This is a genomic window from Vibrio satsumensis (genome assembly GCF_050337435.1).
Taxonomy (GTDB): Bacteria; Pseudomonadota; Gammaproteobacteria; order Enterobacterales; family Vibrionaceae; genus Vibrio; species Vibrio satsumensis.
Genome location: NZ_JAKJSX010000009.1, coordinates 115,343 through 173,013, shown reverse-complemented (window position 1 = coordinate 173,013; position 57,671 = coordinate 115,343). Strand labels below are relative to the sequence as shown.

General features: G+C 44.0%; 48 protein-coding genes (2 of these 48 running past the window's edge). 14 read left to right on the top strand and 34 right to left on the bottom strand.

All coding sequences use genetic code 11. The features are described from left to right. Positions 1–562, top strand: the end of a protein-coding gene (locus tag L4C44_RS13300) for an SLC13 family permease (protein ID WP_048607137.1). The gene continues 809 nt to the left of window position 1, outside the view; the window shows 562 of its 1,371 coding nt (coding positions 810–1,371); the start codon falls outside the window, past its left edge; it ends in the stop codon at positions 560–562. Between the two features lie 257 nt (positions 563–819). Here the strand turns inward: L4C44_RS13300 and L4C44_RS13295 are convergent, their stop codons facing one another. Together L4C44_RS13295 and L4C44_RS13290 are read right to left on the bottom strand one after the other, a co-directional pair. Next, the gene (locus L4C44_RS13295; protein ID WP_017631289.1) at positions 820–1,170 is read right to left on the bottom strand and encodes a GlpM family protein; all 351 of its coding nucleotides are present in this window, start codon (positions 1,168–1,170) and stop codon (positions 820–822) included. A 119-nt stretch (positions 1,171–1,289) separates the two neighbouring features. Then, positions 1,290–2,585: a GGDEF domain-containing protein gene (locus L4C44_RS13290; RefSeq protein ID WP_428805204.1), complete on the bottom strand. Its 1,296-nt coding sequence runs from the start codon at positions 2,583–2,585 to the stop codon at positions 1,290–1,292. 303 nt (positions 2,586–2,888) lie between these two features. Here L4C44_RS13290 and L4C44_RS13285 point away from each other — a divergent pair, with 303 nt between their 5' ends. Next, positions 2,889–3,713 carry a DUF2797 domain-containing protein gene (locus L4C44_RS13285; RefSeq protein WP_017063586.1) on the top strand — a complete coding sequence of 275 codons (825 nt, stop codon included), beginning with the start codon at positions 2,889–2,891 and terminating at the stop codon, positions 3,711–3,713. Between the two features lie 110 nt (positions 3,714–3,823). Here L4C44_RS13285 and L4C44_RS13280 read toward each other — a convergent pair whose 3' ends face one another. Both L4C44_RS13280 and L4C44_RS13275 read right to left on the bottom strand, forming a co-directional pair. Next, a complete protein-coding gene (locus L4C44_RS13280) occupies positions 3,824–5,074 on the bottom strand; it encodes a sensor domain-containing diguanylate cyclase (protein ID WP_428805203.1) in 1,251 nt (416 codons plus the stop codon). Between the two features lie 302 nt (positions 5,075–5,376). After that, positions 5,377–6,261 carry a LysR family transcriptional regulator gene (locus L4C44_RS13275; RefSeq protein ID WP_372384071.1) on the bottom strand — a complete coding sequence of 295 codons (885 nt, stop codon included), beginning with the start codon at positions 6,259–6,261 and terminating at the stop codon, positions 5,377–5,379. A gap of 225 nt (positions 6,262–6,486) precedes the next feature. Between L4C44_RS13275 and L4C44_RS13270 the strand changes: the two genes are divergently transcribed. Continuing rightward, positions 6,487–7,158 carry a type 1 glutamine amidotransferase domain-containing protein gene (locus tag L4C44_RS13270; protein WP_428805202.1) on the top strand — a complete coding sequence of 224 codons (672 nt, stop codon included), beginning with the start codon at positions 6,487–6,489 and terminating at the stop codon, positions 7,156–7,158. 155 nt (positions 7,159–7,313) lie between these two features. Here the strand turns inward: L4C44_RS13270 and L4C44_RS13265 are convergent, their stop codons facing one another. From L4C44_RS13265 to L4C44_RS13255, 3 genes are all read right to left on the bottom strand, one after another. Next, positions 7,314–8,549 carry a cysteine desulfurase-like protein gene (locus tag L4C44_RS13265; RefSeq protein ID WP_210473507.1) on the bottom strand — a complete coding sequence of 412 codons (1,236 nt, stop codon included), beginning with the start codon at positions 8,547–8,549 and terminating at the stop codon, positions 7,314–7,316. Beyond that, positions 8,533–9,189 (bottom strand): 2OG-Fe dioxygenase family protein, encoded by a 657-nt coding sequence (locus L4C44_RS13260; protein WP_186728011.1) that lies wholly within the window; start codon positions 9,187–9,189, stop codon positions 8,533–8,535. Before L4C44_RS13260 ends, L4C44_RS13265 begins: the two co-directional genes overlap by 17 nt. Before the next feature lie 678 nt (positions 9,190–9,867). Beyond that, positions 9,868–11,379, bottom strand: coding sequence for a KAP family P-loop NTPase fold protein (locus L4C44_RS13255; protein ID WP_428805201.1), 1,512 nt, complete (start codon positions 11,377–11,379; stop codon positions 9,868–9,870). A gap of 389 nt (positions 11,380–11,768) precedes the next feature. Between L4C44_RS13255 and trxB the strand changes: the two genes are divergently transcribed. From trxB to L4C44_RS13235, 4 genes are all read left to right on the top strand, one after another. Continuing rightward, positions 11,769–12,728: a thioredoxin-disulfide reductase gene (gene trxB / locus L4C44_RS13250; RefSeq protein ID WP_428805200.1), complete on the top strand. Its 960-nt coding sequence runs from the start codon at positions 11,769–11,771 to the stop codon at positions 12,726–12,728. Between the two features lie 161 nt (positions 12,729–12,889). Next, positions 12,890–14,674 carry a heme ABC transporter permease/ATP-binding protein CydD gene (cydD, locus tag L4C44_RS13245; protein ID WP_428805199.1) on the top strand — a complete coding sequence of 595 codons (1,785 nt, stop codon included), beginning with the start codon at positions 12,890–12,892 and terminating at the stop codon, positions 14,672–14,674. Continuing rightward, positions 14,667–16,388, top strand: a complete 1,722-nt coding sequence (gene cydC / locus L4C44_RS13240) for a heme ABC transporter ATP-binding protein/permease CydC (protein WP_428805198.1) — start codon at positions 14,667–14,669, stop codon at positions 16,386–16,388. The genes cydD and cydC overlap by 8 nt, the downstream gene beginning before the upstream one ends. A gap of 226 nt (positions 16,389–16,614) precedes the next feature. After that, positions 16,615–18,024, top strand: a complete 1,410-nt coding sequence (locus L4C44_RS13235) for a hypothetical protein (protein ID WP_428805197.1) — start codon at positions 16,615–16,617, stop codon at positions 18,022–18,024. A gap of 132 nt (positions 18,025–18,156) precedes the next feature. On the opposite strand, the gene L4C44_RS13230 is transcribed toward L4C44_RS13235, so the two are convergent. From L4C44_RS13230 to L4C44_RS13190, 9 genes are all read right to left on the bottom strand, one after another. Then, a complete protein-coding gene (locus tag L4C44_RS13230; protein WP_428805196.1) occupies positions 18,157–20,040 on the bottom strand; it encodes a methyl-accepting chemotaxis protein in 1,884 nt (627 codons plus the stop codon). 296 nt (positions 20,041–20,336) lie between these two features. Further along, positions 20,337–21,908, bottom strand: coding sequence for a BCCT family transporter (locus L4C44_RS13225; protein WP_048659559.1), 1,572 nt, complete (start codon positions 21,906–21,908; stop codon positions 20,337–20,339). A gap of 271 nt (positions 21,909–22,179) precedes the next feature. Beyond that, complete coding sequence (locus L4C44_RS13220) at positions 22,180–23,778, bottom strand: BCCT family transporter (RefSeq protein ID WP_428805195.1); 1,599 nt, start codon at positions 23,776–23,778, stop codon at positions 22,180–22,182. 169 nt (positions 23,779–23,947) lie between these two features. After that, positions 23,948–24,586, bottom strand: a complete 639-nt coding sequence (locus L4C44_RS13215) for a response regulator transcription factor (RefSeq protein ID WP_102480654.1) — start codon at positions 24,584–24,586, stop codon at positions 23,948–23,950. Continuing rightward, positions 24,579–25,934: a cache domain-containing protein gene (locus L4C44_RS13210; RefSeq protein WP_060982443.1), complete on the bottom strand. Its 1,356-nt coding sequence runs from the start codon at positions 25,932–25,934 to the stop codon at positions 24,579–24,581. Before L4C44_RS13210 ends, L4C44_RS13215 begins: the two co-directional genes overlap by 8 nt. Positions 25,935–26,038: 104 nt before the next feature. Then, positions 26,039–27,322: a TRAP transporter large permease gene (locus tag L4C44_RS13205; RefSeq protein WP_123309824.1), complete on the bottom strand. Its 1,284-nt coding sequence runs from the start codon at positions 27,320–27,322 to the stop codon at positions 26,039–26,041. A 9-nt stretch (positions 27,323–27,331) separates the two neighbouring features. Next, a complete protein-coding gene (locus L4C44_RS13200) occupies positions 27,332–27,877 on the bottom strand; it encodes a TRAP transporter small permease subunit (RefSeq protein WP_017060958.1) in 546 nt (181 codons plus the stop codon). 209 nt (positions 27,878–28,086) lie between these two features. Continuing rightward, entirely contained in the window at positions 28,087–29,181 is a 1,095-nt protein-coding gene (locus L4C44_RS13195; RefSeq protein ID WP_123295016.1) for a TRAP transporter substrate-binding protein, read from the bottom strand. 582 nt (positions 29,182–29,763) lie between these two features. Then, positions 29,764–30,156 carry a hypothetical protein gene (locus tag L4C44_RS13190; RefSeq protein ID WP_004733388.1) on the bottom strand — a complete coding sequence of 131 codons (393 nt, stop codon included), beginning with the start codon at positions 30,154–30,156 and terminating at the stop codon, positions 29,764–29,766. A gap of 220 nt (positions 30,157–30,376) precedes the next feature. Between L4C44_RS13190 and L4C44_RS13185 the strand changes: the two genes are divergently transcribed. Further along, positions 30,377–31,177 carry a DUF2982 domain-containing protein gene (locus L4C44_RS13185; protein WP_048669257.1) on the top strand — a complete coding sequence of 267 codons (801 nt, stop codon included), beginning with the start codon at positions 30,377–30,379 and terminating at the stop codon, positions 31,175–31,177. 112 nt (positions 31,178–31,289) lie between these two features. Here the strand turns inward: L4C44_RS13185 and L4C44_RS13180 are convergent, their stop codons facing one another. The 15 genes from L4C44_RS13180 to nrfB all read right to left on the bottom strand — a co-directional run bounded on the left by L4C44_RS13180 (position 31,290) and on the right by nrfB (position 46,018). Further along, positions 31,290–31,943: an MBL fold metallo-hydrolase gene (locus L4C44_RS13180; RefSeq protein WP_010438163.1), complete on the bottom strand. Its 654-nt coding sequence runs from the start codon at positions 31,941–31,943 to the stop codon at positions 31,290–31,292. Between the two features lie 99 nt (positions 31,944–32,042). Beyond that, positions 32,043–32,591, bottom strand: a complete 549-nt coding sequence (gene mepK / locus L4C44_RS13175; protein WP_048659567.1) for a peptidoglycan L,D-endopeptidase MepK — start codon at positions 32,589–32,591, stop codon at positions 32,043–32,045. A 198-nt stretch (positions 32,592–32,789) separates the two neighbouring features. Next, positions 32,790–34,328 carry a L,D-transpeptidase family protein gene (locus L4C44_RS13170; protein WP_428805194.1) on the bottom strand — a complete coding sequence of 513 codons (1,539 nt, stop codon included), beginning with the start codon at positions 34,326–34,328 and terminating at the stop codon, positions 32,790–32,792. A gap of 80 nt (positions 34,329–34,408) precedes the next feature. Further along, positions 34,409–35,494: a DUF1513 domain-containing protein gene (locus tag L4C44_RS13165; protein ID WP_428805193.1), complete on the bottom strand. Its 1,086-nt coding sequence runs from the start codon at positions 35,492–35,494 to the stop codon at positions 34,409–34,411. After that, the gene (locus tag L4C44_RS13160) at positions 35,484–36,545 is read right to left on the bottom strand and encodes an imelysin family protein (protein ID WP_428805192.1); all 1,062 of its coding nucleotides are present in this window, start codon (positions 36,543–36,545) and stop codon (positions 35,484–35,486) included. Before L4C44_RS13160 ends, L4C44_RS13165 begins: the two co-directional genes overlap by 11 nt. 158 nt (positions 36,546–36,703) lie before the next feature. Then, positions 36,704–38,092 (bottom strand): di-heme oxidoreductase family protein, encoded by a 1,389-nt coding sequence (locus L4C44_RS13155; protein ID WP_146489877.1) that lies wholly within the window; start codon positions 38,090–38,092, stop codon positions 36,704–36,706. 110 nt (positions 38,093–38,202) lie between these two features. Then, on the bottom strand, positions 38,203–39,462 hold the full coding sequence (locus L4C44_RS13150) for an imelysin family protein (protein WP_327783714.1): 1,260 nt from the start codon (positions 39,460–39,462) through the stop codon (positions 38,203–38,205). Between the two features lie 176 nt (positions 39,463–39,638). Next, positions 39,639–40,235, bottom strand: a complete 597-nt coding sequence (locus tag L4C44_RS13145; protein ID WP_009848836.1) for a GTP cyclohydrolase II — start codon at positions 40,233–40,235, stop codon at positions 39,639–39,641. Positions 40,236–40,483: 248 nt separating this feature from the next. Further along, positions 40,484–40,660, bottom strand: a complete 177-nt coding sequence (locus L4C44_RS13140; RefSeq protein ID WP_060982434.1) for a hypothetical protein — start codon at positions 40,658–40,660, stop codon at positions 40,484–40,486. 89 nt (positions 40,661–40,749) lie between these two features. Then, positions 40,750–41,190 carry a heme lyase NrfEFG subunit NrfF gene (gene nrfF / locus L4C44_RS13135; RefSeq protein WP_146489875.1) on the bottom strand — a complete coding sequence of 147 codons (441 nt, stop codon included), beginning with the start codon at positions 41,188–41,190 and terminating at the stop codon, positions 40,750–40,752. Beyond that, entirely contained in the window at positions 41,184–41,741 is a 558-nt protein-coding gene (locus tag L4C44_RS13130) for a DsbE family thiol:disulfide interchange protein (RefSeq protein ID WP_428805191.1), read from the bottom strand. Before L4C44_RS13130 ends, nrfF begins: the two co-directional genes overlap by 7 nt. Then, positions 41,722–43,638, bottom strand: a complete 1,917-nt coding sequence (locus L4C44_RS13125; protein ID WP_428805190.1) for a heme lyase CcmF/NrfE family subunit — start codon at positions 43,636–43,638, stop codon at positions 41,722–41,724. Before L4C44_RS13125 ends, L4C44_RS13130 begins: the two co-directional genes overlap by 20 nt. 128 nt (positions 43,639–43,766) lie before the next feature. After that, positions 43,767–44,741 carry a cytochrome c nitrite reductase subunit NrfD gene (gene nrfD / locus L4C44_RS13120; protein ID WP_061018352.1) on the bottom strand — a complete coding sequence of 325 codons (975 nt, stop codon included), beginning with the start codon at positions 44,739–44,741 and terminating at the stop codon, positions 43,767–43,769. Positions 44,742–44,743: 2 nt separating this feature from the next. Continuing rightward, the gene (gene nrfC / locus L4C44_RS13115) at positions 44,744–45,430 is read right to left on the bottom strand and encodes a cytochrome c nitrite reductase Fe-S protein (protein WP_060982429.1); all 687 of its coding nucleotides are present in this window, start codon (positions 45,428–45,430) and stop codon (positions 44,744–44,746) included. Between the two features lie 3 nt (positions 45,431–45,433). Further along, positions 45,434–46,018 carry a cytochrome c nitrite reductase pentaheme subunit gene (gene nrfB / locus L4C44_RS13110; RefSeq protein ID WP_017101427.1) on the bottom strand — a complete coding sequence of 195 codons (585 nt, stop codon included), beginning with the start codon at positions 46,016–46,018 and terminating at the stop codon, positions 45,434–45,436. A 481-nt stretch (positions 46,019–46,499) separates the two neighbouring features. On the opposite strand from nrfB, the gene nrfA reads away from it, so the two are divergent. Both nrfA and L4C44_RS13100 read left to right on the top strand, forming a co-directional pair. Then, positions 46,500–47,930 carry an ammonia-forming nitrite reductase cytochrome c552 subunit gene (gene nrfA, locus L4C44_RS13105; RefSeq protein WP_179946910.1) on the top strand — a complete coding sequence of 477 codons (1,431 nt, stop codon included), beginning with the start codon at positions 46,500–46,502 and terminating at the stop codon, positions 47,928–47,930. Positions 47,931–48,057: 127 nt separating this feature from the next. After that, a complete protein-coding gene (locus L4C44_RS13100; protein WP_146489870.1) occupies positions 48,058–48,402 on the top strand; it encodes a rhodanese-like domain-containing protein in 345 nt (114 codons plus the stop codon). A gap of 120 nt (positions 48,403–48,522) precedes the next feature. On the opposite strand, the gene L4C44_RS13095 is transcribed toward L4C44_RS13100, so the two are convergent. After that, entirely contained in the window at positions 48,523–49,152 is a 630-nt protein-coding gene (locus L4C44_RS13095; RefSeq protein ID WP_428805189.1) for a TPR domain-containing protein, read from the bottom strand. 172 nt (positions 49,153–49,324) lie between these two features. Continuing rightward, the gene (gene gyrA / locus L4C44_RS13090; RefSeq protein WP_060982425.1) at positions 49,325–51,985 is read right to left on the bottom strand and encodes a DNA topoisomerase (ATP-hydrolyzing) subunit A; all 2,661 of its coding nucleotides are present in this window, start codon (positions 51,983–51,985) and stop codon (positions 49,325–49,327) included. A gap of 258 nt (positions 51,986–52,243) precedes the next feature. Between gyrA and ubiG the strand changes: the two genes are divergently transcribed. From ubiG to yfaE, 4 genes are all read left to right on the top strand, one after another. Then, on the top strand, positions 52,244–52,987 hold the full coding sequence (gene ubiG / locus L4C44_RS13085; RefSeq protein ID WP_186728010.1) for a bifunctional 2-polyprenyl-6-hydroxyphenol methylase/3-demethylubiquinol 3-O-methyltransferase UbiG: 744 nt from the start codon (positions 52,244–52,246) through the stop codon (positions 52,985–52,987). Positions 52,988–53,495: 508 nt separating this feature from the next. After that, positions 53,496–55,778 (top strand): class 1a ribonucleoside-diphosphate reductase subunit alpha, encoded by a 2,283-nt coding sequence (gene nrdA, locus L4C44_RS13080; RefSeq protein ID WP_146489867.1) that lies wholly within the window; start codon positions 53,496–53,498, stop codon positions 55,776–55,778. A gap of 103 nt (positions 55,779–55,881) precedes the next feature. Further along, complete coding sequence (gene nrdB / locus L4C44_RS13075) at positions 55,882–57,015, top strand: class Ia ribonucleoside-diphosphate reductase subunit beta (RefSeq protein ID WP_060982424.1); 1,134 nt, start codon at positions 55,882–55,884, stop codon at positions 57,013–57,015. Further along, the gene (gene yfaE / locus L4C44_RS13070; protein WP_146489866.1) at positions 57,015–57,293 is read left to right on the top strand and encodes a class I ribonucleotide reductase maintenance protein YfaE; all 279 of its coding nucleotides are present in this window, start codon (positions 57,015–57,017) and stop codon (positions 57,291–57,293) included. Before nrdB ends, yfaE begins: the two co-directional genes overlap by 1 nt. Before the next feature lie 187 nt (positions 57,294–57,480). On the opposite strand, the gene napF is transcribed toward yfaE, so the two are convergent. Beyond that, a protein-coding gene (gene napF / locus L4C44_RS13065; protein WP_428805188.1) for a ferredoxin-type protein NapF crosses the window boundary here: on the bottom strand, positions 57,481–57,671 show its final stretch. It continues 325 nt past the right edge of the window; 191 of the gene's 516 nt are visible here — the last part of the coding sequence; its start codon lies beyond the right edge, outside the window; its stop codon occupies positions 57,481–57,483.

Below are 57,671 nucleotides of genomic sequence, written 5' to 3'. Positions count from 1 at the left end.
GATATTCGGTAAACCAATCAACGCAATGATTGGCGGATTCTCTAAATTTGATAGCTTGGTAGCGATTGGCGCAATTGTACTGCTTGGCGCTTCTAGAGCGGTGGAATGGAAAGATGTAGAGAAAACAACAGACTGGGGTGTGCTTATCCTGTTCGGTGGCGGTATCTGTTTAAGTAATATTCTGAAAGCAACAGGAACCAGCGTATTCCTAGCACACTCACTAAGCGGATTTTTAGAAACAGCTGGCGTACTGCTTACGATTCTAGCCGTGGTAGCGTTCGTGGTATTCCTAACGGAATTTGCGAGTAACACGGCGAGTGCGGCATTGCTTGTCCCTGTATTTGCGACTATTGCTGAAGCGCTGGGGATGTCTCCAGTTATCTTGTCTGCACTGATTGCGGTTGCTGCATCTTGTGCCTTCATGCTACCAGTAGCCACACCACCTAACGCAATCGTGTTTGGCTCGGGTCACATCAAGCAGAAAGAGATGATGCGAATCGGTATGGTGTTGAACCTAGTTTGTATCCTAGTTCTGACTCTGTTCGCTTGGATTTTCTGGTAAGCACTAACGTCCAATAGACTTATGTTTATAGACTAGTACTTTTAGGGAATGCTCCCCTAAACTGGTTGAGCTTCCCCCAGCTCAACCAGTACAAAAATGCCCGCTCAGTTTGAAACTATCACTTAGTATGAAGTCACCACTGAACGGGCACATAAAAAAAGAAACGCTTTTCCCTTTTGGTGGCTCCGCGCCACCTTTTTTGTTTTGGCTATTTATTGGCTAAATCAAACCGCTCACCGCTCTTCAGAACAACAGCATTAAATCGCACTTGGCACTAAACGCGTCCAACCTAGCAGCAACATCGAAGCACACAATACCCACACTACGGTCGCTAACGAGAGAGTCGACACCAAGTTATAACGATAACTGAACACATACACTGCGCCAAGATAAGCGGCGTACGGCACAAGCGAAAACAGACCAAACAGCGCTGTGGTACGTAACTCCACCATGGTTTGTTCCGTGCCGACAATGTAGTGAGCAATCAGAGCAAAGGTCGGAAACAGCGGCACTAAACCAGAGATGTAGAAGCTCTTACTCTTCGACAATAGCGCAATCAACAAAACCGCCGCTGCACCCAGCAAGCATTTAAAGAACAGAGAAATCATTTTTGTACATTTTCCAAACAAACAAAGGCTCTAGAGGGTAAACTCATCTATCAGCCATAAAAACGCCACACGTCACATATGCACGCATGGCTTATAAACTAATCAAAACAATTTTCAGATTAGTGACTCAAGATCACCTGATTTCGACCTGAATGCTTCGCTTGATATAAAGCTTCATCAGCGCGAGCAATGGTCTCTGTCACTCGCTCTTGTTTCATCTCAGCAACACCAATACTGCATGTCAGTGGATCGCCATGAACCCAAAGGTGCTGGCTGACTAAGAGTCGGATTTTCTCAGCCTTTCGTTGTGCTTCGCCAAGATCAGTCTCCGGACAAAAAACAATAAACTCTTCACCCCCCCACCTCACCAACTTATCGGAAGCGCTGATCGAACTGCCGACCACCATACTGAACTCTCGTAAAATATCGTCGCCCATTTGGTGTCCGTACTTGTCATTCACGCTCTTGAAATAGTCGATATCAAGATACAACATACTTAGCTTTCCATGCCCCTGCTTAACCTGCTGAGACTGCATTTTTAGCCAATCACGAATAGCGTGACGATTTAAAACTCCAGTTAATTCGTCTCGATGAGCCATTTCCGAGAATTCGAAATTCTGTTCTCTCAATGCTCGATTGACGTTCTTTAAGTGAAGATGTCTTTTCTCAGCAATCACCATACGTTTACGCGAGTTATGTAGCTCTGAAATTAAGAATACGGTGCCAGTACCTACCCAAATAAACAGCAAGATTAAGAACAAGCTCTCGCCAGTGATGTAAGAGCCTTCAAATTCGATACTGCGAATAACAATGCGATGATGCCCAAGTTTAGCACCAGATGCAGTAGCAAATTCAACCATATTCACATTCGAAAACTCAGGTGCTGAGTGCTCTAACGCAATGTCGTTATCCGCCAACCACCATGTCATCACTTGCAGGTTTTTAATCGGAATCTCAATCACACCACCATCGATTCCTGGAGAAAACTCCATTCCGTTGTACTTATGTGTGTACTCGTTATCCGGAACTGAATAAGCAGGGTTGTAGTTACGTAGGTAGGTTCTCAAACGGCCGCTTGAGTCAGCCTCCGCATGGTAATCAATATTGACTCTAAAGGTGTGATACTGAGAGAGATCAAGGCCTTCGGTAATGTCTGGATTGATACGAATCGACAGGCCGCAATAAGGCCAAGGATATTCCGACTCTTTAAGTTCACAGTCGAGAATATACTGCCCATTTTCGTAGGATAATTGGGATGTACTAACGCCCCTATCAACTCGATCGCTAGTCGCGATAAATTCATATTTATCAGGGGTTATTGCTGTTATCACACGATTTCCGCTCACACGGTAATACTGCACAATGGCAAGCGTTGCGATAACGAGAAAGATAACAATCTTATGGATCCACTTCACGTCTAAGCTTCCGGCTTAAGATCCCTATAGTTGGGATTTCACGATAAAAAACAAGTCAGATAAATTAGTGATCTTGATGCCAATAAATCACTAAAAAACGTTATATCACGGCTGAACAAAATGTCATACTATATTTTTATGCCTATATTTCATTCAGATTATTTACATCGAGAATCAAGTAATATTGCGTATAAAAACAGGTACCATTTGTTATACTCATCGCATAATCATCGTTAACCGTACTGCCTGCTCACAGCGCAATCGAGTCAACGAAATAATAATCAAAATACAACGAGTAATGTCATGTCTTTATTAGCAAAAGGAACACTCAAAAAAATGAGTGCTTCCCTTGATGGTGCGGTTACTTACCGTTTACCTGTAGGTGAAGAGTTTGTAGAGCTAAACCCTCTGATTGGTAAAACCATCAACCTTACCCATACCGGCAATATTTTTTGTTGTTCGTGTGGTAAGAAAACCAAGAAAAGCTACTCTCAAGGCCACTGCTTTGTGTGCATGAAAAAGCTAGCAAGCTGCGACATGTGCATCATGAAACCAGAGACTTGCCACTACGATGAAGGCACTTGTCGTGAGCCTCAATGGGGCGAAGAGAACTGCATGGTTGATCACTTCGTTTACTTATCGAACACATCAAGCCTAAAGGTAGGTATCACTCGCCATACTCAAATCCCAACCCGTTGGATTGACCAGGGCGCGACTCAAGGTTTACCTATCTTGAAGGTAAAAACACGTCAGATTTCTGGCCTGATCGAAGTTGAATTAGCAAAGCACATTGCTGACAAAACCAACTGGCGCACGCTACTAAAAGGCGACGGTGACGATATGGAATTGGTAGAAAAAGCCAAAGAACTATTGCCATTGGTTGAGGATAAAATCCAAGAGATCAGAGCGAAGTTTGGCGACGATGCTATCGAGATTCTGAGTGAAAACATCACTTCACTGAGCTACCCCGTTGAACAGCACCCAGTGAAGATTGTATCGCACAACTTTGATAAGAACCCTGAAGTGACTGGTGTACTTCAAGGCATTAAAGGTCAATACCTTATCTTGGATACTGGTGTGATTAACATCCGTAAATTCGGTTCTTACGAAGTTGAGGTTTCTGCTTAATCAGCAGAGCGCCATCACAAGTGAGATACAAAAATGCCCTGAGGCTTCTGCTTCAGGGCATTTTTCATTTCAGATGAGACGATCAGCTTTAATAAAGCAACGTACAAAGACTAGAGCGCGACCACATCTCCATCGACACAGTTCTTGCCGTTGGCTTTCGCGCGATAGAGAGATTGATCGGTTAAGTTCACGAGTGCGTCAATAGTGACACCGTCTTCACAGGCTCGGCTATCACTTATTCCTATACTGACACTCACATTAAATCGAACCTTCTCATCGATTTTGAACTCGGCTTGATTGAACTCTTGACGAATTTGTTCTGAAACATCGCGCGCAGTTTCAAGAGAGGCATGTGGGATAAATATAATGAATTCTTCCCCCCCCCAACGGCCCGCCACTCCTCCGACTTTCTCGGCATTGCGCTTGGTGATGTTAGCCAAAGCACAAATCACCTCATCGCCCACCATGTGACCGAAAGTATCATTAATCGACTTAAAATCATCGATATCCAACAGCATACAAACGAGGTAATTTTCAGAGATAATATGCTCTCTTAGCCATTCGTAAATCGCCCTACGATTGAGCAGATCCGTCATTTCATCGTAGTTCGCTTGGTGAACCAACTGCTTTTCCAACATCACCTTTTGCGTCACATCTTCAAGCACAACCTGAACCGCGGGCTGACCTTTCCACATAATGGCATTGTCGTAAATATTGAAGAATCGATGAACACCGTCGAAACCAATGTTTTCGACCACCGTGCTGGTCCCCGACAACTCCCCCGACACAATCGCGTGATAATGTTTACTGATACCGTCTGTATTCTGCTGTGGCACCAATCCGAGGATCGAATCCAGCGCTAATACTTGCTCTATGGAAGTGCCACCTTGTAATTTGACCCACGATTGATTGACCATCAGAGGTTTGAAATCTCGATGAACCAAAATACCCTGTCCTGATTGCATAATCATATCTTGATACATCTTGTCTTGTTCACGCACTGCATTTTGTAGCTGAATAGCTGGGGAAAGATCGATAACCGTGACTTGAAGTGCCGGTCTTCCCTGCCACTCCGTTACATGGTCGATAGAAAACACGGTGAACTCTCTACCATTGCGATCAACATTGGTATAAGTGTGGACCTGAGGGTCGCGTTGACCACTGACGGTTTCAAGATAATTTTGGTAAGCGAGAACGTGAAACTCTTCAGGTATGAGATCGAGAAAGCTATCTATATTGGAAAGTAGTTCTTCTGGTGATTGATATCCATAAATACGAGCATAATTAGCATCAACACTAACTACATTCATATCTTGAATAGTTATTACACCGTACGTGGATTCGAAATTTATTGAAGACATTGCCAACTCCGTACTCTAGCTACACTTCATCACTGGAGCATAAGAACACATCCTGCCAACGCTTCCACATAATCTATTACGCGCTAGGGACATTAATATAATATCTAGTATATCGTACTGTTGGTGGCTTCTCTACAATTCAATCGCTAACACGAGTCACCAAAAGTAGACAAGCATCTCAATCTGATTACGCGCGTCAAAAAACAAAAAAAGATAACGTATATCTATGTAAGCATTACCTTTTCTGCTTTCGGCTTAAATCTAAGTTGCTTAGCTAGTATTCACCGCCTAAAACTTGTTCGCTATTCATTCCAATCCGAAAAATAGGAGATTAAGAAGTCGATCGCCAGTCGTGCTCTCTGGGGTAAAAAACGGCGGTTTTGATATACGACCCAACTGCTGGTTCCTGCTCCCCAATATTCTTCAAGTACTGGGACAAGCTTTCCATTAGTCAGACCGCCATTGAAACTGCTTTTGGGAAGGTAGACAACACCAAGCCCCTCTTCACACGCTTTCAGTACTGCGCTCGAATTGTTGCTGCGCCAGCGCCCATGAACTCGTACTGCATTTAACGGTTTTCCCTCTTTCTCGAATAACCATTGGTCACTGTTAGCGATAATACAGCTGTGCATTTTTAGCTGTTCTGGATGAGTTGGCGTACCAAATTGCTCTATATAGTCTTTACTGGCTGCAGCCGCCATTGGGCGATCGACAAGCTTTCTTGCCACCAGCCCAGAGTCATCCAACCGACCGTAACGAATCGCGAAGTCGATACCGTCTTCAATAAAGTTCACCATCTTGGTGTTGAAGTTCATTTCAATGGTCAGATCGGGATGATCTTTGGCAAACGTCATCAGCGCTGCCGCGACATGGTTTTCTGCAAATGCACCTGCAGCACTGACACGCAAAGTACCGCTAAGCTGAGCTTGCTGAGACGTAACTTGCTCATTCGCTTGTTGCAACCCAATCACTAGGTCTTTGCACTGTTGATAATAAGTGTGGCCAGACTCAGTCAGGCTAACCAACCTTGTTGAACGCGCAAGCAGAGCCACTCCCACTCTCTCTTCCAACCTTGAAACCTGCCGACTCACATGACTGGTACTGCAACCTAACTGCTTGGCGGCTGCTGAAAAACCGTGACACTCAGCAACCGCAACAAATTCATTAATCCCTTCAAAGCTATCCATACTTAATCTACTCGTATTTTATCTTTGCTATATAGCAACAATGTTTTGCCTATTTTGCATATTATCACTTAATTGGTTTGGAACTAGTATTAGATACAACAAGACGGCGATAGCTAAATAACAACACGATACCTAGCACTAAGCGTCAGCGCTTAACGAAAAGTGTCAGCACTTAACGAAAAGCGTCAGCACCTAAATAAAAACAGCAGCTCAAAGGGATAAATCATGAAAAAAATACTAATTCCAGTAACTAACCACGCAACACTTGGCGATACAGACCAAGCTAACGGTACTTACGCTCCAGAACTTACCCACGCTCTTAAAGAGATCATGGCTGCTGGATTCGAATACGATATCGCTTCTATCAATGGTGGCAAAGCCCCACTCTACGGAACGGATATTGAGGGAGATACGATTAATGCTGATATCTTGGCGGATGATGATTTCCAAAACCGCATCAACAACACGATTCCAGTAAGCCAAATTAATGCAGAAAGCTACGACGCTATCTTCTACCCAGGTGGTTTTGGTCTACTTTCAGACTTAGCAACCAATGAACAGTTCGCTAGCATCGCAGCAAAGCATTATGAAGATGGTGGTATTGTCGCGGCAGTATGTCACGGCCCTGCAGCCCTACTTCCTATCGTACTGAGCAACGGCGAGAAGCTACTAAGCTCTAAATCGGTGACTGGCTTTACACGTGAAGAAGAGATCGACTTTGGTACCATCAATGACATCCCATTCCTACTAGAAGAATCGCTTGCTCGTGGCGCAGCACGTTTCAACAAGGTTCAACCTTGGCAAGAGCTTGTGATTGTTGATGAGCGAGTGATTACCGGTCAGAACCCAACCAGTGCTCACGCAGTGGGTGTAGCGATTGTTGAGCAGCTTTCTTAGTCGAATTACTGTCTTGATTACGTCACTGGCGCTAACTAAATAATCGCGGTGAAACCAAAAAGAGCATACTTCCAACTCAATATTCATGAGAGAAATATGCTCTTTTCTAATTCTGTCGCTATTAAGTGCTAGTGACTTTTTGCTAATTACTTCTGCTAATGGCTTCGCAAGATCCCTTCAAGCACATTGAACAGCAAGTCGATCTCTTCAATCGAGTTGTAATGCATACAACCAATACGCACTACACCCTGCTCTTCAATACCCAACTGCTTCACTAAACCTAATGCGTAGAAGTGTCCGTTCCACACACAGATATTATGCTCACCCAACTTCTTAGCGATGAACTCTGGCGAGTGGTTATCAAAGGTGATGGCAAACGTTGGCGTTCTTAGGTTCGAATCAAACTCCGTTTTACCATAGAGTTTTGCCCCTTCAAGATCGGCCAAGCGCTTTAGGAAGTACTCGCTCAACTGGCTTTCATGCTTGTTATAAAGCGCGTAGCTTTGTTCCAAACGAGAACGCAGTGAATCTGTTGGTTCACCAAACTGCGCTAAATAATCCACCGCCGCAATCACACCTGCAAGACCTTCGAAGCTTTGTGTTCCAGTTTCAAATCGGCCTGGGCCAATGTTAGTTGCAGGCTCAACCTTGTATGGCTTTAACGTATGCAGCCATTGAGGTGCAATGTAAGCAATGCCTACATGCGGGCCGAAGAACTTATAAGCTGAACACGCTAAGAAATCACAATTGAGTTTTTGAACATCGATCAAGTGATGAGGAGCGTAGTGAACCGCATCGACATAAACCTGCGCACCGTGCTGATGTGCAAGCTCAATAACTTTCGCCATATCAACAATCGAGCCTGTGGTATTCGAAGCAAAGGTCACAGCAACCAGCTTGGTCTTCTCATTTAACAGAGACTCAAAGTGTGCCATGTCTAGGCTGCAATCCGACTCGTCTACACGAACTTGGCGGACAATCGCGCCTTTGTCGTCTGCTGCTTGTTGCCAGCTCGATACATTCGAGTAGTGGTCTAGTGCAGTAACAATCACTTCGTCGCCAACTTGCCAATCGCGGCTAATCGCTCGGCTCAATTGGAAGGTCAGCGATGTCATGTTCGCGCCGAACACAACGTTGCCAGAAGACTCCGCATTAAGCAGTGCTTGCGCCGCTTCTCGCGCTTGCTGCATTAAGCTTGTCGTCTTTTGGCTAGAAAAGTAATGACCGCCTAGGTTTGAATTAAAGTGCCCTAAGTATTCTGTCATGGATGCTAAAACATTTTCAGGAACCTGAGAGCCACCCGGCCCATCAAAAAAGGTCACCGGCTTACCGTTATGGTACTGGCCTAGCGCGCTAAACTGCTGGCGCACATCATTAAGAGTGAAGGACATTGCGCGCATCCTTAGCCGTTAGAACAAACACATCCATGTAGCCCATTTCATCGTGGTCTATGGTACGAATCGGTTGTGCGTTGTGCCAAAGCTTGCTGTCGGCCAGCATTGCGACTTCACCGTCTTCCAGCACTTTTCTAAAGAACGGTGCTTCATGTGAGTCTTGGTACAGCATGATTTCGCCACCCACAATGTTATGACGGTTAACGCCAATTAAAGCGATGTGGTCGAAGCCATCTTGGTGAACACCTTCTGGTGCAACCTGCGTCTCTTCAAAAATGGCAGCGATACGGATTTGGTGGATTTCGATTTCTTGTCCGTCTTCAAGCCCATTGGTTTCAATAAACAGTTCACACATCTCTTGCATGCCTTCGCTGCTTAGAATTGGTGCTTCAATTGGCTCGAATTGGCGAACAACGTCACCTTGAAAGTGATTAATGTCTTCAGACTGAACAAAGTTATGTTTGTCTAGCTCTACGACTTGTCCATTACTGAATTGAACCACCGAGTACCTTCTCAATCGAAACTGACCATCCGCGTGCTCTGTACTTGGAAGCTTAGAGAATGACGGTGACAACTCCTCAATTGCGTGGTTACTGAGGTGGGTAATATGTAGGGTATTTTCGTGAGCATGTAACATCATCGACTCCTTAATGATTGTTAATTAACTTTCGATATTTAACGTTTTGTTTACATAAAGGATACTTGAAGATCTTGCCAAATCAACATTAAACAATCATTTATCCCGTCAGATTTAATAATTCAGACACTAAATCTAACTTGAAATTCAAAAGCAGTGTATAACACCAGAATAAAAGATGACCAACTCTTAAAACTAGCACACTCCACTAGCTAGTTATAAATACCTACAAATTTAAATTTAACGATATTATTAACTGGCAAGTGATGTTTCATATTGTATCAGCCCTTTCGCTTCAATACGCCAGCCTCCTTGCATTAACTCAGGCACCACGGTTGCCATCATTCATTTCTATGATTTGCACATCGAAATACGACCTACCTATCAATTGCCAAGCTATTGATTATTTACACAACAAACTGAAATTGGTTAATTTATGAGTACGCCAGAATCCACACGCCTTTGCTTGCGCGTCTGGAACAGGTCGAGTTCGGGGGGAACTCGGCCGCCCTAAATGGCTCATTTCTTTTAGTCTAGAAGATGTTTGAAGTGAGTGTTACGGGAGAATTTACTTAGTGGTTTCTGACAAGAGAGAGCATGAAGTTACATCCACTATGGAAATGGATGTAACTTCGAGGAGGGTGGGAGCAAAGACTAACTCAATTAGAAGACGTATTACTATTCGATATTAGCTGCCAATCCAATAATGTTTTTATAGTCTTCCCACAACCAATAAGATTTAGAATTTGCCTTATGTTCTTGTGCTTGCTCTAATGCTCGTTCTAAGAGCTTGAATTTCATCCAACTTGGTTGGCGATATTGTTCAGGATCATTGGAAAAGAACTTCAACATAAGCTGATCTTGTCCAAACTGTGTACGTCCATGACTTTTAAACTCTACTCTAGAATAGCATTCGCTAACAGTTGATAACTGCAACTTCATCAGAGCTACCATGTTGACGTCACTATGAAATAAAACTCTTCCCCACTCGCTATCTATGCTCGAATATCTATTGGTTCGGCTTTCAAAATGTTCAGAACCAATGTGGTGTTCAACAATACCAAACAATAAAACGGCAATATTAATGCAAGAAAGGCTTTTGGGCTTATATTTGACAATATAATCCAAACTACTCATGAATTTCTTAAGTATTTGCTCCACATCTCTCAGTTCGATACTGCTCAAATCTAAGATCCGAGAAGTTAGCAAATTATTTTCATCTGTCTCACTACCAAAAGGAAAAATACTTACCCCTTTCTCTTCATAAATTGTGAGATCTAATGCCTTAGCTGATACATATTCAAAAATCGAAGGTTTCTTTAAAGTTATACGTTGATTAAAGAAACGTCTTAAATACCGTTCTGACTCGAACTCAGCGCCATAAACTGCTTTTATTGACGACTCTAACGATTTCGTATCTGTCGCAATAAGAAAAGCGCATCCTTCGACATTAAAAAAGTGCTTAATGATTTCTAACATCTTTATCGCATAATCAGGTCTACATCTATCTAACTCGTCCAGTAGCACAACTATCGGCGCTTCTAAATCATATAAGTCAGACATGATACCGCTGATTGTTTTGATTTGATGTCGAATGCTTTCCATTGAATCTTTCAAATCGTTTTGCTGTGAAACCAACTTGGCTAGGAGCGACTGGTTTGTACTATCTACGCCTTTCATACTGGCCACTTTCGGTCCAGCCACACCTATAACTTGCTCGAACAATTTTATATGTGTGAAATCAGTCTGTTCACCCGTAAATTGACTATAACTTTGTCCGGCGGCTTGCATCATTTCACTCAATTTATTGAAATTGAGCATCAACCCATTTAGATGTTCGATGCAAGCTTGATAATTTTTAAATCTCTTATCTGCTTTACAGTTCTTAAACATAAAACCAAGTTGATTTAATAGCTCTGTACAAATAACGGTCAATGGATCTTTTAAAAAGTCACTTTCCCAAGCATCTATGTAAACAACTGGATGTGATTGCTCTGCAAGTTCCACATATAACCGCCGTAAGAACTCTGTTTTACCAGTTCCCCATGAACCGTTAAGGTTAAGAACAAACCCATCCTTCTCCGAGGTCAATACCGACAATAAAAATTTTCCGTACTCTTCTCTGTCTGTTATACAAGTTGACCAATTGTATTTATCTTTCCACTCGTCATAACGACTAGCATGATTCACTTTTCTCATAAGCCCAAAAGTATAAAGAATGTTTTCTAGATCTTACACGTAACACAATCATGTTAACGCGTAACATCTCACAGTATGATATGCCAAAACTATATAACACCATGTTTTATAAATAAAAACGAACTCAACGAGAAGTAAGTTTGATTAATGGAATGAGACCTCATCTAGTAAACTGAACGCAACCATTTCCTTCACTCAAAAACCCAAAGTCTTTGCGTTTTTTCACTGTTCTTCCAGCCACGAAAACGTTTGTCTCGATTAAGTTCTAAACTATAACGATTAATTACACTTCAGCCCTTGTTTACACTTTTATTGCCTCCATATTTTCCATACAATCCTAAGCGATTATAAATAAAAACAATTTCAATTTCGGAGTCCTCATGAGCGACGTAAAGCACTGTAATTTATTGATTCTTGGTTCTGGCCCTGCTGGCTATACAGCTGCAGTTTACGCTGCTCGTGCAAACCTAAACCCAGTTCTGGTTACTGGTATGCAGCAAGGTGGTCAGCTTACAACCACAACAGAAGTGGAAAACTGGCCGGGTGATGCTGAAGGTTTAACGGGTCCAGCACTGATGGATCGCATGAAAGAGCACGCAGAGCGCTTTGAAACAGAGATCCTGTTCGACCACATTAACGAAGTCGACCTATCAAACCGCCCTTTCCGTCTTAAAGGCGATTCAGGCGAGTACACGTGTGATGCGTTGATCATCTCAACAGGTGCATCGGCTAAGTACTTAGGTTTAGAGTCTGAAGAAACATTCAAAGGCCGCGGCGTTTCTGCTTGTGCAACGTGTGACGGTTTCTTCTACCGCAACCAAAAAGTAGCGGTTGTGGGTGGTGGTAACACAGCAGTTGAAGAAGCACTTTATCTATCTAACATCGCGTCTGAAGTTCACCTAATTCACCGCCGTGACACGTTCCGCGCTGAAAAGATCCTAGTGAAGCGTTTAATGGACAAAGTAGAGAACGGCAACATTGTTCTTCACACTGACCGCACGCTAGACGAAGTTCTAGGTGACGATATGGGCGTAACGGGCGTTCGTATTAAAGATACTCAGTCTGACAAGACAGAAGATATCGACGTAATGGGCGCGTTCATCGCTATCGGTCACCAACCGAACACTGAAATCTTCAAAGGCCAAGTTGATATGAAAGATGACTACATCATTGTTCAGTCTGGTCTTGAAGGTAACGCGACACAAACAAGCATCCCTGGCGTATTCGCTGCGGGTGATGTAATGGACCACAACTACCGCCAAGCAATCACTTCTGCTGGTACAGGTTGTATGGCTGCACTGGATGCTGAACGCTTCCTAGATGGCCTTAACGATAAGTAAATCTGAGATTGCAGATTTGATTATCGGTGCTCTCGCCTCAGTAGATGCAGGGCGTCATCACATTTTGTTGTAAATCCCTAGAGCCCAGTGGTATATCCACTGGGCTTTCTTTTGTATACTAGCCGCCCTCAACAAATAATAATTATCATTAAGCCTTCATAATGGATAAGAAAAAACAACGCAGCTTGAACAAGTGGCTTAAGCAACAGAGTAAGTTAGCGAAACGCTGGCTTATGATTGCGATTAGCCTTGGCGTACTTTCAAGCGTGTTTTTAATTGCTCAAGCAGCTCTTCTCGCCTCTATTCTTCACCAACTGATCATCGAGAATGTCGATAAATCTGAACTGGTTGGTCATTTCGCAGGCTTGGCATTATCGGTCGTTGGCCGTGCGGGCTGTACATGGGGACGTGAAATCGCAGGTTATCGCTGTGGTGAACAGATCCGTGTCTACATCAGGCAACTCATCCTTGATAAGTTACGCGAGTTAGGCCCTGCTTACATTAAAGGTAAACCTGCCGGTACGTGGGCAACGCTGTTGTTAGAACAAGTAGAAGACATGCAAGATTTCTTCTCTCGTTATTTACCTCAGATGTCTCTATCGGTAATGATTCCGTTCATTATTTTGGTCGTAGTATTCCCTGTAAACTGGGCAGCAGGACTGATCTTCTTGATTACTGCTCCACTGGTGCCGATGTTCATGGCATTGGTTGGTATGAAAGCAGCCGATGCAAACCGTAAAAACTTCAAAGCGCTTCAGCGTCTTTCAGGTCACTTTTACGACCGTTTGCAATCCATGACAACGATTCGTCTTTTCGACCGTACGAACGCTGAAACAGAAGTATTGAAAGGTGCATCTGAAGTGTTCAGAACGCGTACCATGGATGTATTGAAGATCGCTTTCTTGTCTTCTGCTGTGCTTGAATTCTTCACGTCTATCTCTATTGCGATGACGGCAGTTTACTTTGGTTTCACCTACATTGGTGAGCTGAACTTCGGTCACTACGGTGCAGGCATTACGCTATTCGCTGGTTTGTTTATCCTTATCTTAGCGCCAGAGTTTTACCAGCCTCTGCGTGACTTAGGTACGTTCTACCACGCGAAGCAACAAGCGGTTGGCGCGGCTGAGAGTATTGTCGAGTTTCTAGAAACCGACATCACTAAGGTTAAATCAGGCGACACTCAACTAGATCCAGCTCAAGGCATCAATATTGAAGCTCAAGATCTCAAAGTGTTAAGCCCTGAAGGTGTTCAATTGGTTGGCCCTATCTCGTTTGCACTGAACACTCGCCAGTCAACTGCGTTAGTTGGCCCAAGTGGTGCGGGTAAAACAAGTTTGATCAATGCGATTCTTGGTTTCATGCCTTATGAAGGAAGCTTGAAAATCAATGGTGTTGAATTACGTGACCTCGACTTAGCCTCTTGGCGTAAAACGATTAGTTGGGTTGGTCAAAACCCATTGTTGTTGCACGGCAGCATTCGTGACAACGTCACCCTAGGTAAACATGATATCACTGACCAAGTTGTCCAAAACGCGCTTGAGCAATCATTTGCTAACGAATTCGTAAACGAGCATGGTTTAGATTACATGATTTCTGATCGCTCAGGTGGCCTGTCTGTTGGTCAATCTCAACGTTTGGCACTCGCTCGCGCAATGATTCAAGACGGCCAATTCTGGTTGCTCGATGAACCCACTGCCAGCCTAGATACTCGCAGTGAGCAGCTCGTGATGAAAGGCATTAATAGCAATATCGAAAGCCGCACAGCCCTGCTTGTGACGCACCAACTTGCTCCTCTTCAATCGGTCGATAACATTCTGGTTATGCGCGATGGTGGTCTTGTGGAACAAGGTCATTACTCTCAGCTTTCAACTGCGGGTGGTTTATTCGAAGAGATGCTAAACGCGAACTTAGCTCAACAAGATAATAAGGGTAATTTAGATGCGTGATTTACTGCCTTACCTGAAACTCTATAAAAAGCATTGGTTTGGCCTATCGCTAGGCATGCTATTGGCTTTTGCTACTCTATCGGCTTCTATCGGCTTGTTAACGCTATCAGGCTGGTTTATTTCAGCTTCTGCGGTTGCTGGCCTTACGATTGCGCGTGAAACCTTCAACTACATGCTACCGGGTGGTGGTGTGCGTGGTTTGGCGATGAGCCGTACTGCGGGTCGCTGGGGTGAACGTGTTGTTAGCCACAATGCAACATTCAAACTGTTAACTGATCTGCGTATCTTCTTCTTCAAGAAGCTGGCTCCGCTGATCCCAGGTCGTATTTCAAACCTTCGTGACGCTGACCTACTTAACCGCTTGGTTGCTGATGTCGACGCAATGGACCACGTTTACTTGCGCTTAGTAAGCCCTGTGACGGTTGGTGTATTGGGTATCTTCTTCCTGACGCTGTTCTTGATGTGGTTTGATACCTCGCTAGGCCTGATCTTAGGTTCTATCCTTCTGATCATGCTGTTAATTTGGCCTGTCTTGTTCTACAAGCTGGGTAAACGTAACGGTGGCGAGCTTACACAAAACAAAGCAGACCTTCGTGTAACGACACTAGATTGGATTGAAGGCTATAGCGAACTGACTCTGTTTGGTGCGGAAGAGCGTTACCGTAATGCGATTCTAGAAACCCAACACAAGCTAATGGCGAACCAGTTTGTAAACGCTAACCTAACCGGTATGGCTTCAGCTGCGCTAATGCTGTTCAACGGTTTAACGCTGGTTCTAATGCTTTGGCTTGCGGCTGATGGCGTGGGTGGCAATGCACCAGACCCGTTCATCGCGCTAATGGCGTTCGCAACTATGGCAAGTTTTGAATTGTTAATGCCAATCGCAGGCGCATTCCAGCATTTAGGTCAAACTCTGTCTTCAGCGCGTCGCTTGAATGAAGTCATTCTGTCAGAGCCTGAAGTTCAGTTCGCGGACGAGAAGCTCGACATCAACAAGCCGCTTGATATTACGTTCTCAAACGTGACGTTCAACTACCCTGACTCTGAGCGCAGCGTTCTGAACGCTGTTGACCTAACGATTCCGGCAACCAACAAAGTAGCGATTGTCGGTCAAACGGGTTCAGGTAAGTCGACACTGATTCAGCTGCTAACTCGCTACTGGGATCCTAAGAAAGGCTATATCTCTATCGCGGGCATTGAACTAACACAATGGAACGAGTCACAACTGCGTGAATTGATCAGTGTGGTAAGTCAGCGTGTCGACATTCTAAATGGTACTTTGCGTGACAACTTGTTGATTGCAAGACCAGAAGCAACCGATGATCACTTAGCGAATATCTTAAAAGACGTTGGCCTAGAAAAGCTGCTTGAGAATAACGCGCTTGATAGTTGGTTAGGTGACGGTGGTCGTCAACTGTCTGGTGGTGAGAAGCGCCGTATTGGTATCGCACGTGCGATTCTTCATGATGCCCCTATTCTGCTTCTCGATGAGCCAACAGAAGGCTTAGATAAGCAAACTGAACAGAGCATCATGGCACTGTTTGAGAAGCATTTTGAAGGCAAGACGGTTATCTTCATTACGCACCGTTTGATTGGTCTGGAATCGATGGATTCGATTGTTCTGATTGAACAAGGCGAGATTGTTGAACACGGCTCCCATGAGAAGCTGTTAAACGAAGAAGGACGTTACTTCCAACTTCGCCAGGCAATCTAGCTCCTTCATAAGTTATAAAAAAAACCATTCAAAGCCCGAGTCCATGCTCGGGCTTTTTTATTGTCTGTGATTCGAGTATCGAGCAGCTGCCGAATGATAACCCTAATAAATAACATCCCAACCATTTGTAAGTACAATCAATACACAACTTACAATAGCTTACCAAGAGCAAACGCCATTTCTTGTAACATACAGGCTTTATAGCTTGCAGATAACGTGGTCTCCTATGGTACACAAACTCACTATTCCAACTCTTGTTTTTACAGCGATGCTTACCGCTTGTGGCGGAAGCAACGACGGTAATAACACCAACGCATCAAAGAATGTCATCGACGCATCAAGCGCTAGCTCAGTGGTTAACTTAGGAAGTCATTACTCACTGCAATTCAGCGTAAAGTCGATTGCTACGGGTACAAACAAAAACGTGAACATTGATATTACTCAGTATGGTAATACACAAAAAGCGAGCGGCAATTTCGCGCAAGTTCACGGTATTCCTGAGCGCAATTACAAAACCCAAAACGATGCTGATATTACCTTTTCAGTAACGGCAACAAACTCTGCAGGAAAAACGTTTAGCATTGAAAACTTCGATATTTACTACGAAAACTTTAACTCAACAACGACACCTGAAATGCTTGCTATCGCAGAGGTCGAAAACAACATAAACAACGTCATTCGATGGAAAAAAGCGGATACAGTGACTATCAATAAGCAGTTCATTATTGATAACAGTGGCATCAAATTTAATATCGACCAAATGAGACCTATGAACCTTTATGTTCGTGTCGGTAACACTTTAAGTAATGGCATTCAATTTGTACCGTACTTCGCTCAAAGTAATTCTGAGGTGTTCGCTCGTGTACCAACTAACGACTGTTCTGTGATCTCAAATACAACGGGTGATCTACTCGCCAATGGCATCAAGCAACGAACCTGCGTAGCAGCCCACGGTTATAAGATCCCATTGTTAATTGAAGATAAATCTATAAATAATGGTGAAGCAAAAGTCGCTCATGTTAAGAACATCATGCAGTACTACCTAGATAGCTTCCCAGCAGAAGTAACTAAGGCTATTTACGACAGTAAAGCTACCATGGGATTCTTTTACGATGATGAGTGGTCTGACAGAGATGGAGGTGACTTCTTAGATGAAAATTACCGTTTCCAAGATCTGTTTGCGACAGAAACAACTGACACATCGACTGGCGAAAACAAGCCTGACTTAGTGACTCAAAGAGACGCTTCGTTCGAAGAGATTATTCACTTTGTTCACGATTACGGTGTGATGAACTTAGCGGTACAATCATCTTCATCGAAATGGGGAATAATGCAAAAAGAACTCGATGAGCTCAATGAAAAAGCGATTCTTGCAGGCTCTTACTTTCCTAACGGTAAAGACTCAACGATTGTCGAAGCTGATTTAGACGCTGAGTCATACGACCAAGAGTACCTAGCCTACTCTCTTTATGCCTACTACGACCTGAACTATAAGGGTTACAGCGCCCAAGAATTAAGTTCTGCAACTTTCACAGAGCTACAAGCTAATGACCCTGCGATGGTTACATTTATGGAGCAGTACTTCCCTACTCGTGCGGCCCTTAAAGCTAAGTTCCCAGGTTACCCGAACAACTAGCTGGGGTTCATAACTCTGACTAGCACGCACAAAAAAGCCGAATGTGGTATTCACATTCGGCTTTTAAATAACGTTCTCGCGGATTAACTTAGTACGTTTTAGGGACCAAATTAATCACTGTTCGCTAAGCGCTTACAGCTTGAAGCGGCTGATTTCGCTTTCTAGCTCGTGAGACAGTTCAGAAAGCTGCGCAGCTTGCTCTGCAGCTTGGTGTGCTTCGTCCGCTAGCTCGTTAGATACGTCACGGATTCCCTCAGTGTTACGAGTGATCTCAGACGTTACAGACGCTTGCTCTTCTGCAGCTGAAGCAATCTGTGTCGCCATGTCGCTGATGCGTTCAACAGCAGCATGGATTTGCGTCAGGCTTGCAGCCGCTGAGTTCGCGTCATCAACACTTGTTTCAGCAAGTGTACGGCTATCGTTCATGATGTTAACCGCTTTGCCTGTTGTACCTTGTAGCAACTCAATCGTTTGTTGAATTTCTTGCGTTGAACCGTGTGTACGTTGGCTCAGAACACGAACTTCATCCGCTACTACCGCGAAACCACGACCTTGCTCACCGGCACGCGCTGCTTCAATAGCGGCGTTAAGTGCAAGTAGGTTCGTTTGTTCAGCGATACCTTGAATGTTAGACAGGATAGCGTTGATGCTGTTGCCGTGCTCTTCAAGCTCTAGAATCACGTTGGTTGCGATTTGAACTTCTTGAGCAAGGTTTTGGATAGAGCTTTGAGTCTGTGTCACTTGACCAGTACCGTGCTCACACGCGCCAACCGCTTCAGATGAGTTCTGTGCAGTATGGTCTGCGTTACCCGCGATCTCTTGTGTTGCTGCAGCCATTTCGTTAACGGCTGTTGCTACCATGTTGATCTCGTCTTGTTGCATTTGGATACGAGCACTACGTTCTTCAGCTTGAGAAGCCGTTTGACGTGCTTGGTTGCCTAGCGCAGCAGATACTTCGCTTAGTTTGATCACCATGGTGTGCATATTGCCCACAAAACGGTTGAAGTTTGCAGCAAGCTGACCAATTTCGTCGTCGCTCTTAGGCTCAAGACGTTGAGTAAGGTCGCCCTCACCTGAAGCAATTTCTTCAAGAGCAGCTGAAACACGGTTTAGGTCGCGGAATAGGAAGCTCACTAACCAAGACACAAGTACGATTACAATTAGCGTGATAATTACAGCAGTGATGATCAGCTGAGTAAGTAGCGTTGAGTGGTTCGCTTCTTCTGTTGCTTTGTCCATCTGAACCGCGAAGATCCAGTTAGTGTTAGGCACCTTCGTGAAGTAAAGCAGCTTCTCAGCACCGCGCTCTTTGATGATCTCGATGCTACCCGTACGCACTGCGTTCTCGATAATAGACATAGAGATGTCATTAGAAAGTTGACTTACCGGCTTCAAGCTTAGTGCTGAATCTGGGTGAGCTAGGAATGTGCCGTCAGAGGCATCAATTAGCATTGCGTAAGCATTGTCACCAACATCAAGGCTGATTACATCGTTAACCAGTTGGTCGATAAGTACGTCTGCACCAACAACGCCAACAAGCTTACCGTTGTGGCGAACAGGTTCAGCAATCGTTACTAGAAGCGCTTTAGTAATCGCATCTTGGTAAGCAGTGGTGATGATTTGCTTACCTGCAGCGTTTGCTTCTTGGTACCAAGGACGTTGACGAGGATCGTAATCTGCACGATTACGTTCAGGGTGTGAACGGTACATCCCACCTTCTGGAGTACCTAAAAAGATATCGTCAAAGCCACCCGCTACACGAGCTTGCTTGAGGAAAGGAACAACATCACTTTCTCGTGAAAACTCATTAAATGCTGATGCGATATCGGTACGGATATCAATCCAGTTCTTAATACCTTCAGATGCTGCTTCAGATACGCTTTCAGCTCGTAGGTATACGCCATTACGAGTCTGTTCAAATAATTGGTTTGCTGACAACCAAGTCAACGCTGTAGCCATAACGACAACAGCAGATAGGCTAGCACCTATCAACTTCTGCTTTAGTGTTAGTTTCATGTCAAAGTTTCACGAGTGGTGGGAAATCCCGCGCATACTACCCAATATCAGTATTAAATTCGAGCGATTTCACAATTTAATATCGGAATATAATTTTAAGCAAACCATAAGCTTACCTAATGTCAATTCCTTGGCTTGTCGCCAAATTTAAGGCGCTATTTACTATGTGATTATTAGAAATAATGTCAGATTTAGTACGGTAAAAAAACAAAAAGGCAGAAGAGTTTCCTCTTCTGCCTTCATATTATTTACCGCTCTACTGCGTATAAATTGCAGTAGATTTTAGCTTAGAAAGACTAGCGTTTTTCTGTACGCATACCCATTAGCAAGCTCACACACATCAGTAATAGAATGATGGTGAATGGCAATGCCGTCGAGATTGCACCCGCTTGTAGAGCTTGTACTGCTTCAGTACCACCAACCCACAATAGAGCCACAGCAATCGCACCTTCTAGGAACGCCCAGAACACACGTTGAGGCACTGGCGTATCAACTTTACCACCCGCGGTGATGCTATCGATTACTAGAGAGCCTGAGTCAGACGATGTAATGAAGAAGACTAAAACCAATACAACCGCAATGATTGAAAGCAGAGTACCAAATGGTAATACATCAAACATTTGGAACATCGCTAGCGATACATCGGTTAAACCTTCTTGACCAAGAATACCAATGTTATTAACGATTTGGTCAATCGCCATACCACCAAACACTGACATCCAAATGATAGTCACGGTAGTCGGTACAATCAGTACTGCTGTGATGAACTCACGAACCGTACGACCTTTAGAAACACGAGCGATAAACATACCTACGAATGGTGACCATGAGATCCACCAAGCCCAATAGAATACCGTCCAACCATGTAGCCAAGCTTCATCTTCACGGCCGTGAGGGTTACTCAGCGGAATGATGTTTTCGATGTATGCCATCAATGTTGTTGGGATTGACCCCAGCGTCACTGCATAACCGATTAGCGCAACTAAGATCAGCAGTAAGAAAGCTACTAGCATATTGATATTACTGATAACTTTAACGCCACCATCAATACCACGAAGTACGGAGACAACCGCTAATAAAGTCACCACTGTAATAACAATGACTTGCAGCCCTAAGCCCGCTTCAATACCGAATACATGCTGAATACCACTTGCCGCTTGTTGTGCACCTAGGCCAAGCGATGTCGCCAAACCGAATAGGGTTGCAAGAACTGCAAGAATATCAACAATGTGACCTGCCCAGCCCCAAGCTCTATCACCTAAGATTGGGTAAAAGATAGAACGAATTGAAAGAGGTAATCCCTTGTTGTAAGAGAAGAAAGCAAGTGACAATGCCACTACACCATAAATCGCCCAAGGGTGCAGTCCCCAGTGATACATGGTTGCACCTAGTGCTAGCTTAGCCGCTTCTGGTGTATTCGCTTCAACACCTAACGGCGTTTCATACCAACCTGTGTAGTAAGCAGCTGGCTCCGCCACACTCCAGAACATCAAACCGATACCCATACCTGCAGCGAACAGCATGGACAACCAAGACATGAATGAGTAATCAGCGGTTGCATCAACGCCACCTAGGCGGATTTTACCAAATGGAGAAACAATCAAGCCCAAGCAAAAAATAACGAAAATGTTACCGGACCAGATGAACAGCCAATCAAATGAATTGATAATTTGCCATTTAACACCATCTAGTGCTGCCTTTGCTGAAGCGGTATCTGTAAGTAGAACACCGATCAAGAACAAGGCGATAAGTCCCGCACTGATACCAAATACTGGGTTATGAACATCAAAACCCCATTTTTGGACGTTATCTTGACCAACAGTGTAATCCGTACTGTCGATACTGTATTTATCTATACCTTTAGTCATTATCCCTCTCTACGGAATACTAATAGGGTCTATTGACCTCGTATCCCTTACTTACCTGCGACTTAATTACAAACTCGAACATACAATCCAAGTAGTACAAGCTGTTGTCACAATAATTCAAATACTTGGATGTCTGAAGTTTAGCAGGTTAAGTTGTTGTTTTCAGTAAACCAGAATCGGTTCGATGAAATTACAAACAAAATCCACGCAATTACTCAAGTTTATGACGAAAAAAAGGTCGACCATGCCGACCTTTTTATCAAAAATACTTTCAACTCAAAGCATTTTGATGCTTAACCAATTGATTTTCAGTTCGTAAACCTAACAATAAGCTTAGGCACATAAGCAATAATATGAAGGCAAATGGTAGCGCCATTGATACCGTTCCAGCTTGTAATGCTTGAATAGATTCCGTACCACCAACCCACAATAGAACCGCTGCAATCGCACCGCCCATCAACGCCCAAAATACGCGTTGTGGAACAGGGGCATCGACTTTACCGCCAGAGGTAATACTATCGATAACCAATGAACCTGAATCAGACGAGGTGATAAAGAACACCATAATCAACCCAATCGATACCACTGAAAGCACAGAGCTCATTGGCAGTGCATCGTAAGTATGGAAAAGAGAAAGTGTAATATCTTGCAGACCATTCACACCAATCTCACCCACCTTGTTCGCCACTTGATCAATCGCGATACCACCAAAAATAGCCATCCAGATGATGATTACGGTCGTTGGGATGAACAATACAGCAACGATGAATTCACGAATCGTACGACCTTTAGAGATACGAGCGATGAACATGCCTACGAATGGAGACCAAGACATCCACCACGCCCAGTAGAATACCGTCCAACCCTGCATCCAAGTTTCATCATCACGACCATGAGGATTACTTAAAGGAATAAAGTTTTCGATATAGCCCATCAATGCCGTTGGAATGGCTTTAATACCCGCCATGCCACCAGCGATGGTTACGAAGATAAGCAAGCCCAAAGCAACCAACATGTTGACGTTACTCAGAACCTTTACGCCGCCGTTAATGCCGCGAACCACTGACATTGTTGCTAAGAATGTGACCACTGCGATAACAACCAGTTGCATGCCAATACCGCCATCGGTACCAAATACATGGTTAATACCACTTGTTGCTTGTTGAGCACCTAAACCCAATGAAGTTGCAAGACCAAACAGTGTTGCAAGCACAGCAACGATATCAACAATATGACCAAACCAACCCCAAGTTCTATCACCTAAGATAGGGTAGAAAATAGAGCGGATTGATAGAGGTAAACCTTTATTGAAGGTGAAGAAGGCAAGCGCCAAAGCAACAACAGCGTAAATCGCCCAACCGTGAAGACCCCAGTTGTAGATGGTCGCGCCGAGCGCTAACTTCGCCGCTTCAGGAGAGTAAGCTTCAACACCTAATGGCGTTTCATACCAGCCAGTGAAGTAAGCCACTGGTTCAGCAACACCCCAGAACATTAGGCCAATACCCATTCCCGCGGCGAATAACATCGACATCCAAGATAGGTTTGAGTGCTCTGCTTTGGCATCATTGCCACCAATACGTATCTTGCCATACGGGGAGACAATGAGGGCAAAACAGAAAATAACGAAGATGTTTGCTGCCCACATGAAGAAACCATCGAAGTTACCGATGACTTTCCATTTGATTCCATCAAGCGCCGCTTTTGCGGTTTCAGGGTCTGAGACTAGAAGTGCCAACAGGAAGATAATGATCGCCCCTGCGCTGATTCCAAATACTGGGTTATGAACATCAAAACCCCATTTCTGAACGTTATCTTGTCCTATTGTATAATCGGTATTTTCAATACTATACCTATCTTTTACAGGCTCCATGCTTCCTCTCTAATTTGCAGCGCACTGTTTGCAACATTGCATTCGGCGCTTAAATTTCGAAATGAAGAATATCAACCTGTCGCAAAAATACTAAAAAAACCTCCATAAAGGAGGCCTAAATTGCACATTTAGTAATTAAATTACACATTTAATGTAATTTAGCGTAAGATCAGTCCACAAGCCCGGAGCTGACTGCGTATTTAGCAAGCTCTGCTGTAGAGTGAATGTCCAGCTTATGCTTAATATTCTGTCTATGGGTTTCGACCGTTCGATAGCTGATATTCAGTGCCTTCGCGACCTCTTTACTGCTCTCCCCTTTTGCGACTAATTTCAGCACAGCCTCTTCACGTCTGCTCAATGGATTCTTCACAGATGGCGTCGGAGTAATCGGCTGAGTAAACAAATTCTGCGTTACTTTTTCACAGAAATAGGTTGAGCCTTGATTAACCGTTTTGATTGCCTGCACCATTTTTTCAGCCGAAATCTCTTTCAACATATAGCCGACCGCACCCGACTGCATCACCTTCATAATGTATTCACGGTTGTTATGCATGGTCAGCATCAACACCTTGGCTTCAGGGTCTTCTTCTTTAATCAGGTGGGTCGCATCAATACCATTCATGATGGGCATGCTGATATCCATCAACACCACATCAGGGCGCAGCGTTTTCACTGTCTCAACCGCTTCTAATCCATTACTGGCTGTGCCTATCACGCTAATATCAGGCTCGAGTTCTAATCTCGCCATAAAGCCATCCAGTACGACTTGGTGATCGTCAGCAATCACAACTCGAATAACTTCACTCATTCACTAATCCTTCTAGTGTCAGTAACACCGTAATTTCCGTTCCGAAACCAATCTCACTCATCAACTCAAAATCACCGCCAATGAACTCCACTCGCTCTCTCATGTTACGCAGCCCGATCCCTCGCTTTTCCATCGCTTTATAGGTATTGAAACCGACACCATTATCTTGGATAAGCAGTTGCAACACGTTACCAATTTGCTGGGCGATAACCGTTACTTTGGTCGCTTGTGCGTGTTTCTCTATGTTATTCAGGGACTCTTGTACCACTCGATACAAGGTCGTTGCGGCTTCTGATTTTAACTTACCCGGTTGAGTGCTAAATAAAGTTTCCACCTCAATGCCGGAGTGCGCCTGAAAATCTAATAACAACGAAGACAATGCCGCTTCTAAGCCTATGTCATCCAGTGAACTTGGGCGAAGTTGATGTGAAATGTGCCTCACCTCTTCAATCGCTCGCATCAGTGAGTGCTGTGACTTATTCAAATGTGCTTTAAGGTCTTCACTTTGTAACTTATTACCGAGTAGCTCTAAGTGGCAACGACTCGACACTAATAATTGATTAATACCATCATGTAACTCACGCGCTAAGTGCTTCTTTTCGTCCTCTTGAAACATCACCGTTTTATGTGCCAGTTCCTTCAAATTGTTATCGGCAATGCGATGTTCATGCATGTTGATGGCTAAGGTAAGCACGATAATAACGGCGACCGTCACGCTCAAAATCACCACAATCGAAAAGAACGTGGTTTCAATGTTCTTGTTTATTGCAGCCTGCATCGAAGCCACTTCTTGATGCACATCTTCGATATACAAACCGGTGCCAATCATCCAGTCCCAACGCTCTAGCCAAGCGGCGTAGCTCAACTTAGACACCACCTCACCCGTCGAAGGCTTTTGCCACAAATATTGGTGAAAACCACCTCCGGTTTGCGCCTCTCTTAACAGAGCTTCTATCAGAAAGTCACCATCCTCATCTTGCAGTTGCAGTAGGTTTTGACCTATCAACTCTGGCTGTATTGGATGAACCAAGTTGGTCCCGTGGCGATCATAGGCGAAGAAATACCCATCAGAGCCATATCTAAGTTTAGACAATATGGTTCGAACTTCTTTTTTGGCTTGAGCTTCTTGGATATTTGGATCGTTATAGATGTGTTCTATGGCATCGAACGCAAGGTCAACCGTGTCTTTGAGGGCGTTTTCGCGCGACTTGATTAGGCTATCTCTAAAGATCTCAACTTCTTTATCACCCAATGTCTTGGTTTGATGTAACGAGATCCAGCTGATACTCGCCGTTACGAGCAGCAACGGGAGCAGCGTCAGCAAAATCAGCTTGGCTTTTAGAGGCATTCCTTTCCCTCACAAAAAACGGCTTACTGAACATCAATAAGCCGTTTTACTTTATCAATTTATAGATAGTCGTTGAAACATATCATTCACATTCTAGGCTTCACTCACATTCCATAGAAAGAAGGGAAAGCGAGAAGTGATCCAAGTACGAGGATTTGAATCAGAATGAACGGCATCACGCCACGATAGATGTCCTTGGTCGTCACGCCTTTTGGTGCTACCCCTTTTAAATAGAACAGACTAAAACCAAATGGCGGCGTTAAGAAAGAGGTTTGTAGGTTCATCGCGATAAGGATAGCGAACCATGTCATGTTGATGCCCATCAGTTCAGCAACTGGCGCAATGATCGGCACGATGATGAAACAGATCTCTACGAAGTCGATAAAGAAACCCAAAATCAAAATCACCAACATAGTAATGATCAGGAAGCCCCATTTCTCACCTGGCAGTTGTAGCATCCACTCTTCAACCAGATAGTCACCACCCGTGTAGGTAAACGCCATTGAGAATGCCGTCGCACCCAACAAGATAGCGAATACCATCGCCGTGACTTTCACCGTCTCTTTAGACGCGTCATACACCATCGACCAACTGAATTGACCGTATAGCAAAGCAAGTACCATCGCACCTGCACCACCGAGAGCAGCAGACTCTGTAGGCGTAGCAACACCCGCAAAGATTGAACCCAGTACCACTATGATTAACGCGAGAGGTGGAAGAATCGCTTTAAGTGCATCTAACACTTCTTGCTTACGGCTGATTGAATCATCTCGCTCAATCGGTTGAGCCGCTTCAGGGTGGAGCTTGGCGTATATCAAGATATAAAGGATGTACGCGCCAACTAACATCACGCCCGGCCAAATTGCGGCTTGGAACAAGTCACCAACAGGCACGCCAAGAACATCGCCTAATAGAATCAAAACGATAGATGGCGGGATGATTTGCCCTAACGTACCAGACGCACAAATAGTGCCGCAGGCTAAGCCTTTATCGTAATTGTATTTGAGCATTACCGGCAATGAGATAAGTCCCATTGCAACAACAGAAGCACCAACGACGCCAGTAGAAGCCGCAAGCAGTGAACCTACTAGTACGGTTGAAATCGCGATACCACCACGAACACCACCAAACAATCGCCCCATAGACTCAAGCAACTGCTCAGCAAGCTTGGTCTTTTGCAGAACAAGCCCCATGAAAACAAACAATGGAACGGCCATCAGCACCGTGTTTTCCATGATTGATTGAATTCGATATGGCATGAAGGCAAACATTTCGATGCCCTCAGCCCAAACACCAAAGATTAACGCGATACCACCAAAGGTAAACGCTACTGGGAAGCCAAGTAAAAGTGCAAACAAGGCTACGAAAAACATTACTATTCCAATCATGTTCAGCCTCTACTTGTTCTTTGTATGAATATTGTTTGCATGGATAAGGTGCGGATTAAAAATCTTGTTCAGTGAATGCAGGATCAAACCTACGCCACTGAGTGCCATTAAGAAGAATGACAACGGGATCATGGCTTTGATGATCCAGCGATACGGCAGGCCACCCGGATCGCCTGAGGTTTCACCAAGTTCATAGCTCTCTTTGGCCACATCAATACCAAACCAAGCTACAAGCAAACAAAACGGCAGTAGGAAGATAAGCGTACCTAACAGATCAATAATGGCTTGCGCTTTAAAGCTCAACTGCTCATAGAAGACGTCGACTCGAACATGACCACCCGCTTTGATGGCATATGGCACACCTAATAGGAAAACGGCAGAGAACAGATGCCATTCCATCTCTTGGAAGGCGATAGAGACATCGTTGAATGCATATCTCATGACAACGTCATACACGACGTTGGCGATCAGTAAAATAAACAACATACTGGAAAGCCATCCCAGTGCATCACCGATACGATTAAACAGGCGTTCAATATAAATTAGACTTCGCATTCCCGACTCCATGGAATTTGAAAAGACATCGCGCAGTACAGCTAACCCAACTAAAAACGATTCAGTTTATAGCTAGCAATAGGCACGACGTAGAAAGGGTTCTTGGGCATTTAATTATTATGTTTAAAATGAACCCTCGGCTTATTCGCTCTTAAATACTCAATAAGAAAAGCGTCGGGTTCATTTAAATTCAGTTCAACAAGGGGCGATTATTTCGCTTGGCTATTTAGGTAAGCTCTATGTGAAATATCCGTCCATGAGCGCACTTGCTCTAGGTAACTTGCTTGTGAAGCTTGGATCTCTTTCGCCAATTCATCTTTCTCAGCATGTGCAGCAAGTAGGCGATCGTTCGCTTCTTTCAGTGCAGACATAACCGCTGGCGGGAAGTCTTTCACTTGTACATCTGGGTACTCAGTCTTCATTGAAACCCAGTTCTTACCACTTTCGTGCGTAGCTTGTGTGTACATGTCGTAAGCCGCGGTACGCATTGCAACACGTAAGATTTCTTGTAGATCTTCAGGCAGCTTGTTCCAAGTGCGCTTGTTCACTAGGAATTGAAGCTCTGAGCCCGGCTCATGCCAACCTGTGTAGTAGTACGGCGCGATTTTGTGGAAACCCATACGCAGATCAAGTGATGGACCTACCCACTCTAGTGCATCAATCGTGCGACGCTCTAGAGACGTGTAAAGTTCACCTGGGGCAATATTCGTCGGTTTAGCACCTAGCTCAGCAAGAATCTCGCCGGCAAAGCCTGGGATTCGCATTTTCAGACCTTGTAGATCTTCAACGCTGTTGATCTCTTTTTGAAACCAACCACCCATCTGAATATCTGTGTTACCACCTGGGAACGACATCAAGTTGTGTGGAGAGTAAACTTGCTCCATCAACTCCATACCACCACCGTGATAGAACCACGCGTATTGTTCTGCTGGCGTCATACCGAAAGGCATAGAAGTGAAGTAAAGAGTGTTTGGAACTTTACCTTTCCAGTAGTAAGAGCCTGAGTGACCCATGTCGTATTGACCAGACTTGACCATGTCAAAAACGCCAAGAGGGGCTTTGTGTTTGTTTGCTGAATCGATTCTGATTTGAAGTCGACCATTCGACATCTTCTCAGCCATCGCTGCCATGTTCTTAGTTGCATCACCGAAAACTGGGAAGTTTGGTCCCCACGTTTCTGCAAGCTTTAAACGGTAAACCTTATCAGCGGCTGTAGCACCAGTAGCGACCAAAGCTAAACAAGCCGCAGCGGTTACTGCAACGTTTTTAAAAACTCGTGTGAGGGAGTTAGAAATGAGACTCATGTTCACGTCCTTTGTTGGGTTAACACTCTTTCTATGAGCATTTTTTATGATTCAACATAAGAGTGCACCGTGATGAGGTAACAAGATATCAGGGAGAGCACGCACGACAGGCGTACACAAACTGCGTATTAGACCAAAGGATTACGTAGAACTACGTAGGAGATGATTGAGTGATGTCGATTTTAAAGGAATCACCTTATTCACTAGAGGAATGTTTGTTGATAAATACCTAAGTATTAATAATTAAATACCGTTAACAATTGATTGCCATTTCGTGATGAGGCTCTATTCTCACCACACTTCAAATACGCACCTAAATGCATTCAATCCGAGAAAATCATAATTTCAGAGAATCAGAAAACCTACTTTGATGCTTATTGATTTAAAACATAGGACACGCGAAAGACAGACTAAAAACGTAAGGGGTCAGCCAATTGGAAATAAGGCTTCTGGGGTTGATTTTAATTTGGGTTTGAATGTGAATATGGGATTAGGATTAGGATTAGGATAATCCGACAAATACAAAAAAGCCTCGAAAATCGAGGCTTAAAAACTTAACGAAGCGAATAGAATCCCAAAGGATTAGATAGCTTTGTAGATAACCTTGTTACCTGCTAGCTGCTCTTTCGCTACTAGGTTTTCTTCAAGAAGTTTTTTCAATGCGCCTGTTGCCCATGAAGCTGCTTTCGCGTCTTCTTGACCAGCTGCTAGGCCGATACCTTTAGGGTTAATGCCTTCAGCATTGCTAACAACGATGTCTAGAACTTGTTGTTGCTTAGGAGTCAGTGCTACTGCAACTTCTTTAGTTGCTGCTACTGCTTTTTCTACCGCTGGTTTTGCTGCTACAGTTTTTTCTGCTACAACTTTCTCTGCGACAGGCTTCGCTTTTTTCGGCGTTGCCACTGCTTTAACTACAGCCGCTTTAGTGCGTTTCTGCAGTTTAGCCTGCACCTTACGCTTATGAGCAAGTCTCATTGAATATTTCTCCAGTTCACTGCTCTTTTCGCAGTGGTGAAAATTTGAAGCGCGATTTATACCAAAAAACAGGAGCTATTTGTAGAGTGAAGCGTCGAAAGTCGACGAAAAATACCGATATTGTCTACTAGCGTCTATTATTTAAACATCGACTTATCAATTCAGGGTCATATACACTGGTTATCCATCCAGACAAAAATATGAAAACTTGGTGTTGCCTATGGACACTCGTCACCTTACTAATTTCTCTTTGCCTTCATTCACTCGCTCGTACCGTATCCTCGCCGTTATTTTAGGCTTCATTTGCTTGATCGTTGCGCTCTACAGTGACAACCCAAAGTTACTGATCGTGGGTGCTTTTTGCAGTATTGCCCTTCTGGGAACCGGCTACTATTTGATGCTGCGCAGCCGAGTGATGTTCACACTCACCCCGACTCATTTTCAGCAGCATTTTTATAAAGGGGGCTGGGTCTTAAAGTGGAACAACATCCAAAAAATTGGGCTTTGCACCTATGAACAAGATGGCTGGCACCAACCTTTGCCTTGGATTGGTATCAAGGTTAAAGATTACTCGCCCTACCTCGATTCGATCTGCCCCAAAATCACCTGTGAGTTATTACTCAGCCAACGAGCACTTTTGTATCTAGGAGCCAAACAAGCGGGTAAAGAGTCAAACTTTGAAGATATGGTTCTCGACTCATCGCATTACCATACGCGCTGCACTGAGAACGGTTGTGTGGAACTGAGCCGATATAAAGAGTTAAAAAATACTGAAGAGGTAAGCTTCAACGATAGCCAAACACAGACGACCTCAGAATCATCTGATGAAACGAACAATCAAAGCACGGTGATTAAAGACTATTCTGGATTACAGGCGATGCTTGCCAACAGGATGAAGTATCAAAGGGGCTTCCACGGTTATGATATTTTCATATCAACTCAAGATTTAAATATGAGTGGAGAAGAGTTTGTTGGACTGGCTCGACGCTACTTGGCTGCTGCTAAACGCCCTTCTGACTAAGGGTTGCCAGTAAATTCGCGCGCAATAAAAAAGCTTAGCTTTCACAACAAAAGCTAAGCTTCATTTTTCAATCAATCGACACGAACAACTGGTCTTTTAATCAAAGGCTTAATTAGTACAGAGGCATTTCATCTGCTACGAACGGGTTTGATGCGCGCTCGCGACCGAATGTCGATTCAGGACCATGACCCGGAACGAATGTTACGTCACTGCCTAGTGGCCAAAGCTTTGTCTTAATTGAAGCGATAAGTGTATTGAAATCACCTTGTGGGAAGTCAGTACGACCAATTGCGCCGTTAAACAATACATCACCCACAAACGCTAGACGTGCTTGCTCGCTGAACAGTACAACATGGCCTGGAGTGTGGCCCGGCGTGTGAATCACGTCGATCACTTGATTACCAAACGTGACTTTGTCACCCTCTTCTAACCAAGTGTTTGGTTCAAAGGCTTTACACAGTGGAAATCCAAACATTTGGCTTTGATTCTCTAGACCTTGAAGCCAGAAGTTATCGGCCTTATGTGGACCAACAATATTCACCTTTAAGATCTCAGCAAGTGGTACCGTACCACCAACATGATCTAAGTGACCGTGCGTCAGTACCAAGTTCACCACTTTAACACCTAGCTCTTCAATGATCGCAGCTAGTTGTTGAACATCACCGCCCGGATCGACAACGATGCCTTCCATTGTCTCATCACACCACACAATTGAGCAGTTTTGAGAGAAAGAGGTAACAGGTACAACTTGATACTTAAGAGACATATACAAACCTTAGAGGGCAAACTGAAATTTGGGCAAACTATGACATTGGATGTCTACTTTGACAAGTACCTAGCATTCGCTCGCAAACTCAACCTAACTCTACCAGCTACGTACTGGGCCAGTATCGATATGGATAAAGTTGCTACGTGCATAATAACCAACACCACCGGCATTCAGGCTTTTGGCTACGTCTCTTAGCTCTTTCAGATCGACACCATCGATACGAAAATCGATCGCTTTACCAAGCATGTGATAACTCTTCTTCGCCACGCCACTCGACTTTGAGCGCAATGCTTCATTGGTCGCTGGAGAACGGTAACCAGAGATGATCTGGACTTCTTTTTGAATACCTAACACGTTTTGAATCTGAGTGATCTGATCAAACAGGTTTTTATCCATTGGATGAATTTCATTGCGGCGGAAATCGCGACATAGCTTGCTAAGGCGTGCCATCTCGTCACCAACATAGTTAGTACCATCGAAATAACAGGTCTCTAATCTTTCACCGGTGTGAAGGTTATTCATGCTAATCGTTCTTGGTTGATCCGGGTATGAAGCAAAAGCGATAGAAGGTGTAATTGAGGCGATAACAGCGGTACCACCAGCGTAAGTCAGAAACTGACGGCGAGAAAATAAACTTTGAGACATACAGCAAAAAAACCAATTAGATCGAACGAAAAATGCACGATACATAATGGAAATTGCTGCGTCAACGTACTAAAAGCGCTCAAAAGGTTAGTATTTGTAACCTTTACGCGGTTAGTTATTGATCCACATTATAATTTTATCAATAGAAGCTTAGTTGTCATTTTTTAGTCAAGATCACCTTTATTGAACACATTTTAATCAACCACCCTCTTTATCATATTGGTAGATATCGCCACGGTACTGTATGCCCCCTTCTTCAAACAACACGGTTTGATAGATGATATGCACAGGAATTCGCTTTTTGAGGCGAACCTTAGTGTTCGGAGCAAGGTCATCATTTTGGTTCGGTACTTTCCTTACCTTAGTGGCAAACAATAACTCAGCAAGTTCTTCTGCATGTTCGACACGTATACAACCTGAGCTATAAGCACGGAAGTCATCATTAAACAGACCTTTACTTGGTGTATCGTGCAGATAAATCGCTCTTTTGTTAGGTGTGTTGAACTTGTACAAACCTAATGCATTACTCGAACCCGCCTGTTGACGCATTCGATATGGGAATGAATTGAAATTGATGGTCTGCCAATCTATCTCGGTGGTATCGACCGTTTCCATGGTACGCCAGCCATCAATGACTTGGAAGTTGTGTGTCTCTAAATAGCTTTCGTCCGCTTTTACTTTGGGCAGGATATCTTTGACCATGATTTTCCATGGCACATTCCAAGTCGGGTTTAGAATGACAGAATCGAGGTTTATCTCTAAAAGCGGGGTTTTTCGCGATTTTCTTCCCACGACGACCTTAGACTCAAATACCTCTTCGCCGTCTTCCCAATACTTCATATCAAAGCTAGGCACGTTGACTACTATAAGAGAGTCTCTATTCCTTGGCCACAAGCGAACACGCTCTGCATTCAAAGCCAAAGAGCTCAATCGATCATCGAAGCTCATGTTGATCCACTTGATCGTGTCTGGCCCAATAATCCCATCCGCTGTTAGGCCGTGCATGCGCTGGAAGGACTGAATCGCCGCTTGCAGATCTCGATCAAACACAGGGAAATCGACAGCAATCATAGAAGTATCCACGCCGACCAACGCAATGCGCTCAACAAGAACCGTTTTGTCTGAAAGCTTATCCCCCAAGCGTTTTAAGCCTTTCTGTCTGTACCGCTCAATATCGAGTTCAGACGCGGTTTCTAACACGGAATAGGTTGCTTTGAATTGGTCAAAATCCCCTACTGGCGGTGCGTAAGACAACACCATCTCCAATAAGTAATCATTGGCGACACTGCTTTTTAGTCTCATCAAAATATGGGGGGACGGTGGAGGTAATTTGGAATGCAGCTTACCTGAGAAATACCACTCCTTACCGGCAAATGGTGCGTTTTCAACATAGCTTAAATAGTAGATAAAGGTGTCGGTGAGTAAGATGTCCAACTCTTGCCATTGTGCATGGGATTGATAGTGACGGATTTGCTTGAGTTGTCGTTCAAAGAGTGGTGCCATTTGTGCTTGTTCGAGCAACGACAATTGAAATTCGAATGCCTTAACAAGTTCAGGCGAATCCCAAAGAATAGGGAGAGATGAGTCTTGATAAATGCTCTGGGTTAGTTCGGGATAAATCAGCATGAAAGATAGCTCTGAATCAGCCGGAAAGAAACGACCTTCATCAGAACTCGTATAGCTCCATGTGTGCACAGAAACTAAAACTAATAACCCACAGAAGTATTTCGCGAACATGCTTAACTCCATCACCAACCATCCCATAAGTATGGCAAAGAAATGGGAGTAAGCATGTTATTTTTAAGAGGCTTTATGAATCAGATTGAGCTCCAATGGTTATCCCATTGGATCGATGATTGCTGAGTTGATTTCTCATAAGGCTTGCGCTGACTAACCACACTTCCCGCCCCAGAGCTTAATCGAAACTCTCCATCAAGTAACACGGCACCAGAGGCATCAGATAGCGCAGAAAGCTCAACTAACTCTTTGGTTTGTTTAGACCAAATACCGTAGCAATTCCCTCTTGGCGAGGTCGCGATAATCCAATCATCTGAGGCTGCAATACTCGCAATATAATGATTGAACCTTGCCCATTGCTCCGGCTCCGCATTCAGTGATTCAAACTGCCCACCTTTGATGTGCATCGCCAAAAGTGAAGGATATTCATCCGGTTCGCCGCGATATTGCTGGCCACAAAGTACAGTCTCTGCCCCATCATGCGCTAAGTGTCGAATGCTTAACTTCTTATCCAACAATTCAACCTGATCAAGCAGCTCACCTTGCGATGAAACATAGCTCAAACTAGGCTGCATGGAATCCAAGTTTTTCGGTGTTCTGCCATCAGTATGAACACCACCAACGCCGATAGCAAGATTACCATCAGGCATGATAATCACCTCGTGAGGGCCAATACCAAAACCGGTGAATTCTTCGACCTTACGATACCCTTGTGCGACATCGTAGACGCCAATCACGCCTTGACTGGTGTCGGTTTTCCCTTCAGTGGCATACAATAGTGTGCCGTCTAATGAGTAAACGCCATGACCATAGAAGTGGCGGTTGTTACCTTTCACCACCATTTTGATCTGCTGACCGTTTTTGTAGTCAAACACCATAAAATAGTCACCAGGACGACGGGCAAAAACCACCGCATGTGATAAGGTTGGGCAGATTGCGACGCCATGGCCACGCTCAGGGATAGGTAGCTGGCTCAGTGGCATGCCATACTCATCAGCCACAACCGCGGAATACTGGCCTCGACCATTAAGCGCACAACCAATCAACTGAGGTTTATTCGATGCGTTTTCACCTGAACGGCTAGCACATCCGAACGGCAGCACAGGCACAGCAGCACACCCAAGTGCTGCTTTCAGTAAGGTTCTTCGTGTAGTATCAGTCACCATCGGTAGCATTAAATCCTATTACCACGCCAAGCTCTATCGCCACTTCTTCATGAATCAGGTACTTCAAACGTTCTAGTTTGTTGTATTGAGTCAGCACCTCGCGGTAGCCCTCTTTGCTCTGCAATAACTCAAACAAGCTTGAGTCTGTAGGCCAAGTATCTAGCGTCAATGTGAACTGGTCAGCAACGCGATCAGCTAGGTCGTTTAAGCCCTTCTCTCTCAACAAGCCGTCTAGGCCATTGCCACCGGCAAGGTACAAATTCTGAAGTGCTGCTACATTGGCTTTTAGTTGAGTCATCGAGGTTTGTGCACGCCATGATTCTGAGAAGTAAGGACGCGGATGACCAATTTTCGCCATCGGGCGACTCAGCTTTTTCATGCTGTAATCAAGTTGGTTGGTCAATAAAGCGATGTATTCAGACTCCCAGCGAGTCTCGTCTAGCGCTAACCAAGGGTTAACCTGCCATGCCTCAGCAATAGAGGCCGATTTCATTGCCAAGTTTTGTGCGATCGCTTGTGAATATAGACAACCAGACGCTTTGTCTTGCAGTAATGGAGATTGCTCGTCGTACAGAGACCACTCCAACGCACCTAGCCCTTGAACGGTCACACTCTGCTGCGCGATTTCGTCTTGAGTCCAAGCTTTGTTCTGCTGAGTTAACTGACGCATCTTAAGACCCGTCGTGTTCTTTTTGTCTGGCCAGAATTGAACATTCCAGCTCTCTTCAAGCGCTGCTGTTGGGCCTCTTTCTTGGCCTTGTAGTGCCATCCAGCTGTTCATTGTGATCTGCCATTGAGCTTTCAAAGCGTCTAACTCAACCTTATCCGTTTCACAGTAACCTTGCATCAGAGCTTCTAATTCGCTCGATTGCTTCGCGAATAGCACCGCAGAATCAAACTCTTGTCGATAAACACTGCGACTAATATGGGCTGTAGTGTCTGCTTGATAAGACACACCGTTAACCTCAGATGAAGCGGCTTGCTCACCCGATGATTGGCAGCCTGCCATAATTAATGCCGACAAAGGCATTAACAAAAATTTATGTGTCATGCTGTTACCTTACTTCCTAATTTTTCTTTTAATTATATGAGTTCATTAAATACGAAACGACCGCTGGCCTCGTATTGCTACAAGTTCAGCGGTGCTAAGTGGTTTAATAGCGGCTTTCTTAAGTCATTAGCCGTTAACTAAACTGAATTCAACTCAGCTTATAACGAGTTTAAGAACGCCAATAGTGCTTCACGCTCGCTGCTACTAAGTTCTAAAACGTTTTGTTTCGCCATTTCTGCTTCACCGCCATGCCAAAGCACAGCTTCCATAACATTTCTCGCACGACCGTCATGAAGTAAGAAGGTGTGACCATTCACTTCTTTGGTATAGCCTAATCCCCACAATGGCGTGGTGCGCCATTCTTGGCCATTCGCAAGATACTCAGGACGGTTATCCGCTAAGCCTTCACCCATATCGTGCAGCAACATATCGGTATATGGGCTAATTAACTGCTTAGACAATGCAGGCAAACCTTCACGCTCTGCCGTGCGGAATTCAGCTTGGTGACAACTTTGGCAACCAATATCTTTAAACAGTTTTTTACCTTGAACAACCGCAGGCTTATCAACGTTACGACGAATTGGAACCGCCAAATGCTGCGAATAGAACTCAACAAAATCTAGGATGTTATCGCTGACTTCAGGTTCACCACCATTTGGAAAATCATCACAGGTTGATTGAGCTGATGTGCAGTTTTCGTTCGGGAACAAGCTGCTTGTTAAGCCCAAATCGCCGTTAAATGCTGCAGCATTTTGTTGCATTAGGTTTGGCTGTCCGGCTTTCCAACCAAATCGACCCAACGCCATTTCGTTGGTTTGAACATCAAGAACATAATTGGCTTTGCCTGTTACGCCTTGGCTGTCCGCAGCTTGTTGCTTCGCGAAGCCAAGAATCGTTTCTTGTGGGATGCTCTCAAGCAGACCTAGGCCGATCATTGGTGGCGCAACACGAGCCGAAAATTCTGTTTTAGGGTGCATTTCACCAAACGCGAGTTCAGTGATTTTTAATGTTGGTTTACGTAGAGTAACAACCGTGCCGTCTTTGAATTCAACAGGAACATCGGTGTAGCTGATGTTCACTTTACCCTCTGGTTTCACACCTTGAAGCGCGAAATCTTGTAGCTGCCCACCGTAAGTCGGTTCTGGAATGCCACCATCGCGAATAAAGGCTTGTCTCTGCTCTGGTGTTTCAGCAGGAATACTCAAGCGAACCAGCATGGATACCGCGTTCTCATCGCCTTTTTCTGGCGCGTGGCCACGACCATCTTTGATGTGACAGTTTTGACAACCGTTGGTGTTGAACAATGGGCCCAATCCATCACGTGCATCGGTTGATGATGGTGCAGGAACCCAAGGGTTTCTAAAGAAGCTGTTACCTACGCTGAAATCTAAGCGTTTGCTCATTGGTAGGTTGGCAGCAGGAAGAGAAAAAGCGTTTGCTCCCTCTTTCTTCACGGTTGTTTTGCCACCTGAGTAGGTTTCATGGGCATGTAATGGAGCTAAGAAAAACAGTGCGGTTAATAGTGAGGCTGAGAGATACGACTTCATACATTGCCTTGCTGTGTTTTTGATTTTAGTTTTTATGTGGGAGTCACTTTCATGAGTAACAAACAATTAAGGGCTCAATGAGAGCCCTTTATGATTTTCGTCTCGGGTTCTTAGAACTCGTGATCAGCCGTGTCTGGGTTAAGGCTATCAATGCCAATCACACCAGCAGCACGCTCAATCGCAGCCGTTTGAGACACTAGCGCAACAATTGTTTTGTTTACTAGTGCGTTACCCGAAGCGTTGTCAGCAGCAATTAGCTGATCGAAATGCTGGTTGTTTTTCTCTGCAGAAACAACAAGCTGGCCAACTTGTGCACGTGCTAAGTCAAACTGCTTTTGGATCTCTTTCGCAGCTTGCTCATCTTTTTGCTCTACTAGGTCAAACAGGCTAGGACCTGAAAGCAGAGTACCGTCTTCACGCTTGTATAGACCCGTATAAACGTTGTAGATACCTTGCTCGTTGTAGTAGTGAGAGTTGTGCGTGTTATCAGAGAAGCAATCGTGCTCATCTTCAGTAGAGTTAGCTTCTAAAGCCACTTTCATACGCTCACCAGCAAGCTCACCAAGAGACAGTGAACCCATGCCGAATAACATTTTACGTAGGCCGTTTTCGCTAGATTCAGAAAGCAGTTCTTGACGGTAGTTACCTTTCTCGCCTTCAGCCCACTGCTTTTCCATCCACTCTAGGTCTTGGATAAGTAGCTCAGCAGATGCTTTTAGATATGCGCCACGACGGTCACAGTTGCCGTTAGTACACTCAGCACCAACAACGAAATCAGTGTAAGCACGCTCACCTGCACCGCTGTTTGTGCCGTTTAAATCTTGGCCCCAAAGTAGGAATTCAATTGCGTGGTAGCCAGACGCTACGTTCGCTTCAGAACCGCCGATCTCGTTCAAGTCAGCGATTAGCTCTGGAGTAATGTTAGTTGCATCAACAGTAGTCTGACCAATTTGGAAAGTCTTGTTAGCCACGATGTTTGCGCTAGCACCTTCGTTACCAAGCTCATATTGGTAATCAGAAGATACGTAGTCAATCAGGCCTTCATCTAGTGGCCATGCGTTCAGTTGGCCTTCCCAATCATCAACAACAGCGTTGCCGAAGCGGAATACTTCTGACTGTTGGTAAGGTACGCGAGACTCAAGCCAAGCTTGTTTTACTTGTTCGAAGTTGCCAGCAGAAGGAGAAGCTAAGAAGGTATCAATAGAAGAGTTCAACGCTTTTGCTGTAATTACTGAATCTGCAAACACGGCATGAGCAATATCTGCATAGTGTTCTACAACTTGATCTTGAGTTACTGCTGCAAAAGAAGAAGCAGAGGCAAAAATGAGTGACGAAGTTACTGCTTTTGTCACTAAAGATTTAATGGTCATGAAGCATCCTTGTTGAGCTTTAAATTATTATTCGTAGTAATAGTGCAAACCATTATCATTTGCACTACGGATTTGAATAATACAAACTTACAATTTTATTGCAAGATAAATACAAAAAAACCTCACATATGTGAGGTCTTTAAACATTTTTATGTTAAGCGCAACAAGCAAGCGAATCAGATATCTAGGTTATGCTTACCGTGTGAAACTTTCGCCTTCAGATAGCTTTCATTACCCGATTTGATATGAGCAGAGGTGTTCACCACTTCTTCAATCTCAATACCAAAAGATTTAAGTTCATTGATTTTCTTAGGATTGTTGGTCACCAAACGGATTTTTGTGGTACCTAAAGCGCGTAACATTTCCGCTGCTTCAGTAAAATCACGTAAGTCATCACCAAAGCCTAAGTGGTTGTTGGCTTCGTAAGTGTTCATACCTTCGCTTTGCAGACGGTATGCATCGATTTTGTTGTATAAACCAATACCACGGCCTTCTTGGCGTAAGTAAAGAATCACGCCGCCCGTCTCACCCATAATTCTAATGGTTTCGTCTAGTTGCTCGCCACAGTCACAGCGAGAAGAATGGAAAACATCTCCAGTAAGGCACTCAGAGTGCATACGAACTAGAGGTATGTCTTGTGTCTTATCTGCTGATTTAAATATCACAGCAACATGCTCTTTGTCTGTTTTCAATCCATGAAAAGACAGAAGTTCAGCATCAATACTGCTTGTTACCCCTACTTTGAAATCTATTCTGGCACGCACTTCCGCCATAGCTATACTCACTTGAAAATTCGATGTGTTTAACGACACTACATTATATGTCTAGGCAATATTTTGTAGCTAACTATCTAATGATAGACACTATGAGGCTGTTAACAATTTTTTTCAAGGTCGACTACGCACAAATTGTTATATTATAACAATAATTTTTCAGGTAACAAAAAACCCCACATTGGGATGACCAACATGGGGTTATAAATTAATCAGTTGCGGCTAAGACTACACTTTTTACAGAACGTTCAACTTACTTGAGTTTGCTTCCAGATGACAAGTTGAACCCAAGCGTTTTCTAATTCAGCTAACTCTTCTTGAGTGAGCGTAGAAATGCTCGATTTCGCACTGTATTTTTCTGCCCATTTGTCAGAACGGACATGAGTATGGAACTCTTTCTTTAAATTTGAGATTACGTTATCCACAGATACATCCTTATATAACAGTGCTTAGCCTTTATAATCCTTTAATGTTACAAAATACAGGTCAATTGGTAAACAGTAATACATAATTTTTATGAGCGCTTTCTAACACTTTTTACTGATAAATATATAAATAAGAGAAATAATAGGCTCGGAAGTAGCCAAAGTAATAAGTTTGAAACACTCATTGCCGGTTTATAGAGCACAAATTCACCGAACCTTTCTGTCATATATTGAGTAATTTCATTATTACTCTGACCTGCTTTCACCATATTGAATACAACGAGGCGCAAGTCTTTTGCTATCGGAGAGTTCGACTCAACCAGATTTTGGTTCTGGCATTGCGGACAACGTAGCGTTTTTGCCAATGTAATAGCGCGCTGCTGCTGTTCTGGGTTTTCAAACTCAAAGAGTTCAACTTGAATACTCGTATCCTTATTACTGGCTGTAAACAAGTCTTCCGCCAAAGTCGGAAAACTAACAAACATAAGCGTAGACAGCATAACGAGTGTTTGTATTAAAGACTTCACCATAGATTCACACCATCAAAATACATCGCAAGTTCTTCTTGCCATACAGGTTCATTGACCACGCCCAGTAACTTCTTAATGATTTGGCCATCAGCGTCGACCAGATACGTTTCAGGGGTGCCAATTACGCCCAACTCTAACGCTAGCTTACCTTGAGGATCACTGATCACCGTTGAATACGGATTGCCGTCGTTCGATAGCACATTAATTGCTGCCGCAGAGTTATCTCGATAATTGAGCCCAACAATTGGAATGCCTTTGTCATGAAGTTTGAGCAAAAAAGCATGTTCGGTTTTGCAGATACCGCACCACGACGCCCATACATTTACTAGTTGATAAGGATGCTGAGTAACATCAGTCAACGTAATTTTCTGTTTGCTACTGATGCCTTCGCTATTGGCTAACGCAGTAGACACGAATTCTGGAAATGCCCTCTTCTGCTCCGACACAGTCGTGGATTGCTGCTTATTATTGAGTGCAAAGGCAAACCCCAACACCATCACTAATGCCAAGACAATTAACGTGATGAGCTTGTTACGAACGCTGGTATGCATACTGTGACGCCTTAACGGTTTTCTTTTTACGATGAGTTAATGAGAGTAAAGCGCCGAGAATGGAGAGCAACCCACCAAACCAAATCCATCGTGCATACGCCTTGTACTGAACACGGAATGCATAGCCTGTTGAGTCTACTTTCTCTCCCATGGTGATATAAACATCGCCATGCCAGAACCACTTCATTGCGGGCTCACTCATGTTCATGACTCGAACTTGGTAGTGTCTTCTTTCCGGCGAAATAGGAAAGCTCAGCTCGCCAGACTCTAGGTTGAGTATCGCCTTCTCTGCGGTAAAATTTGAAGCGACATACAGCTCAGTATCACGATGAGCAAGCGTCCAATCCATGAACTCGACTTCCGCTCCTGGGCTTAACTTATAACTGCGCTCAGACGAGTGGTAGCTATTCATGGCAGCACCTACCGCTAATACCGCAACCCCGACATGGGCAAAGGTCATCACCCAGACTTTGCGTTGGAACTTGGAACTGTGCGTTACTGCCAAGCCATAAACGTGAGTAAGTAAAACCCAAAATGCGAGTGACCATGTCATCAGAGCCATCACTTGAATCTTGTCTACTTGCAAAACGTAACAGGCGGACCCGAGACAAATAGATGCTAGAGCTATCAACATAATAACGCCTTTCGACGCTTGAGGCTTAATACTCAACAAAGGGGCTAAGCCTACGACGGCCAACGCAAGCAACGCCAAAGGTGCAATCAATAGATTAAAGTAAGGCGCACCTACCGATATGTTACCCAGTCCAAGCAGTTCAAATACCATTGGATAAAATGTGCCGAAAACGACCACGGCTGTTGCGAGAACAAAAATGAGTACCGCGACTAAACTCAAAAAGCTCTTACTGGCGAAGCTGGTAATAGGGCTTGATTCAAAAGACTCCCCTCTAACGATAAGCAGAGAAAATGAGCTCACCAGTACCAAAACCAATATAAGCAGCAGTGCGATACCTTTGGTTGGGTCAACAGCAAAAGCGTGTACCGATGTAAGTACGCCAGAACGAACAATAAAGGTGCCTAAGATACTCAAACAAAACGTAATAAAAGCAAGACTGAGAGACCATTTCAGTAGTTGCTGTTTGCCCTTTGCAACGCCTAGGCTGTGCAGCAAAGCGGTCGAAGTAAGCCACGGCAACAAGCTGGCATTTTCAACAGGATCCCAGAACCACCAGCCGCCCCAACCTAATTCGTAATAAGCCCACCACGAACCAAGAATGATCCCTGCGGTTAAAAAGATCCAAGCAACCAAACACCAACTGCGACAATGGGCAACCCAATCAAACTCAATTGGATCTACCAGTAAGGCTGCAACGGCAAACGCCAACACCACAGAAAAGCCGACATAGCCAAGATAAAGTAATGGAGGGTGAAAAATCAGACCGACATCTTGCAGCATTGGGTTAAGGTCACGCCCTTCTAGCGGCAAAATCGAATTCATTTCAAATGGGTTTGATGCGAATAAGGTGAACCAAGCAAATATCGCGAGCAGTAGATTCATTACCCACAACACACGGCTTTGATATTCATTCGAATAGTGTTTTTGTAAGGCGATCACGCCAGACCAGACGCTGATCGTCAGCACCCAAAATAACAAGGAACCTTCATGGCCAGCCCATACGGCTGCGAGCTTAAAAAATGAGGGTAATTGAGTATTTGAATGCTCAGCGACATAGAGAATAGAGAAGTCATCACTGACAAAAGCATAGCCAAGCAATGCGACAGAAGTGAGAGAAAGCAATGCACTTGAAAGAGAGAAACTGCGGATTAAACTTATATTTTGCGTCCGTTTGTTTAGCATTTGATAAAACGAATGCACACCAATAATGCTACTGAGTACAGCAACCAACACTAAACTAAACAGCCCCAAAGAACCGACCATATCACCTCAATAAGGCTCCGCTAGAGCAGAGCCGATCTGAACACGCATCTCATGTTTACTAAAAACATGTTCATTAATAAGCAGATGTTTATTATCCGACATCTGCTCACTAATAAACTTGCGCGAAATTAAGCTATCGTTAACTGCCCTGCATAAAGGACAAAAGTTCGCAGCATTAATACACCCATTAGGCTTAGCGAAGTCACAGAAAAAATATACACCGAGCTATGGCGGATTGAGGTTGGTGTCACTGCATTGAGCAACAACGGTAAAACCATGCCGACACCGATGACGCCGTACCAGAACCAACTCGCCCAGAAACCACTGCCAATTGCGTTCCATACTGCTTGCTCACTTTGACCACCAGCGAAGATAAGCCCAGTAAAGAAAGTAATAAGAACAAACAACTCAAACATCACGACCGGACGTTCGAATCCGTGAATCCATGAAATACTCGGGCTATGAGGTGATTCTTTAAAGACCAACACACCAAATAAAATACACGCCGCCGCTCCTGAAGATAAGCTCGAGAATAAGAACAAAATCGGCAACACTGGGTTATTCAATAGTGGGAAGGTATTCAAAGCTGACAACAAGAATCCGGTATAAGCGGCAAGCATCAGAGCAAGAACAGCTAAGAAGATTTCCAAAGCATTTTCAAACACTTCTAACTTGCCAATCCAGTTACCTACGAAATCGAGTCGCCCTTTTAACCATGCTTGGTCGTTTAAGAATGTGACTATTTGATCTCGAAAGATAATGCCTATCCAAAGGAACAAGATCACCATATATACTTGAAATAAAATCACACCCATCGACATCACAGACGTTGGATTATAGAAGATCATGATCTTCCAAAATGATAACGGTTTTGTCAGGTGGAAGACCAAGATCAACAGACCTGAAATGATCCCAAATGGCGCAAGAAAAGCCGTGGCCTTTAGCACACCATTATGAGCAGGATCACCTTCAATGACCTTACGTTTTAGGTAAATGGAGATCATTACGGCACCTGCCGACATCCCCGCGAGAAATAGATAGATAGCTATAATCCAGTCCCATACCACGGTACCAGACTGAAAAGCTGTGTCCCATGCACTCATAATCAAATCTCCCCTTTTTGGTGTGGCACTTTGTAGAGTTTTGGCTGAGTGCCTAGATAAGCTTTATCCCTGTAAACCACCTCAGATTTAAGCACCTGGTTTATCTCACTCTTAGGGTCATTTAGATCGCCAAATACTAGTGCCTTGGTCGGGCAAGATTCGACACAAGCAGGCAACTTCCCTTGTGCAAGATTGGTATCACGACAGAAGTTACATTTATCAGCCGATTTGTTCTCTGGGTGGAAGAAACGCACTTGATACGGGCACGCTAACAAACAGTAACCACAACCGACACACTTCTCTTTATGCACATCAACAATGCCAGTTTTTTCATCTTTATAGGCCGCGCCTGTTGGGCATACCATCACGCAAGGCGCGTTATCACAATGTTGGCAAGAGTTACGAGTAAAACGGTAATCAACATTCGGATATTCGCCTTGAGGCTCGCTCTTAATAATTTCTAAGCGTGATACACCTTCAGGTACTTTGTTCACTTCGCGGCACGCTTCTGTACAAGCAGTACAACCAATACAAGCGGTCTCGTCATGAATCATTCCATAACGCTTGGCACCATCTTCTTGAACATTAGCCAATGTTTTACGACTTGTTACTGCCGCCGTTCCTGCAACACCAGTGGTGAAGATAACGGCACCAGCGCCTGCTAAAAAGTTTCTTCTTGAGCAGCTCATAGATTACTCCTCTTCTTTCTTCTGGTTGAAGTCTGAATGGCAATCCACACACAGCTTGATGGTTTGCTTTTTATCTAAGCCCAACACCTTTGCTTCAGTCGCATGAACATCATGGCAGTTTGAACACGTTAAGTTTTGCGCGTGAACATCGTGGGTCCAACTCGCTTCGCGCAGATCATCCGGTTTGTGACAATCTATACATTGGCTATTGGCATCTAAAATTAAGCTAGGGTCTAGGAATACCTTTTCGGTTCCCGGTTGTGATTGAGCCGCGCGATACTTCACCACTTCAGGCGCACCTTCACGGTGATCGGGGCTAATAGAACTATGACAGTCGGTACAATTTACTTCACGACCAAGTAAAGCGTGTGCACTTTCACCATGTGAACCCAATACCGTTTCTTTTGAATCTTTATGGCATTGAACACACTTGTAGTCTTTGTCACGTATTAATTCGACTTCATGTCTTGTTGACTCTCCTACTGGCGTAACAGCAGGCTCAGCAACAGCATGAATGGAATAACCATAGAGGCAGAATGCTAGAAGGGATTTAAGCATTATGACTATGGCCAATTTAATATTGCCCATTTTATCCTTTCCTTATACCGGCATTATTTAACTCTCAACTAAATAATATTCCGGTTAAACAAAAGTACCCTTAAACGATATTATTATCGTTTAAATGATATCAATTCTTATTTTGGATAAGCCACAACGCTTTCTACAGTTAGAATATACCTCTAATTGGGTAATACGAAATTTGAATGGGTTAATCTGTGAAGACAATCACCCTATTTATATCATAGCCAATTCAGGTAATTGCTTGTTATATATGATAATAATTCTCAATTAATCTCTAAAAAATGTAACCACCAATACCACTTTAGGGTTATATAAACTTCAACGTGATTGAAATCACTACCATTAATTGATCTAAAACAAGCAATACTCAACACGTAACAAAATGTGTTTGTTTATGAATTAATATAAACAGGAATTCTCCAGTTCTTAATTTGAATAGCAAACTCACAACGCTTGGTATAAAAATCAGTATATTGGAGATATCACTGTGAAAAAGCATTGGATACGTAATTCGGTCACAGCACTATTAATGGTTAGCGCATCACTAGCAAGCGCGACCAGTTTTGCTGCGTCTGAACAAAAAGAAATTGGCGATCCTCGTAACGACCAGTTCGAGCAAAACCACCCAGATCAATATCATTCATGGAGACAGACTTCAGAAAGCGAAGCCATTGAAGATGCACTAAAAGAAGATCCAAATATGGTCATCCTATGGGCTGGCTATGGGTTTGCAAAAGATTACAACAAAGCCCGTGGGCACTTTTATGCCCTTGATGATGTACGACAAACACTTCGTACAGGTGGCCCAACTGACGAAAACTCTGGTCCAATGCCAATGGCATGTTGGAGCTGTAAGAGCCCTGATGTAGCACGTGTTATCGAAGAGCGTGGCGAAGATGGTTACTTCGAAGGTAAATGGGCGCGTCTTGGTAGTGAAATCACTAACCCTATTGGCTGTGCCGACTGTCATGACACACAAAGTGAAGGCTTTAAAAACGGTGAGCCTGCGCTGAAAGTGACTCGTCCTTATGTAGAACGTGCGTTCGAAGCGATTGGTAAAAAGTTTGAAGACCAAGGTCGTTTAGATCAACAAGCTTCCGTTTGTGCTCAATGTCACGTGGAATACTACTTCACAGGGCCAACAAAAGGCGTGAAGTTCCCTTGGGATAAAGGGACTCGTGTTGAACAAATGGAAGAGTATTACGATGACATTGGCTTTAAAGATTGGACGCACAAAGTATCTAAAGCTCCAATGCTAAAAGCACAGCACCCTGGCTATGAAACATGGCGTGAAGGTATTCACGGCAAAAACAAAGTGGCTTGTGTTGATTGTCATATGCCGAAAGTGACCAAAGAAGACGGCACCGTTTATACCGACCATAAAGTGGGTAACCCATTCGACCGCTTCGAAGATACGTGTGCAAACTGTCATACTCAGTCTAAAGAAACTATGCGTAACATCGTTTCAAGCCGTAAAGCGCAAGTGCTAAACATGAAGCTGACCGCTGAGAAACAAATCGTTGCCGCTCACTTTGAAGCCGGCGCGGCATGGGAAGCAGGTGCGACAGAGCAAGAGATGGAGCCTATCCTACTGGATATCCGTCACGCTCAATGGCGTTGGGACTACGCCATTGCGTCTCACGGCGTTCATATGCATGCACCTGAAATCGCTCTAGAAGTGCTAGGTACTGCCGTTGACCGCGCAGCAGATGCTCGTACCAAGATTGTTCGTCTACTGGCGAAGAAAGGCATCACTGATCCAATCGAGATTCCAGACATCTCGACAAAAGAAGCGGCTCAAAAAGCGCTTGGAATGGACATGGATAAGATGAATGCTGAGAAACAACACTTCTTAGACACGGTTGTTCCTAAGTGGGAAGAGCAAGCTGAAAAACGTGAAGCCAACTACGAATACTAGTTTCTTCAATTAGACCATTACGTAAAAACCAGTCACACTAATATTGTGTGGCTGGTTTTTTTAGATTTTGGGGCAATACACATCCATATCTCCTCCCCGATCCACTCGCCAATTCAAGGAATAAACAATGAAGACCTTACTTTCACTTTCAGCATTATGTATCGCACTACTCAGTTCAGGTGTTCACGCCTCTGAGCGTGCTGAGACAGGGTGGGAATTAATAGAGAAAGGCGCATTATTGGTTGATGTCAGAACACCTGCAGAGTTCAAACAGGAGCATCTGGACAACGCCATCAACTACCCTCTTTCTGAAGTCGCTACTCACTTCGCTAAGATAGATAAAGACCAACCGATCGTTTTGTATTGCCGCAGTGGTAACCGTTCAGGACAAGCCTATCAATTCTTACGAGCTCAAGGGTTTACTCAAATCCATAACGCTGGTGGGTTAATCGAAATGCAAGAAAGCCAATAACTTGAGAGATTAATGGCTTTAGAGGCTAATCGCTTCAAAGGTAAGTCGTTTCAAAAGCAAATCGCTTCAAAGACAAATAGCTTCAAAAGCTAATCAGGAAGAACAGCCTATTAACCAAGCCTAGCGGATCATCTGTTTGGCTTGGTTGATCGAATGAATAATCGAAACACGATCAATCCCTTTTTGATTGGAATCGAGGATTTGAGTCCAGGCATCAATCGCTTGTTGATAGCGCATGCTGATGAAGTGATCGGTCGCAATCAGCATCAATGCCGTACGATCGTTGGGATCAAGCTGTATTGAGTGATCCAACAACGCATTCACGTCATCGCTCATCGCTTGGGAGCTAAGATAGTAAAGTGCGGTTGCTTTGGCAGCATAAAGGCCCGATGGTGCTTGAGGATCTAATCGAATCGCGTAGTCATAACAAGTATACGCTGCATCAAACTCCCCTTTCTGCATATACACACCACCAAGCTTAAACCACAAGTCAGATTGATTCGGGTCTTGTTTGAGGCTTTGTTGAAGCTCACCTTCGAAATCTGTTGCCGTGTAACTATTGCTCTCATCTAAAGGAAGTTGAGGTGTCTCCTGTTTCAGTTGAGACCAAACAAGCACACTCAGAGCCACTGCAGTAAGGGAAATCACCACATTGCCTTTTAGATGACTGCCATTGTTGCTCGCGGCAATAACGACCACGATCAAAAACAGGCCCATTAGTACTAACGCAACCAACAACCAGATGTCCATTCCACACTCCTTTATCAACCCTTTAAGTTTACCACTTTCCCAGTCAGGCAATATTGATCGAGACTTAGCTATTAGGATTTACGCGATCAGAATAAACGAGCAGACAATAAAAAACCGAGCACTTAGGCTCGGTTTTTTCAATGGTAAGCTTAATTACTTAACGTAATCGAGATTACTCAGTATCTTGCTCGTTATCACTTTCAGAGTCAGAAGCATCTGATGCTTGCTCTTCACTTGATTCAGAAACTTCAGTGTTGATAGTTTCAGCATTTGCTTCTTCAGCTTCGCCTTCTACAATCTCAGCTTCTTCTACTTCGTCGATACGTTGTAGACCTACAACATTCTCGTCATCAGCAGTACGAATCAGTGTTACACCTTGAGTGTTACGACCAACTTGGCTTACTTCCGCTACGCGAGTACGTACTAGTGTACCTGCGTCGGTGATCATCATCATCTCATCGCCTTCTTCAACTTGAACAGCACCAACAACTGGGCCATTACGTTCAGAGACTTTGATAGATACTACACCTTGCGTTGCACGGCCTTTCGTTGGGTATTCTGCTAGCTCAGTACGTTTACCGTAACCGTTTTGAGTCACAGTTAGAATATCGCCTTCGTTAGAAGGAACAATCAGTGAAACCACTTGATCGTCTTCTGGAAGCTTCATACCACGAACACCAGAGGCAGTACGGCCCATTGCACGTACTTTGTCCTCGTTAAAGCGAACAACTTTGCCCGATTTAGAGAACAGCATGATGTCGCTATCACCGTTAGTGATATCAACGCCAATCAGTGAATCGTCGTCACGTAGGTTAACTGCGATTAGGCCGTTAGCACGTACGTTTGCGAATTGATCCAGTGATGTCTTCTTAACTGTACCGTCACCCGTAGCCATGAAGATGAATTTCTCGTTAGAGAATTCAGAAACAGGCAGGATAGCCGTAATACGTTCACCTTCTTCTAGAGGAAGAATGTTAACGATAGGCTTACCACGAGCAGTACGACTTGCTAATGGTAGTTGGTAAACTTTCAGACGGTATGTCTTACCACGAGTAGAGAAACATAGGATGTTATCGTGAGTATTAGCAACAAGCAGACGCTCAATGTAATCCTCATCTTTCATCTTAGTTGCACTCTTACCTTTACCACCACGACGTTGAGATTCGTAGTCGCTTAGGATTTGGTACTTAACGTAACCTGCGTTAGAAAGCGTTACTACAACGTCTTCTTGAGCAATCAGCTCTTCCATGTCGATGTCATGAACTGCCGCTGTGATTTCTGTACGACGCTCGTCGCCATAGATTTCACGTACCGCTTCAAGTTCTTCACGGATAACTTCCATCAAACGCTCAGTGCTTGCAAGAATGTGCATTAGCTCAGCGATTTCTTCTAGAAGTGCTTTGTACTCGTCTAGAATCTTCTCATGCTCAAGGCCTGTTAGGCGGTGAAGACGAAGTTCTAGAATAGCTTGTGCTTGCGTTTCCGTTAGGAAATATTGGCCATCACGGATACCGTATTGGTCTTCCAACCAATCAGGACGAGCTGCATCAGTACCAGCGCGCTCAAGCATTGAAGCAACGTTACCAAGATCCCAACCGCGTGCAACTAGGCCAGCTTTTGCTTCAGCTGGTGTTGGAGCGTTACGGATAAGCTCAATGATTTCGTCGATGTTAGCAAGAGCTAGAGACAACGCTTCAAGGATGTGTGCACGATCGCGCGCTTTCTTCAGTTCGAAGATAGTACGACGTGTAACAACTTCGCGACGGTGGTCTACGAAGCACTTAAGCATGTCTTTGATGTTGAACAACTGTGGTTGACCGTTATTCAACGCAACCATGTTGATACCGAAAGTCGTTTGCAGTTGAGTTTGAGCGTATAGGTTGTTTAGAACCACTTCGCCTACTGCATCACGCTTACATTCAATAACAATACGCATACCATCTTTATCAGATTCGTCACGCAGTGCACTGATGCCTTCTACTTTCTTATCTTTAACCAGTTCAGCAATCTTCTCGATCAAACGAGCTTTGTTTACTTGGTAAGGGATCTCAGTAACGATAATGGTTTCTTTACCATTCTTCTCTACTTCGATATCCGCTTTTGAACGCATGTAAACCTTACCGCGGCCAGTCTTATAAGCATCAACGATGCCTTTACGACCACTGATAAGTGCTGCTGTTGGGAAGTCAGGACCAGGAATGTAGTCCATTAGCTCATCAATAGTGATCTCTTCATTATTGATGTAAGCCAAACAGCCATCAACAACTTCACCAAGGTTATGTGGTGGAATGTTGGTAGCCATACCTACTGCGATACCAGAAGCACCGTTTACCAATAGGTTAGGAATTTTTGTAGGAAGTACTGCTGGAATTTGTTCTGTACCATCGTAGTTCGGTACGTAATCCACAGTTTCCTTATCAAGGTCAGCCAGTAGCTCGTGCGCAATTTTCGCCATACGAACTTCGGTATAACGCATTGCAGCCGCGGAGTCGCCATCGATAGAACCAAAGTTACCTTGGCCATCAACTAGCATGTAACGCAGCGAGAACGGTTGAGCCATACGAACAATTGTATCGTATACAGCGCTATCACCATGCGGGTGATATTTACCGATTACATCGCCTACTACACGAGCAGACTTTTTATATGGTTTGTTCCAATCATTACCTAGTACATTCATCGCGAACAAAACGCGGCGGTGTACTGGTTTTAGGCCATCACGCACATCTGGAAGGGCACGACCAACGATGACGGACATCGCGTAGTCTAGGTATGAACCTCTAAGCTCATCTTCAATATTTACGGGCGTGATCTCTTTCGCTAGATCGCTCATAGAGCCATTTTCCCTCTATAGTCAGATCGTATTTTTGAATACGTATAAGACCGAAAAATATAACACAAATTTACCTACGGAGGCATCACTTTCCCTCTCCTTTTACCATCTTGTGACCCTTGTAGCCAATCAATTGATGAGAAATTGCACCTCCGCATCATATCTTGCTGAAACATGGTCACTTTACATCCAATAAACTAGCAAAATTGTAGATCTTCTGGTCAGCGCGAAAAGGCAAGTTATAATGCCTGCAATTTCATGGATGCATTATTTAACTTGGAAATGCCGATTATGACTAAATCACAGAACGTAGACCCAGCAGAAATCAAGAAATTCGAAGACATGGCGTCACGCTGGTGGGATCTAGAAGGCGAATTTAAGCCGCTACATCAAATCAACCCACTGCGCCTAAACTACGTGTTAGAGAAGACTGAAGGCCTGTTTGGCAAGAAAGTCCTCGATGTTGGCTGCGGCGGCGGTATTTTAGCGGAAAGCATGGCTGTTGAAGGTGCAGTCGTGACTGGTCTAGACATGGGTAAAGAGCCGCTTGAAGTAGCACGCCTTCATGCACTGGAAACTGGCACAAAGCTCGATTACATCCAGAGCACTATCGAAGATCACGCAGAGCAGAACCCACACACTTACGATGTGGTAACGTGCATGGAAATGCTTGAACACGTTCCTGACCCACAATCTGTTATCACTGCCTGTTCGAAATTAGTGAAACCGGGCGGCCATGTATTCTTCTCTACATTGAACCGTAATTTCAAATCTTACTTGTTTGCGATTGTCGGTGCAGAGAAGCTATTGAAGATTGTTCCAGAAGGCACTCATGAGCACGAGAAGTTCATTCGCCCTGCTGAACTTATCAAGATGGTTGATAACACTCCGCTGCAAGAGTTAGGGATTACGGGACTGCACTATAACCCTCTTACGGACACTTACCGTTTAGGCCAAAAAGTCGATGTGAACTACATCGTTCACACACAAAACTTTGGCTAAAAAATATCGGTAGGTCTACCGTAAAACCTTTTGTAAAAAAGACGAATGAAAAGAGTTGCAATTACCATAACTTTGCGACTTTTTTCAGTCTAAATTTCGTGCGCCAGCTTCCATTTTGACCACCTCGATTTAAATTTAATCGCCCAAAATCCATCGCCCATTTTGCTCAAAGATCAAGGGATTTTTTTTTATTGGCGAGCAAAATTAAAGCATCATCAAAAGCCGACTTTTATACAATCAAGTCACATCTAACCTCATCAGTTAGTGGTCACTTACAGTTTTTTTTCAATCCACCACTTATCCACAAGCAACCCCATTTCTTTACCTTGAAAAATATCAGTTGTAGCACTATCTTGTAACCCAACAAACAAATGACCCCTATATGTTGTGTTTGAACTACAATATATGGGTAGACCAAGATCACAAAGCCGAAACGTAATTTACAAAAATTACACAGAAATACACAAAAACACGGCCTTGTTCAGTTTTGTTAGGGAAATTAAGCAGAATGAACCAACAACTTACTGTTACCAAGCGTAACGGGCGCAAAGAAACGATCGATCTAGAGAAGATCCATCGCGTGATTACATGGGCAGCTGAAGGCTTGCACAATGTTTCTGTATCACAAGTAGAATTGAAAGCTCACATTCAGTTTTACGATGGCATCACCACTACTGACATTCATGAAACTATCATCAAGTCAGCAGCGGATTTAATCTCTGAAGAGACTCCTGATTACCAATATCTAGCAGCACGTCTGTCTGTATTCCACCTACGTAAAAAAGCGTACGGCGAATACGAGCCGCCAGCACTATATGACCACGTTGCAAAACTGGTTGATATGGGTAAATACGATAGCCACCTTATGGAAGACTACACGAAAGCTGAATTCGAAGAGCTTGACGAGTACATCGACCACAAACGTGACTTAGACTTCTCTTACGCAGCGGTTAAGCAGCTCGAAGGTAAATACTTCGTTCAAAACCGTGTAACGAAAGAAATCTACGAGAGTGCTCAGTTCCTTTACATTTTAGTTGCTGCGTGTTTATTCGCTAAATACCCGAAATCGACTCGTCTTGACTACATCAAACGTTTTTACGACGCATCGTCTACGTTTAAGATTTCTCTACCTACACCGATCATGTCTGGTGTACGTACGCCTACTCGTCAATTCAGTTCTTGTGTACTGATCGAGTGTGGTGACAGCCTTGATTCAATCAACGCAACAGCAAGCTCAATTGTTCGTTACGTATCTCAACGTGCTGGTATTGGTATCAACGCAGGTCGTATCCGTGCGCTTGGTTCTGAAATCCGTAATGGTGAGGCGTTCCACACTGGCTGTATCCCTTTCTACAAATACTTCCAAACAGCAGTAAAATGTTGTTCTCAAGGTGGTGTTCGTGGTGGCGCAGCAACAGTGTTCTACCCATTGTGGCACGGTGAAGTTCAGTCTCTATTAGTACTGAAAAACAACCGCGGTGTTGAAGAGAACCGTGTTCGTCACATGGATTACGGCGTACAGCTGAACAAGCTTATGTACTCTCGCCTAGTTCAAGGTGGCAACATCAGCCTGTTCTCACCTTCTGACGTACCTGGCCTTTACGATGCGTTCTTCGAAAACCAAGACCGTTTTGAAGAGCTATACGTTAAGTACGAAAACGATCCTTCAGTGAAGCGTGAAACAGTAAAAGCGGTTGAGCTTTTCTCTCTGCTAATGCAAGAGCGTGCTTCTACTGGTCGTATCTACATTCAGAACGTTGACCACTGTAATACACACAGCCCATTTGATTCTGAAGTAGCCCCTGTTCGTCAATCGAACCTATGTCTAGAAATCGCGCTTCCTACTAAGCCACTTTCTAACGTAGAAGATGACGAAGGCGAAATCGCACTATGTACACTTTCAGCGTTCAACCTTGGCGCAATCAATGAACTAGACGACTTAGCTGAGCTTTCTGAGCTGGTTGTTCGTGCTCTAGATGCACTTCTTGATTACCAAGACTACCCGCTTCCAGCAGCATACAAGTCGACAATGAACCGTCGTACTTTAGGTGTGGGTGTAATCAACTACGCATACTACCTAGCGAAGAATGGTGTTAAGTACTCTGATGGCAGCGCGAATGGCCTGACTCACCGTACTTTTGAAGCTATTCAATATCACTTGCTAAAAGCGTCTGTTGAACTAGCGAAAGAGCAAGGTCGTTGCCCATCTTTCCACGAGACCAACTACGCGAAAGGCCTACTGCCAATCGATACTTACAAAAAAGATATCGACTTAGTATGTGAAGAGCCACTGCACTACGATTGGGATACTCTACGTGAAGAGATCATGGAGCACGGTCTGCGTAACTCTACGCTAACTGCGCTGATGCCTTCTGAGACATCGTCTCAAATCTCGAATGCGACTAACGGTATCGAGCCACCACGTGGTTACGTATCAGTGAAAGCATCGAAAGACGGCATCCTTAAGCAAGTTGTTCCAGATTTCCTAAATCTTAAAGAGAACTACGAGCTACTTTGGAACATTGGTTCTAACGACGGTTACTTACACCTAGTGGGTATCATGCAAAAATTCGTTGACCAAGCTATCTCTGCAAACACTAACTATGATCCAAGTGTTTACGACAGCGGTAAAGTACCAATGAAGAAGCTGCTTCAAGACCTACTAACAGCGTACAAGTACGGTGTTAAGACGCTTTACTACCATAACACTCGTGATGGTGCTAAAGACGACCAAGGCGATGCAGTTCAAGTGCCGGAAGAAGATTGTGAAGGCGGCGGTTGTAAGATCTAAACCGCAATAAACATTAAGACCCCAGAGAAGAGTTATCTTCTCTGGGTTTAAAGCATTAACAGGGTCCGTTTTATTACGGGTCTTTAAAGGATTTGAGGCATTTATGGCTTACAGTACTTTTTCTCAGACTAAAAATGACCAACTAAAAGAACCAATGTTCTTGGGTCAGTCAGTTAACGTTGCACGTTACGACCAACAAAAATTCGAAATTTTCGAAAAGCTTATCGAGAAGCAGCTTTCTTTCTTCTGGCGCCCAGAAGAAGTAGACGTGTCGAGCGATCGTATCGACTACAACAAACTTCCTGAGCATGAAAAACACATCTTCATCTCTAACTTGAAGTATCAAACGCTTCTAGATTCTATCCAAGGTCGCAGCCCTAACGTTGCCCTACTTCCATTGGTATCTCTACCAGAAGTGGAAACTTGGATTGAGACATGGTCTTTCTCTGAAACGATTCACTCTCGCTCATACACGCACATCATCCGTAACATCGTGAACGATCCAGGTGTAGTATTTGATGACATCGTTGAAAACGAAGAGATCCTTAAGCGTGCTAAAGACATCGCTTTCTATTACGACGACCTAATCAAGCTAACGGCTGACTACCACCGCTACGGTGAAGGCAACCACAGCATCAACGGCGAAGACGTTAAGATTTCACTTCACGACCTGAAGAAGAAACTTTACCTATGTCTAATGTCGGTAAACGCGCTAGAAGCAATCCGTTTCTACGTTAGTTTTGCTTGTTCATTCGCGTTCGCTGAGCGTGAGCTAATGGAAGGTAACGCTAAAATCATCAAGCTAATCGCTCGTGATGAAGCACTTCACCTTACTGGTACTCAGCACATGATCAACTTGCTACGTAACGGTCAAGACGACTTCGCATTCATGCAAATCGCTGAAGAGTGCAAGCAAGAGTGTTTCGACCTATTTAAAGAAGCAGCAGAGCAAGAGAAAGAGTGGGCAGAATACCTATTCAAAGACGGCTCTATGATTGGCTTGAACAAAGACATTCTTTGCCAATACGTTGAGTACATTACCAATATTCGTATGCAGGCTGTTGGCCTAGGTACCGCTTACCCAGAAGCAACATCAAACCCAATTCCATGGATCAACGCTTGGTTGTCTTCAGATAACGTTCAAGTTGCTCCACAAGAAGCAGAAATCAGTTCTTACCTAGTTGGCCAAATCGACAACGAAGTAAAAGCTGACGACTTTGAAGGATTTGAGCTGTAATGCCAACAATCAAAATCAACAAGCTGATTTCAATTGAATCTAACCCTTCAAACACTCTGTTGGAAACAATGGAACAAGCGGGATTAGAGCCAGAGTACAACTGCCGAGATGGCCACTGTGGCGCTTGCCGCTGTACGTTGGATTCTGGTGAAGTCGAATACGTTGGTTTTGCTATGGCTTACACGCAAGGTAATGAAATATTACCTTGTATCTGTAAAGCAAAGACTGAGCTATCGCTGAGTAATGTGATTCATCGAAGTAAACAGAAGCGCGCCTGATCCATTCGGCTCAAGTTCGCTTGACTTTATTTAGAATGACCATTTAATCAGAGATGATAAGTATTAAAAAGGGTCCGCCTCCAATTGGAATGTGGACCCTTTTTCTATTGGTGTCTTTAGGTATAGGAGACCAACTCACCGATAACAAAACCTGAGTCTTACTGGCGTTCACAACCAAACCAAACGTTTATTGCTGAGTCAGGTTAAGGGTCACTGAGCCAATGTAACAAGCGCTTCGGCACTCTCCACAGCCGTTACAATTGTCTTTGTCTACCGTAGGTAACTCTCCTACTTCGATGTGTATCGCACCGTCTGAACACGCAGCTTGGCATGCTGAGCAATCCATTTGCATGTAATTATTACAGCTATCCGCAAAGC

Coding starts and splice junctions, on each gene's coding strand:
- L4C44_RS13295 (WP_017631289.1), bottom strand. CDS start 1,170: ATGATTTCTCTGTTCTTTAAATGCTTGCTGGGTGCAGCGGCGGTTTTG.
- L4C44_RS13285 (WP_017063586.1), top strand. CDS start 2,889: ATGTCTTTATTAGCAAAAGGAACACTCAAAAAAATGAGTGCTTCCCTT.
- L4C44_RS13280 (WP_428805203.1), bottom strand. CDS start 5,074: ATGTCTTCAATAAATTTCGAATCCACGTACGGTGTAATAACTATTCAA.
- L4C44_RS13275 (WP_372384071.1), bottom strand. CDS start 6,261: ATGGATAGCTTTGAAGGGATTAATGAATTTGTTGCGGTTGCTGAGTGT.
- L4C44_RS13270 (WP_428805202.1), top strand. CDS start 6,487: ATGAAAAAAATACTAATTCCAGTAACTAACCACGCAACACTTGGCGAT.
- L4C44_RS13265 (WP_210473507.1), bottom strand. CDS start 8,549: ATGTCCTTCACTCTTAATGATGTGCGCCAGCAGTTTAGCGCGCTAGGC.
- L4C44_RS13260 (WP_186728011.1), bottom strand. CDS start 9,189: ATGTTACATGCTCACGAAAATACCCTACATATTACCCACCTCAGTAAC.
- trxB (WP_428805200.1), top strand. CDS start 11,769: ATGAGCGACGTAAAGCACTGTAATTTATTGATTCTTGGTTCTGGCCCT.
- cydD (WP_428805199.1), top strand. CDS start 12,890: ATGGATAAGAAAAAACAACGCAGCTTGAACAAGTGGCTTAAGCAACAG.
- cydC (WP_428805198.1), top strand. CDS start 14,667: ATGCGTGATTTACTGCCTTACCTGAAACTCTATAAAAAGCATTGGTTT.
- L4C44_RS13235 (WP_428805197.1), top strand. CDS start 16,615: ATGGTACACAAACTCACTATTCCAACTCTTGTTTTTACAGCGATGCTT.
- L4C44_RS13230 (WP_428805196.1), bottom strand. CDS start 20,040: ATGAAACTAACACTAAAGCAGAAGTTGATAGGTGCTAGCCTATCTGCT.
- L4C44_RS13225 (WP_048659559.1), bottom strand. CDS start 21,908: ATGACTAAAGGTATAGATAAATACAGTATCGACAGTACGGATTACACT.
- L4C44_RS13220 (WP_428805195.1), bottom strand. CDS start 23,778: ATGGAGCCTGTAAAAGATAGGTATAGTATTGAAAATACCGATTATACA.
- L4C44_RS13215 (WP_102480654.1), bottom strand. CDS start 24,586: ATGAGTGAAGTTATTCGAGTTGTGATTGCTGACGATCACCAAGTCGTA.
- L4C44_RS13210 (WP_060982443.1), bottom strand. CDS start 25,934: ATGCCTCTAAAAGCCAAGCTGATTTTGCTGACGCTGCTCCCGTTGCTG.
- L4C44_RS13205 (WP_123309824.1), bottom strand. CDS start 27,322: ATGATTGGAATAGTAATGTTTTTCGTAGCCTTGTTTGCACTTTTACTT.
- L4C44_RS13200 (WP_017060958.1), bottom strand. CDS start 27,877: ATGCGAAGTCTAATTTATATTGAACGCCTGTTTAATCGTATCGGTGAT.
- L4C44_RS13195 (WP_123295016.1), bottom strand. CDS start 29,181: ATGAGTCTCATTTCTAACTCCCTCACACGAGTTTTTAAAAACGTTGCA.
- L4C44_RS13190 (WP_004733388.1), bottom strand. CDS start 30,156: ATGAGACTTGCTCATAAGCGTAAGGTGCAGGCTAAACTGCAGAAACGC.
- L4C44_RS13185 (WP_048669257.1), top strand. CDS start 30,377: ATGGACACTCGTCACCTTACTAATTTCTCTTTGCCTTCATTCACTCGC.
- L4C44_RS13180 (WP_010438163.1), bottom strand. CDS start 31,943: ATGTCTCTTAAGTATCAAGTTGTACCTGTTACCTCTTTCTCTCAAAAC.
- mepK (WP_048659567.1), bottom strand. CDS start 32,591: ATGTCTCAAAGTTTATTTTCTCGCCGTCAGTTTCTGACTTACGCTGGT.
- L4C44_RS13170 (WP_428805194.1), bottom strand. CDS start 34,328: ATGTTCGCGAAATACTTCTGTGGGTTATTAGTTTTAGTTTCTGTGCAC.
- L4C44_RS13165 (WP_428805193.1), bottom strand. CDS start 35,494: ATGGTGACTGATACTACACGAAGAACCTTACTGAAAGCAGCACTTGGG.
- L4C44_RS13160 (WP_428805192.1), bottom strand. CDS start 36,545: ATGACACATAAATTTTTGTTAATGCCTTTGTCGGCATTAATTATGGCA.
- L4C44_RS13155 (WP_146489877.1), bottom strand. CDS start 38,092: ATGAAGTCGTATCTCTCAGCCTCACTATTAACCGCACTGTTTTTCTTA.
- L4C44_RS13150 (WP_327783714.1), bottom strand. CDS start 39,462: ATGACCATTAAATCTTTAGTGACAAAAGCAGTAACTTCGTCACTCATT.
- L4C44_RS13145 (WP_009848836.1), bottom strand. CDS start 40,235: ATGGCGGAAGTGCGTGCCAGAATAGATTTCAAAGTAGGGGTAACAAGC.
- nrfF (WP_146489875.1), bottom strand. CDS start 41,190: ATGGTGAAGTCTTTAATACAAACACTCGTTATGCTGTCTACGCTTATG.
- L4C44_RS13130 (WP_428805191.1), bottom strand. CDS start 41,741: ATGCATACCAGCGTTCGTAACAAGCTCATCACGTTAATTGTCTTGGCA.
- L4C44_RS13125 (WP_428805190.1), bottom strand. CDS start 43,638: ATGGTCGGTTCTTTGGGGCTGTTTAGTTTAGTGTTGGTTGCTGTACTC.
- nrfD (WP_061018352.1), bottom strand. CDS start 44,741: ATGAGTGCATGGGACACAGCTTTTCAGTCTGGTACCGTGGTATGGGAC.
- nrfC (WP_060982429.1), bottom strand. CDS start 45,430: ATGAGCTGCTCAAGAAGAAACTTTTTAGCAGGCGCTGGTGCCGTTATC.
- nrfB (WP_017101427.1), bottom strand. CDS start 46,018: ATGGGCAATATTAAATTGGCCATAGTCATAATGCTTAAATCCCTTCTA.
- L4C44_RS13100 (WP_146489870.1), top strand. CDS start 48,058: ATGAAGACCTTACTTTCACTTTCAGCATTATGTATCGCACTACTCAGT.
- L4C44_RS13095 (WP_428805189.1), bottom strand. CDS start 49,152: ATGGACATCTGGTTGTTGGTTGCGTTAGTACTAATGGGCCTGTTTTTG.
- gyrA (WP_060982425.1), bottom strand. CDS start 51,985: ATGAGCGATCTAGCGAAAGAGATCACGCCCGTAAATATTGAAGATGAG.
- ubiG (WP_186728010.1), top strand. CDS start 52,244: ATGGATGCATTATTTAACTTGGAAATGCCGATTATGACTAAATCACAG.
- nrdA (WP_146489867.1), top strand. CDS start 53,496: ATGAACCAACAACTTACTGTTACCAAGCGTAACGGGCGCAAAGAAACG.
- nrdB (WP_060982424.1), top strand. CDS start 55,882: ATGGCTTACAGTACTTTTTCTCAGACTAAAAATGACCAACTAAAAGAA.
- yfaE (WP_146489866.1), top strand. CDS start 57,015: ATGCCAACAATCAAAATCAACAAGCTGATTTCAATTGAATCTAACCCT.